Annotated in this window: 57 protein-coding genes and 1 riboswitch (1 of these 58 running past the window's edge); of the genes, 52 read left to right on the top strand and 5 right to left on the bottom strand. The window is 35.2% G+C overall.

Annotated features, from left to right (window positions below):
- The first annotated feature begins 22 nt into the window (after positions 1–22).
- A riboswitch (TPP riboswitch) is annotated at positions 23–126 on the top strand.
- A gap of 78 nt (positions 127–204) precedes the next feature.
- The 6 genes from thiT (at position 205) to J7E16_RS03130 (ending at position 6,069) form a co-directional block, all read left to right on the top strand.
- Positions 205–765: an energy-coupled thiamine transporter ThiT gene (gene thiT, locus J7E16_RS03155; protein ID WP_214888554.1), complete on the top strand. Its 561-nt coding sequence runs from the start codon at positions 205–207 to the stop codon at positions 763–765.
- A gap of 164 nt (positions 766–929) precedes the next feature.
- On the top strand, positions 930–2,381 hold the full coding sequence (gene cls / locus J7E16_RS03150; RefSeq protein WP_214888550.1) for a cardiolipin synthase: 1,452 nt from the start codon (positions 930–932) through the stop codon (positions 2,379–2,381).
- 227 nt (positions 2,382–2,608) lie between these two features.
- On the top strand, positions 2,609–3,787 hold the full coding sequence (locus J7E16_RS03145) for a betaine/proline/choline family ABC transporter ATP-binding protein (RefSeq protein WP_214888547.1): 1,179 nt from the start codon (positions 2,609–2,611) through the stop codon (positions 3,785–3,787).
- A gap of 14 nt (positions 3,788–3,801) precedes the next feature.
- Positions 3,802–4,437: an ABC transporter permease gene (locus J7E16_RS03140; RefSeq protein ID WP_214888544.1), complete on the top strand. Its 636-nt coding sequence runs from the start codon at positions 3,802–3,804 to the stop codon at positions 4,435–4,437.
- 13 nt (positions 4,438–4,450) lie between these two features.
- Entirely contained in the window at positions 4,451–5,395 is a 945-nt protein-coding gene (locus tag J7E16_RS03135; protein ID WP_214888541.1) for an osmoprotectant ABC transporter substrate-binding protein, read from the top strand.
- A 5-nt stretch (positions 5,396–5,400) separates the two neighbouring features.
- Positions 5,401–6,069, top strand: a complete 669-nt coding sequence (locus J7E16_RS03130) for an ABC transporter permease (RefSeq protein WP_285439365.1) — start codon at positions 5,401–5,403, stop codon at positions 6,067–6,069.
- A 149-nt stretch (positions 6,070–6,218) separates the two neighbouring features.
- Here the strand turns inward: J7E16_RS03130 and J7E16_RS03125 are convergent, their stop codons facing one another.
- Positions 6,219–6,545: a hypothetical protein gene (locus tag J7E16_RS03125; RefSeq protein WP_214888538.1), complete on the bottom strand. Its 327-nt coding sequence runs from the start codon at positions 6,543–6,545 to the stop codon at positions 6,219–6,221.
- Between the two features lie 157 nt (positions 6,546–6,702).
- On the opposite strand from J7E16_RS03125, the gene J7E16_RS03120 reads away from it, so the two are divergent.
- The 23 genes from J7E16_RS03120 to J7E16_RS03010 all read left to right on the top strand — a co-directional run bounded on the left by J7E16_RS03120 (position 6,703) and on the right by J7E16_RS03010 (position 29,787).
- The gene (locus tag J7E16_RS03120; protein ID WP_214888535.1) at positions 6,703–7,572 is read left to right on the top strand and encodes a DegV family protein; all 870 of its coding nucleotides are present in this window, start codon (positions 6,703–6,705) and stop codon (positions 7,570–7,572) included.
- Positions 7,573–7,906: 334 nt separating this feature from the next.
- Entirely contained in the window at positions 7,907–8,233 is a 327-nt protein-coding gene (locus tag J7E16_RS03115; RefSeq protein ID WP_214888533.1) for a hypothetical protein, read from the top strand.
- Positions 8,220–10,181: a V-type ATP synthase subunit I gene (locus J7E16_RS03110; RefSeq protein WP_214888531.1), complete on the top strand. Its 1,962-nt coding sequence runs from the start codon at positions 8,220–8,222 to the stop codon at positions 10,179–10,181. The genes J7E16_RS03115 and J7E16_RS03110 overlap by 14 nt, the downstream gene beginning before the upstream one ends.
- Positions 10,182–10,212: 31 nt before the next feature.
- Positions 10,213–10,689 carry a V-type ATP synthase subunit K gene (locus J7E16_RS03105; RefSeq protein WP_034548454.1) on the top strand — a complete coding sequence of 159 codons (477 nt, stop codon included), beginning with the start codon at positions 10,213–10,215 and terminating at the stop codon, positions 10,687–10,689.
- Positions 10,690–10,738: 49 nt separating this feature from the next.
- Positions 10,739–11,320 carry a V-type ATP synthase subunit E gene (locus J7E16_RS03100; RefSeq protein WP_214888529.1) on the top strand — a complete coding sequence of 194 codons (582 nt, stop codon included), beginning with the start codon at positions 10,739–10,741 and terminating at the stop codon, positions 11,318–11,320.
- Positions 11,321–11,336: 16 nt separating this feature from the next.
- Positions 11,337–12,341, top strand: a complete 1,005-nt coding sequence (locus J7E16_RS03095; protein WP_214888528.1) for a V-type ATP synthase subunit C — start codon at positions 11,337–11,339, stop codon at positions 12,339–12,341.
- Complete coding sequence (locus J7E16_RS03090; protein ID WP_214888527.1) at positions 12,331–12,642, top strand: V-type ATP synthase subunit F; 312 nt, start codon at positions 12,331–12,333, stop codon at positions 12,640–12,642. Before J7E16_RS03095 ends, J7E16_RS03090 begins: the two co-directional genes overlap by 11 nt.
- Before the next feature lie 12 nt (positions 12,643–12,654).
- The gene (locus J7E16_RS03085) at positions 12,655–14,439 is read left to right on the top strand and encodes a V-type ATP synthase subunit A (protein WP_214888526.1); all 1,785 of its coding nucleotides are present in this window, start codon (positions 12,655–12,657) and stop codon (positions 14,437–14,439) included.
- On the top strand, positions 14,432–15,808 hold the full coding sequence (locus tag J7E16_RS03080) for a V-type ATP synthase subunit B (RefSeq protein WP_214888525.1): 1,377 nt from the start codon (positions 14,432–14,434) through the stop codon (positions 15,806–15,808). The genes J7E16_RS03085 and J7E16_RS03080 overlap by 8 nt, the downstream gene beginning before the upstream one ends.
- Before the next feature lie 6 nt (positions 15,809–15,814).
- Positions 15,815–16,441, top strand: coding sequence for a V-type ATP synthase subunit D (locus tag J7E16_RS03075; protein WP_214888524.1), 627 nt, complete (start codon positions 15,815–15,817; stop codon positions 16,439–16,441).
- A 222-nt stretch (positions 16,442–16,663) separates the two neighbouring features.
- Entirely contained in the window at positions 16,664–16,879 is a 216-nt protein-coding gene (locus J7E16_RS03070) for a YdbC family protein (protein ID WP_034548463.1), read from the top strand.
- A gap of 76 nt (positions 16,880–16,955) precedes the next feature.
- Positions 16,956–17,570 (top strand): guanylate kinase, encoded by a 615-nt coding sequence (gmk, locus tag J7E16_RS03065; protein WP_034548465.1) that lies wholly within the window; start codon positions 16,956–16,958, stop codon positions 17,568–17,570.
- Between the two features lie 4 nt (positions 17,571–17,574).
- The gene (rpoZ, locus tag J7E16_RS03060) at positions 17,575–17,790 is read left to right on the top strand and encodes a DNA-directed RNA polymerase subunit omega (RefSeq protein ID WP_034548466.1); all 216 of its coding nucleotides are present in this window, start codon (positions 17,575–17,577) and stop codon (positions 17,788–17,790) included.
- Positions 17,791–17,981: 191 nt separating this feature from the next.
- Positions 17,982–19,187: a bifunctional phosphopantothenoylcysteine decarboxylase/phosphopantothenate--cysteine ligase CoaBC gene (gene coaBC / locus J7E16_RS03055; RefSeq protein WP_214888522.1), complete on the top strand. Its 1,206-nt coding sequence runs from the start codon at positions 17,982–17,984 to the stop codon at positions 19,185–19,187.
- 14 nt (positions 19,188–19,201) lie between these two features.
- A complete protein-coding gene (gene priA / locus J7E16_RS03050; RefSeq protein WP_214888519.1) occupies positions 19,202–21,616 on the top strand; it encodes a primosomal protein N' in 2,415 nt (804 codons plus the stop codon).
- 48 nt (positions 21,617–21,664) lie between these two features.
- Entirely contained in the window at positions 21,665–22,159 is a 495-nt protein-coding gene (def, locus tag J7E16_RS03045) for a peptide deformylase (RefSeq protein ID WP_034548471.1), read from the top strand.
- Complete coding sequence (gene fmt, locus J7E16_RS03040; RefSeq protein WP_214888517.1) at positions 22,156–23,109, top strand: methionyl-tRNA formyltransferase; 954 nt, start codon at positions 22,156–22,158, stop codon at positions 23,107–23,109. Before def ends, fmt begins: the two co-directional genes overlap by 4 nt.
- Positions 23,099–24,475 carry a 16S rRNA (cytosine(967)-C(5))-methyltransferase RsmB gene (gene rsmB / locus J7E16_RS03035; RefSeq protein ID WP_214888515.1) on the top strand — a complete coding sequence of 459 codons (1,377 nt, stop codon included), beginning with the start codon at positions 23,099–23,101 and terminating at the stop codon, positions 24,473–24,475. The genes fmt and rsmB overlap by 11 nt, the downstream gene beginning before the upstream one ends.
- Before the next feature lie 183 nt (positions 24,476–24,658).
- Positions 24,659–25,441: a Stp1/IreP family PP2C-type Ser/Thr phosphatase gene (locus J7E16_RS03030; RefSeq protein ID WP_214888513.1), complete on the top strand. Its 783-nt coding sequence runs from the start codon at positions 24,659–24,661 to the stop codon at positions 25,439–25,441.
- Positions 25,407–27,413, top strand: a complete 2,007-nt coding sequence (gene pknB, locus J7E16_RS03025) for a Stk1 family PASTA domain-containing Ser/Thr kinase (protein ID WP_214888511.1) — start codon at positions 25,407–25,409, stop codon at positions 27,411–27,413. The genes J7E16_RS03030 and pknB overlap by 35 nt, the downstream gene beginning before the upstream one ends.
- A 137-nt stretch (positions 27,414–27,550) precedes the next feature.
- A complete protein-coding gene (gene rsgA, locus J7E16_RS03020; RefSeq protein ID WP_214888859.1) occupies positions 27,551–28,459 on the top strand; it encodes a ribosome small subunit-dependent GTPase A in 909 nt (302 codons plus the stop codon).
- A 10-nt stretch (positions 28,460–28,469) separates the two neighbouring features.
- Entirely contained in the window at positions 28,470–29,120 is a 651-nt protein-coding gene (gene rpe, locus J7E16_RS03015; RefSeq protein WP_214888509.1) for a ribulose-phosphate 3-epimerase, read from the top strand.
- Between the two features lies 1 nt (position 29,121).
- The gene (locus J7E16_RS03010; protein WP_214888507.1) at positions 29,122–29,787 is read left to right on the top strand and encodes a thiamine diphosphokinase; all 666 of its coding nucleotides are present in this window, start codon (positions 29,122–29,124) and stop codon (positions 29,785–29,787) included.
- Between the two features lie 81 nt (positions 29,788–29,868).
- Here J7E16_RS03010 and rpmB read toward each other — a convergent pair whose 3' ends face one another.
- A complete protein-coding gene (gene rpmB / locus J7E16_RS03005) occupies positions 29,869–30,057 on the bottom strand; it encodes a 50S ribosomal protein L28 (RefSeq protein ID WP_034548479.1) in 189 nt (62 codons plus the stop codon).
- 258 nt (positions 30,058–30,315) lie between these two features.
- Between rpmB and J7E16_RS03000 the strand changes: the two genes are divergently transcribed.
- From J7E16_RS03000 to J7E16_RS02915, 18 genes are all read left to right on the top strand, one after another.
- Complete coding sequence (locus J7E16_RS03000) at positions 30,316–30,678, top strand: Asp23/Gls24 family envelope stress response protein (RefSeq protein WP_214888504.1); 363 nt, start codon at positions 30,316–30,318, stop codon at positions 30,676–30,678.
- Positions 30,679–30,746: 68 nt separating this feature from the next.
- Positions 30,747–32,420, top strand: a complete 1,674-nt coding sequence (locus J7E16_RS02995; RefSeq protein ID WP_214888501.1) for a DAK2 domain-containing protein — start codon at positions 30,747–30,749, stop codon at positions 32,418–32,420.
- Between the two features lie 185 nt (positions 32,421–32,605).
- A complete protein-coding gene (gene recG, locus J7E16_RS02990; RefSeq protein WP_214888499.1) occupies positions 32,606–34,654 on the top strand; it encodes an ATP-dependent DNA helicase RecG in 2,049 nt (682 codons plus the stop codon).
- 79 nt (positions 34,655–34,733) lie between these two features.
- Complete coding sequence (gene plsX / locus J7E16_RS02985; RefSeq protein WP_214888498.1) at positions 34,734–35,753, top strand: phosphate acyltransferase PlsX; 1,020 nt, start codon at positions 34,734–34,736, stop codon at positions 35,751–35,753.
- A gap of 88 nt (positions 35,754–35,841) precedes the next feature.
- On the top strand, positions 35,842–36,084 hold the full coding sequence (gene acpP / locus J7E16_RS02980; RefSeq protein ID WP_214888495.1) for an acyl carrier protein: 243 nt from the start codon (positions 35,842–35,844) through the stop codon (positions 36,082–36,084).
- 192 nt (positions 36,085–36,276) lie between these two features.
- Positions 36,277–36,972 carry a ribonuclease III gene (gene rnc, locus J7E16_RS02975; RefSeq protein ID WP_214888493.1) on the top strand — a complete coding sequence of 232 codons (696 nt, stop codon included), beginning with the start codon at positions 36,277–36,279 and terminating at the stop codon, positions 36,970–36,972.
- Between the two features lie 24 nt (positions 36,973–36,996).
- Complete coding sequence (gene smc, locus J7E16_RS02970) at positions 36,997–40,569, top strand: chromosome segregation protein SMC (RefSeq protein WP_214888491.1); 3,573 nt, start codon at positions 36,997–36,999, stop codon at positions 40,567–40,569.
- 26 nt (positions 40,570–40,595) lie between these two features.
- Positions 40,596–41,408: a sugar-phosphatase gene (gene yidA / locus J7E16_RS02965; RefSeq protein ID WP_214888489.1), complete on the top strand. Its 813-nt coding sequence runs from the start codon at positions 40,596–40,598 to the stop codon at positions 41,406–41,408.
- A 29-nt stretch (positions 41,409–41,437) separates the two neighbouring features.
- The gene (ftsY, locus tag J7E16_RS02960; protein WP_214888486.1) at positions 41,438–42,436 is read left to right on the top strand and encodes a signal recognition particle-docking protein FtsY; all 999 of its coding nucleotides are present in this window, start codon (positions 41,438–41,440) and stop codon (positions 42,434–42,436) included.
- Between the two features lie 256 nt (positions 42,437–42,692).
- Positions 42,693–43,037 (top strand): putative DNA-binding protein, encoded by a 345-nt coding sequence (locus tag J7E16_RS02955; protein WP_214888483.1) that lies wholly within the window; start codon positions 42,693–42,695, stop codon positions 43,035–43,037.
- 17 nt (positions 43,038–43,054) lie between these two features.
- Complete coding sequence (ffh, locus tag J7E16_RS02950; protein WP_214888480.1) at positions 43,055–44,482, top strand: signal recognition particle protein; 1,428 nt, start codon at positions 43,055–43,057, stop codon at positions 44,480–44,482.
- Positions 44,483–44,607: 125 nt separating this feature from the next.
- Complete coding sequence (rpsP, locus tag J7E16_RS02945) at positions 44,608–44,880, top strand: 30S ribosomal protein S16 (protein ID WP_034548496.1); 273 nt, start codon at positions 44,608–44,610, stop codon at positions 44,878–44,880.
- A gap of 13 nt (positions 44,881–44,893) precedes the next feature.
- Positions 44,894–45,136, top strand: coding sequence for a KH domain-containing protein (locus J7E16_RS02940; protein WP_214888477.1), 243 nt, complete (start codon positions 44,894–44,896; stop codon positions 45,134–45,136).
- Between the two features lie 290 nt (positions 45,137–45,426).
- The gene (rimM, locus tag J7E16_RS02935) at positions 45,427–45,942 is read left to right on the top strand and encodes a ribosome maturation factor RimM (RefSeq protein ID WP_214888475.1); all 516 of its coding nucleotides are present in this window, start codon (positions 45,427–45,429) and stop codon (positions 45,940–45,942) included.
- Positions 45,942–46,676 carry a tRNA (guanosine(37)-N1)-methyltransferase TrmD gene (gene trmD, locus J7E16_RS02930; RefSeq protein ID WP_214888473.1) on the top strand — a complete coding sequence of 245 codons (735 nt, stop codon included), beginning with the start codon at positions 45,942–45,944 and terminating at the stop codon, positions 46,674–46,676. Before rimM ends, trmD begins: the two co-directional genes overlap by 1 nt.
- Positions 46,677–46,865: 189 nt before the next feature.
- Complete coding sequence (gene rplS, locus J7E16_RS02925; RefSeq protein WP_034548499.1) at positions 46,866–47,213, top strand: 50S ribosomal protein L19; 348 nt, start codon at positions 46,866–46,868, stop codon at positions 47,211–47,213.
- Positions 47,214–47,350: 137 nt separating this feature from the next.
- A complete protein-coding gene (locus J7E16_RS02920; protein ID WP_034548500.1) occupies positions 47,351–47,782 on the top strand; it encodes a hypothetical protein in 432 nt (143 codons plus the stop codon).
- Positions 47,783–47,828: 46 nt separating this feature from the next.
- Positions 47,829–48,251 carry an OsmC family protein gene (locus tag J7E16_RS02915; RefSeq protein ID WP_214888471.1) on the top strand — a complete coding sequence of 141 codons (423 nt, stop codon included), beginning with the start codon at positions 47,829–47,831 and terminating at the stop codon, positions 48,249–48,251.
- A gap of 58 nt (positions 48,252–48,309) precedes the next feature.
- On the opposite strand, the gene J7E16_RS02910 is transcribed toward J7E16_RS02915, so the two are convergent.
- On the bottom strand, positions 48,310–48,801 hold the full coding sequence (locus J7E16_RS02910; protein ID WP_214888469.1) for a YajQ family cyclic di-GMP-binding protein: 492 nt from the start codon (positions 48,799–48,801) through the stop codon (positions 48,310–48,312).
- Between the two features lie 166 nt (positions 48,802–48,967).
- Here J7E16_RS02910 and J7E16_RS02905 point away from each other — a divergent pair, with 166 nt between their 5' ends.
- On the top strand, positions 48,968–49,864 hold the full coding sequence (locus J7E16_RS02905) for a YitT family protein (RefSeq protein WP_034548503.1): 897 nt from the start codon (positions 48,968–48,970) through the stop codon (positions 49,862–49,864).
- 351 nt (positions 49,865–50,215) lie between these two features.
- On the opposite strand, the gene J7E16_RS02900 is transcribed toward J7E16_RS02905, so the two are convergent.
- The gene (locus J7E16_RS02900; protein WP_214888467.1) at positions 50,216–51,028 is read right to left on the bottom strand and encodes a Cof-type HAD-IIB family hydrolase; all 813 of its coding nucleotides are present in this window, start codon (positions 51,026–51,028) and stop codon (positions 50,216–50,218) included.
- 135 nt (positions 51,029–51,163) lie between these two features.
- Between J7E16_RS02900 and J7E16_RS02895 the strand changes: the two genes are divergently transcribed.
- The 3 genes from J7E16_RS02895 (at position 51,164) to clpB (ending at position 55,145) form a co-directional block, all read left to right on the top strand.
- Complete coding sequence (locus J7E16_RS02895) at positions 51,164–51,925, top strand: prolyl oligopeptidase family serine peptidase (RefSeq protein ID WP_251006035.1); 762 nt, start codon at positions 51,164–51,166, stop codon at positions 51,923–51,925.
- 82 nt (positions 51,926–52,007) lie between these two features.
- Complete coding sequence (locus J7E16_RS02890; RefSeq protein ID WP_214888465.1) at positions 52,008–52,343, top strand: metal-sulfur cluster assembly factor; 336 nt, start codon at positions 52,008–52,010, stop codon at positions 52,341–52,343.
- Between the two features lie 189 nt (positions 52,344–52,532).
- The gene (gene clpB / locus J7E16_RS02885; RefSeq protein ID WP_214888464.1) at positions 52,533–55,145 is read left to right on the top strand and encodes an ATP-dependent chaperone ClpB; all 2,613 of its coding nucleotides are present in this window, start codon (positions 52,533–52,535) and stop codon (positions 55,143–55,145) included.
- A 48-nt stretch (positions 55,146–55,193) separates the two neighbouring features.
- On the opposite strand, the gene J7E16_RS02880 is transcribed toward clpB, so the two are convergent.
- Complete coding sequence (locus tag J7E16_RS02880) at positions 55,194–55,382, bottom strand: YjzD family protein (protein WP_034548508.1); 189 nt, start codon at positions 55,380–55,382, stop codon at positions 55,194–55,196.
- 197 nt (positions 55,383–55,579) lie between these two features.
- Here J7E16_RS02880 and dnaE point away from each other — a divergent pair, with 197 nt between their 5' ends.
- Positions 55,580–57,671, top strand: partial view of a DNA polymerase III subunit alpha gene (gene dnaE, locus J7E16_RS02875; protein WP_214888461.1) — the 5' portion only. The gene runs 1,247 nt beyond the window's last position; the window shows 2,092 of its 3,339 coding nt (coding positions 1–2,092); it begins with the start codon at positions 55,580–55,582; the stop codon falls past the right edge of the window.

Genomic DNA, 57,671 nt, shown 5'->3' with positions numbered 1-57,671 from the left:
TGTAATGAAAATTGAATGAACAACCATCACAAAGGGGTGCCTTAAAAAGCTGAGATTGAATCAATTGATTCTAACCCTTGGAACCTGTTCGTTAGTACGAACGTAGGGATTGTGACGGGGACGAAATATTGTTTTGTAAAATAATAATTCGAGCTCCTCCTTTGATGTGTGGCACTGTTCAACACATTTAAGGAGGAGTTTTTTTTGAGTAATGATCGATTACGCGTTTGGATAGAAGGAACGATATTTGCTGCTTTAGCCATTGTGTTGTCAATGATTCCAACAAATATTGGAACAGGTTTTACTGTTTCTTTAGGAATGATCCCATTAACGTTATTTGCTTTTAGACGTGGCTTTTTGGCAGCGTCGTCAGCAGGATTTCTCTGGGGCATATTACATTTTCTGATGGGGACTGCTAGTATTTTACATCCATTGCAAGGATTTATAGAATATTTTATTGCCTTTGCATTTGTTGGGTTTGCAGCTGTCGTCAAAAGGCCCTTGTATAGTGCCTTCGAAAACAATAATAGGATCAAACAGTATCAATTTATTGTAATAGGAACAATTATTGGTACAATTGCTCGTTTTTTCTGGCATTTCGTTGCGGGTTATTATTTTTGGGGAAGCTATGCTCCAGAAGGCATGAACCCGATATGGTACTCTTTTATTGCGAATGGAGGAAGTGCACTAGCCACTGGGATCGCAACAAGTATAGTATTAGTTATCATAGCTAAAACTACGCCAACTTTATTTTTGAAAAAATAAAAAATAATTATAAATTTACTTAAATACTTTTATTAAGGGGATTAGACACTAGTTCTGATCTCTTTTTTAATAAAGCATGTCTGATGAATGGCTAATTTCTAGTAGCTAAAAGAAAAGTGAAGTAGTAAGATTAGACGATAACGAAGTTTGAGAGGAATAACGCAATGAACATACTAATATACATATTTTCAGGCTTTTTCATTTTAAATACCATATTTGCTGTTATTACGGTATTTCGTGAAAAACGAGATATTGCGGCTACTTGGGCATGGTTGCTTGTATTGCTTCTATTGCCAGGGATTGGGTTTATTTTTTATCTGTTTGTAGGTAAAAAATTGACCCGTGAAAAAATATTCGATATCAAATCCCAAGAGAACATTGGAATGCCAGAGCTTGTTCAAGCTCAAAAAGATATGCTGGCAGAGGATGAAGAGCTATTGTCTGCTAAACAAGCTACTGAAAATGCAAAAGAGATGGCTAGTTTATTTTTAGAAAGCGATGAATCTATCTTAACTAAAGGAAATAAAGTAGAATTATTTACTGATGGAGCCAAAAAATTTGAGTCTCTGATTGAAGATATTTCTAAAGCTGAACACCATATCCATATGATTTATTATATTATCCATAATGATAAGATAGGCAACCGTGTCCTTAAAGCGTTAGAAGAAAGAGCAGCAGCAGGAGTCGATGTTTTAGTCATTTATGATGCATTAGGCTCTCGATCACTAAAGTCGAACTTTTTTAAACCATTGAAAAAATTGGGTGGAAAAGCTGAACCATTTTTTGGATCAAAACTTCCAATCATTAATTTGCGATTTAACTATCGTAATCACCGTAAAATCGTGATTATTGATGGAAAAATTGGGTATACTGGTGGTTTCAATGTGGGAGATGAATACTTAGGCGAATATAAGAAATTCGGCTACTGGAGAGATACTCATTTAAAAATACAAGGTAATTCGGTATTAGCTCTTCAGAGTCGCTTTTTAATGGATTGGAATGCAGCTGTTCCTAAGCATAAATTGGAATATGCAGAGAACTACTTTCCTTTGATCGATAAAAAAGGACACTCAAATGTTCAAGTTGTTTCGAGTGGACCTGATTCGGACGTTGAACAAATCAAAAAAGGCTATATCAAAATGATCAGTATGGCTAAGGAATCTGTTTTTATTCAAACGCCTTATTTTGTTCCTGATGATTCAGTAATAGAATCGATCCAAATTGCAGTTATGTCTGGTATCGACGTAAAAATTATGATACCGAATAAACCAGATCACCCGTTTATTTATCGTGCAACAATGTATTATGCAGCAGCAATGGTCGCCGTTGGAGCAGAAGTTTATATTTATGACAATGGATTTTTACATTCTAAAACAGTGGTTGTTGATGGAGATATTTGTTCAATTGGTACAGCAAATTTTGATATTCGAAGTTTTAAACTAAATTTTGAAGTGAATGTATTTATTTATGATTGTAAAGTTGCACAAGAACAACAAAAATTTTTCTACGAAGATATGAAGAAAAGTTACTTGTTAACGCAGGAGATACTGGATAATCAGTCTAAATGGTTAAAATTAAAGCAAACTTTTTCACGATTATTTTCTCCAATATTGTAAAAATCTAATGAAATAGCCATAGAAAAATAGCCTAATTTGATTTTTTACTTACAATTCGATACTTTAAGCGAGATTTGAACAACTCCCCCTTGTTCAGATCTCTTTTTTAGGAGAAAAACTGATAAAAAATCATCAAATTTGAATAGATCAAATATATTTGAGATAATAAAATTAATTACAGTCAAAAAAAAGAAATTATAAAGAAATTATATAATGAGGTGAACGGATTGATAGAATTTAAAAATGTTTCCAAAGTATATAAAAATGGAAAAAAAGCCGTCGATAATATCAACCTTATATTTAACGATGGAGAGTTTATTGTTTTCATCGGTACAAGCGGAAGTGGAAAAACAACTTCGATGCGTATGATAAACAGAATGATCGAACCAACTTCAGGTCAAATCTTAATTGATGGGGAAGATATTATGGAGAAAGACCCTGTTCGCTTGAGACGGAAAATAGGTTATGTTATTCAACAAATCGGTCTAATGCCACACATGACGATCTATGATAATATTGTCATTGTTCCTAAATTATTAAAATGGCCAGAAGAGAAGCAACGTGAAGCTGCTGAACGGTTGCTTGCAAAAGTAGATTTGCCAAAAGAGTTTTTGTCACGCTATCCAGCGGAACTTTCAGGAGGTCAACAACAAAGAATTGGCGTTATTCGTGCCTTAGCAGCCGATCAAGATATTATTCTGATGGATGAACCATTTGGAGCACTAGATCCTATCACTAGAGATGCTTTGCAAGAACTAGTAAAAGAGCTGCAAAAAGAGATGGGAAAAACGTTTATTTTTGTTACTCATGATATGGACGAAGCCTTAAAATTAGCTGATCGTATTGTGATTATGCAAGAGGGACGTGTGGTGCAATTCGATACTCCTGATAACATATTGGCTGAGCCGGCTAATCAATTTGTAGAAGATTTTATTGGAGAAGATCGGTTGATCCAAGCTAGATCAAATATACAAACTGTAGATCAAGTTATGATAAAAAATCCAATCTCAGTAACCCCTGGGAAATCTATTTCAGAGGCTATTCGCTTAATGCGAGATAAACGGGTCGATTCATTATTTGTTACGGACGATTCAGGTGTCTTAAAAGGATATGTAGATATTGAAAGAATTGATCGTAACCGCAAACGAGCTACATGCGTAGGGGATATTATGGTAGAAAAAGTTTACTTTGTTCGAGAAGGAACCCTGTTAAGAGATACAGTTCAAAAAATACTAAAGCGCGGCTTTAAAAATATTGCAGTTGTAGATGATAAAAATCGTTTAATAGGTTTGGTCACTCGTGCATCATTGGTGGATGTTGTTTATGATACTATATGGGGCGAAGAAGAAGAACTGGCAAATGGCAGTCTTTTCGAAGCAACCACTCCTGAAAAACTTAATGAATAGAGGAGGAAAAAATAATGGCTGAATTTTTTGCAGCAAATGGCTCTGATTTGCTCCTGAAGACATGGGAACATTTTTATATTTCAGCATTTGCATTGATATTAGGTGTTATCGCAGCTGTCCCTTTAGGAATAGCATTAACGCGGTTTGAAAAAAGCGCTAAATTTATTATTGGTGTAGCTACTATCCTACAAACTGTTCCCTCTTTAGCGTTGTTGGCTCTAATGATCCCTATATTTGGAATTGGGAAGGTACCGGCAATCGCTGCATTGTTTATCTATTCATTATTGCCTATTTTGAGAAATACTTACATAGGCATGAACGGAGTAGATGTTAATTTAAAAGACGCAGGCAAAGGAATGGGGATGACCAATCTACAGATGATTCGTCGTGTTGAGCTGCCCCAAGCTGCACCAGTTATTATGGCAGGAATTCGGTTATCCGGTGTTTATGTAATATCTTGGGCAGCTTTAGCATCTTTTATTGGTGCTGGGGGGTTAGGCGATTTCATCTTTAATGGATTAAATCTTTTTATCCCTAGTCTAATTATCGGTGGAACTATTCCGGTGACTATGCTTGCATTGTTAACAGATTTTGGACTAGGAAAACTAGAAAAAAAAGTAACACCTAGAATGATGCAAGGAAATGAATAGGAGGGCTTCAGCTATGAATAAAATTCAAAAAATTGCTGCCCTTTTTATGACAGCAATAGTATTAAGCAGTTGTTCATTACCTGGTCTAGGTGGTGGGTTTAATGAAGAAGGGATAACGATTACCGGTGGTTCAACTACAGAACAACAGATCCTAGGTTATATTGTTGAAGGGATGGCTGAACATTATATCGATATAGACGCTCAAATCGTAAATAATCTGGGATCATCTTCTTTAAACCATCAAGCTTTGATAGGTGGAGATGCTAATGTAGCTGCTATAAAATATACAGGAACTTCTTTGACAGGTGAATTAGGAGAAAGTCCGGTTACTGATCCTGAAAAAGCATTAAATTTAGTTGTAGATGGATTTGCTGCTGAGTTTGATCAAAAATGGTTTCCAACATATGGTTTTGCGAATACGTATGCTTTTATGGTGACAAAAGAACTTGCAGATGAACATGACTTAGTTACAATTAGTGATCTGGAAAAAATAGCTGGTGAATTAGATGCCGGAGTAGATACTTCTTGGATCCAACGTGAAGGGGACGGTTATAATGCGTTTTTAAAGACGTATGATTTTGATTTTAAACGTGTATATCCTATGCAAATTGGGTTGGTTTACAATGCATTACAAGCTGAAGAAATGGATGTTGTGTTAGGCTATTCAACGGATGGACGTATTAAAAGTTACGACCTGATTGTTTTGGAAGATGATAAGCAATTATTTCCTCCTTATGATGCCAGCCCACTTGCGACTTTTGAAGTGTTAGAAGCTTATCCTGAATTAAATGAAGTATTATTGAAATTACAAAATTCTATAACAAATGAAAAGATGCAAGAATTAAACTATATTTCAGATAATAATTTAATCGAACCTAAAGTTGTAGCCGATGATTTCTTGAAAGAAAATAATTATTTTGAAGCTGTCGAAGTAAATGAAGAAGGAGGCACACAGTAATGGATATGGCACAAATGAATATATGGGAACAATTAATTTTCTATTTTTCTGAAAATGGGTTATATATATGGAGCCAATTTATTCGCCACTTTTTGATATCGATTTATGGTGTGCTTTTTGCTGGGATTATTGGTGTTCCTCTTGGTTTCTGGATTTCTCGCCATGGAAAATTAGCAGACTGGGTAATTGGAGCAGCTAATGTGATCCAAACCATTCCTTCATTAGCGATGTTATCTATCTTAATGTTGGGTCTGGGTTTAGGTGTGAATACGGTTATTACAACAGTATTTTTATATTCATTATTGCCAATCATTAAAAACACCTACGCAGGAGTTAAAAACGTAGATAAAAATATTTTAGATTCAGGTAAAGGGATGGGTATGACAAAATGGCAGTTAACCTATATGGTTGAACTTCCTTTAGCCTTGTCTGTTATTATGGCTGGAATCCGTAATGCTATGGTAGTCGGCATTGGAGTAACGGCAATCGGAACCTTTATTGGTGCTGGAGGTCTAGGTGATATTATCACCAGAGGAGTAAATGTAACTGATGGAGGAGCCATTATCCTTGCGGGCGCTATCCCTGCAGCTTTAATGGCAGTAATCAGTGATCTGATATTAGGTTGGATCGAGAAAAAACTGGACCCAACAAAAAATAAAAGAATATTAACATGATACCTTAAGTAACCGAAAAAATAAGTAGGATAATTAAAAAGCTCTCCTTTAGGTTAAATTAAATGATTTTAGATTTAATTGACGTAAGGGGAGTTTTTTTGTCTATTTTTAAATTGAAGAAACGATTAAAAGTGTAAACGAAAATTAATTTAGGGCAATCGAATATGTCTTATATCACTAGGAAGAATAAGGTAAGTCATATGAGTAAGAGGATCCTCTAAGACGATTTGCGATCTTTTAAAAGGGGCACATCTAATATAACCAGTGGATTCAGTTAAACGAGCTTGATTTTTTAGTTGATTCAATTGTAAAATAATTTTCTTCTTTTTAGTAAAAGCTTGAGTTAAAAAAAAACTAATCTGCTCTCTGGGCATTTGTGGCAAAAAAGCTATTTCATCAGTCGTAGTAGATAAAAAGAATTTTTTTTGTAAAAAGTTAAAGGGATGAACTTGCTCTTCTAAAGTGTTTTTTTTCATCTGTATTCCTCCGAACGTTTGTTTGATAATTATATTATACGAACAAACGTTCAACAAAGCAAGTTGTTTAATTATTTTTTAAAAGTTTCTATTTTTCTGAAAAAATGGCATAATAAAAAGTAAGAATATATAGATTTATAAAAAAGGAGGTTTAGTAATGGATTATAAAATTATTGCAGATTCATGTTGTGATCTACCGTTAGCTTTTATAAAAAATAATGATATTGAAATTATAAATTTAATGATCAACCTTGATGGAAAAGATTTTGTGGATGATATGGGAGAGACTTTTGACAGAGATGCTTTTTTTGAGGCTTTAAAAAACGGTGCAAAGGCTACTAGTTCCCAAGTCAACATTGGGACATTTATAGAAGTATTCAAAAAGTATGTTGTTAAAGGACAACCCATTATATTTTTAGGGTTATCTTCAGGTTTAAGCGGCTCTTACAATAACGCTTTAGCAGCTGTAGAAATATTGAAAGAAACATACGAACAAGTAAACATAACCATTGTTGACAGTAAAGCAGCTTGCTTGGGGGAAGGGCTCCTAGTATATGAAGCTGTAAATAGAAAAAAAGAAGGTCAGTCTTTAGAACAAGTTGTAAATTGGTTAGAAGACAATAAAATGAAACTTCATTCATGGGTAACAGTCGATGATATTAGGCATCTTGAACGCAGTGGGAGAATATCTTCAGTTTCTGCAACTCTTGGAAGTGTTTTGAATGTTAAGCCCATCATAGTTATGAATGAAAAAGGGGGCTTAGTTCCGTCCGCTAAAGTTAGAGGCAGAAAAAAATCATTACACTATTTAATTAATAAGACAGTTGAGGGTATAGTGGATCCGGAAAGTCAGACCATTTTTATTGGCCATGTCGGCGTTCCAGAAGAAGCTGAATGGATCAAAAAAGAGATTGAATCAAAAATCAAGGTGAAAGATATACAAATACATCCATATGGTCCAACGATTGCGACACATACTGGATTTGGATCAGTTGCGCTGTTCTCATTCGGCGAAGTAAGAAAATAAACGGTATTTTTTAATTTAGCAAAGCCTTAATAAGTAAAATAACTTGTCGATATATTAATGAAAGTAGTTGTTACTTTTTTTATTGATCTGCGTATAATGTTAAGATTTCTTCATTATGTAAATGCTGCTAACAGAACAATTATTTTATTGAAAAAACGCTCTAAACGTTGATTTTTAAGAGTTTATAATTTGACAATAAGAGAAAGCTATGTTAGATTAAGCGTAGTTAAATAAAAAAATGGTTGGGGCATTTGCTTTCAAGGATATTTTCTTCAAGGGGTGAGAAGAGGATTTCTTAAGCGATGCTTTTTTTGTATTTTAAGGGGGTGTAAAGATGAGTTTGGAAGCAATTGAATATGTAAAAGAAGCAGAAGAAAGAGCCCGAAAAATTGAAACTGATGGAGAAAAAAAAATTCGAGAAATCAATCAGTCCATTCAAGAAAAAATCAAAGAAAATGATCAAAATATGCAACAAGAATTATACGATTATGAAGCTAGTCAACAAGCTATTTATCGTGATCGTTTAGCAAAAGAAAAGCAAGCAGTTGATCAAGAATTATCTATTGAAATAGAAGCGATGCTTAAATCGGTAGAAAATAAACAAAACAGTGTTGTTGATCATATTGTAAAGGAGGTAAGCACTCACTATGGCAATAGCTAAAATGAAACAAATGACACTTTTAGCTGAACAAGGAAATAAAGATTCTGTATTAAAAGCAGTACAAGAATTGCAAAAACTTGAATTGGTTGAATTATCTACTTTAGAAGAACCTGAACTTCTTGATTATTATTCAACGGATACAGCACCTAAAAAACGTGCTGTTTATGAAGAAAAGTTGAAGGAAATCCAAGGAGCATTACTTTTTTTGAACCAACATATCGCTAAACCAGGCATGATTGAAAAGTTGAAAAAAGGTCGTGAAGAGTATACTCTCGAAGAACTTGAAAAGCATGTCGCTGATTCTAATCTTGATCAAACAATCGTTGAGTTAGAAAAAACAGAAAAAAGACTGGTCGAACTAGATCAGATGAAAAAAAATCTCAATGAAAAAGAAGAATTTCTTCGAAAATGGCAGAATATGAATTTTAATCCTAATGATTTAAAATCATTTCATCTAATGTCAGGGACTGTTGGAAGCATAGCTTCTGGTAATGTTGAAGATTTTGAAGAAGCAGTCGAAGCAGTCGAAAACAGCTATTTAAAAAAGATATTTCATTATAAAGATGAAGCTTCCTATTTAATTTTAGTACCGTCAAATTTAGAATCTTTAATGGAAGAAGTTTTTGAACAATTTCAATTGTCAAGACTCGTTTATCCATATAAGATGGCGTCTCAAGATGAATTGAAGACGGCGCTTAAAGAAATGAAGAATATTCAAAAAGAGGAAAATGAATCAAAAGATACAATAAAAACATTTAAAGAAAAAGCAAGAGAGCTGCAACTAGGCGAGGAATACTATTATAATCTAGTTGAAAGAGAAATTGGAAAAACCCTTTTGTTAAATGGTAATGACTTGTTTATTTTAAACGGCTGGTTAGAAGAGGAACGAATTCCTGAATTGAATAGCCTTTTAGACGAACATGTTGGGAAAGAAAGTTACGTTGTTATTGCAGATGAAATTAAATTTAGGGACTACGCTAAAGTGCCCGTCGTTTTAAAGAATAATAAATTGGTTAAACCTTTTGAAAGTATTACAGAAATGTACAGTATGCCAAAATACGATGATGTAGATCCTACGCCATTTATGATGCCTTTTTATTTTGTCTTTTTTGGAATGATGAGTGCAGATTTAGGTTATGGAATCTTGCTTTGGGTTGTAACTTTAGCCGCATCTAAATTATTCAAGCTTGATAAGAGTATGAAAATCTTTATGCAACTCTTTCATTATTTATCTTATTCAGTAATTGTTTGGGGAGTCGTTTACGGAAGTTTCTTCGGGTACACCCTGCCATTCCAATTGTTGTCTATTACGAATGATGTAATCACTATCTTAATCTTATCTGTAGTATTTGGATTTATCCAATTGATTTATGGATTGATTTTAAATGGTGGTATAAAATGGCGTAAACAACAAAGAGCAGCCAGTTATATTGATGGGACAGCATGGGCTCTTATTCTATTAGGAGTTGGTCTTTTAGTGATCAACATGGCGTTATGGAATAATGAACTTATACAAACGATCTCTTATGTTGTAATCATTGCAAATGTCATTGGAATTATATTGATGACTATGTTGGCATCAGATAATAAAGCAGCAGGTTTTGGTTTAGGCCTTTACAATATTTATGGTGCAACTAATTACATTGGAGATATAGTAAGTTATACACGTTTGATGGCTCTAGGGGTTTCCGGTGGGAGTATTGCGGTAGCATTTAATTCTATTGTAGATATTTTCCCAACAGGATTAAAATTCACGATCGGTGCCTTATTATTTATTGTCTTACACGCATTAAACATTTTCTTAACGTATTTAAGTGCATATATTCATACAATAAGACTTCAATATGTTGAATTCTTCGGTAAATTTTACGAAGGAGGAGGAAGAGCGTTAAGTCCTTTTAAAACTTTTGAAAAACATATATATTTAAAAAATAGAACCAACAAATAAAAAAAATGAATGTTAATGGAGGAATTTTATAATGGAAAATTGGGTAACTTTTTTTAGTGAAAACGGTGGAATAGTATTTGCAGCTTTAGGTGTTGCTTTTGCTACATTATTTGCAGGAACAGGGTCAGCTAAAGGTGTCGGTATCGCTGGTGAAGCAGCAGCAGCTTTAACAACTGAACAACCAGAAAAATTTGGTCAATCTTTAATTTTGATGCTACTACCAGGTACACAAGGATTATATGGATTTGTTATTGCCTTCTTAATCTATTTAAACACTGGATTTGATACTAGTTTGGCTGAAGGTATGTACATGTTTATGGCTTCATTACCAATTGCTTTTACAGGACTAACTTCTGGTATAGCTCAAGGGCGCGTAGCAGCTGCAGGTATCCAAATTTTAGCAAAAAGACCAGAACATGCTACTAAAGGGATCGTATTTGCAGCGATGGTTGAAACGTATGCAATCTTAGGTTTCGTTATTTCATTCTTAATGATATTTAACGCTTAATAAAAACTATTCCATTTATATTAAAAAGAGAAAGAATGGAGGCGGGAAAATGTCAGATTTGAAATTATTAACAGATCGTTTAATTGAAAATAAAAAAGCTGAAGTGCAAGATAAAATAAAAAAAGCCGAAGCTGAAAAAGTGGAAATGCATACAGAAGCAGCTAATAAATTAGCTGCAGAAAAAACAAAACAATTAAGTTTAATCGATTCTCGTTTGGCAAGACAATTTGAACAAGATAAGTATACGCTTCAAATCAATAAGAGAGATCAAATGCTTTCTGCAAAACAAAAAGTGTTGAAAACTGTCTTTAATGAAGCTGAAGAACAAATGAATCAATGGACAGACTCAGAATTCCAACAATTTTTATTGAGGGTTTTACAACAGCATAAAGATAGTAAATCTATCGAATTGATATTAGGTCAAAATTCGTTAGATAAAGTATCAACTGACTGGATCAATAATACAGCTAAAAAAGTAGCTAATGTTCAATCTTCAACTGAATTCATCTCTAAAAAGAATGGCTTTATACTTAAAAAAGATGGAATACAATACAATTATTTATTTGATGAATTGATCAAAGACATTAAAGGCCAACTTGTTTCATCAGTTTCAAAAAAATTATTTGATTAAAAAAGGAGAGGAAATAATGGAATCAACAGACTTTGTTGGCGCAAATACACGTGTTCGTGTATATGAGAGCAGTCTCCTTAGAAATGATCAATATGAACGGATGCTACAAGCAAGTAATTTTGAAGAAGCGGTAAATTTGTTAAAAGATACTCCTTACCGAAATGATGTTGAAGAGTTAAAGGAGACTAAAAATTACGATACGCTTTTGATGAATGAGTTGCAGTCTGTCTATACTGATTTATTTAAAATTACTCCTAATCATGATTTAATTGAGTTGTTTTCATTGCGCTATTCTTATCATAATTTGAAAGTTTTATTGAAAGAAAAAGTCACCGGAGAAAATTTTGAATCATTGCTTATAAATATTGGTAAAGAACCTATTTCAGTATTAAGACAAGCTATTGAAACGAAAAGATCGAATGATTTGGATGAAGATTATTTAATCAGTATAAAAGAGGCAACGGATGATTATGAGGAGTATAGAAATAGTCAATCTATCGATATCATTCTTGATCGCCGTTACTTTACTCATTTAAGACATATTGCAGAAAAGATAAACGATGCTAAAATTTTAGATATAGTAACTTTTTATATTGATATGAATAATTTATCTACTTTAACAAGAGCTATCCGTCAGAAAAGAACGCGTAATTTTTTAACAACCATTCTATCTAGCTCAGGAACGATACCGAAAGATCAACTTGTCCAAATAGGATCAGATGATTTAGTTAATGCAGGAAAAAAACTTGCCGAATCTAAATATAAAACTATTATTCTAGCGTCAATCAATGGTCAAACAAATGAATTGTCGCCTGAAAAAATAGATTTAGAAACGGATAACGCTTTTATTGATCTAATAAAAGCTGCTAAACTTGAAGTTTTTGGACCATTACCAATTATCGCTTATCTCTATGCTAAAGAAAATGAAGTGAAAAATTTAAGACTGATTTTAGTTGGCAAAGAGAATAATCTTCCAATTTCAGCTATTAGAGAAAGGATGCGAATAAACTATGTCTCATAAAATCGGTGTGGTCGGAGATAAAGATTCTATCCTACCATTTAAAATATTAGGTTTTGATGTCTTTTTCGCATCTGAAGCTAAAGAAGCTAGAAAAACGGTCGATCGTTTAGCATCAGAAAATTATGGTGTTATCTATTTGACGGAACCATTAGGTAAATTGATTCCAGATACTATAAAACGATACGATGAAGTGATTTCACCCGCTATCATACTGATTCCAAATCATTTGGGGTCACTAGATATCGGTAAAAACCGTATTCAAGAAAATGTTGAAAAAGCGGTTGGACAAAATATTTTATAGGAGGTTACGAGTTTGAAAATAGGAAGAATCGTTAGTGTTTCTGGTCCTTTAGTTACTGCTGAAGGAATGGAAGAAGCAAATATTCAAGATATTTGTAAAGTCGGAAAACTAGGCTTAATCGGCGAAATTATTGAAATGCGCGGCAATGTAGCCTCTATTCAAGTTTATGAAGAAACATCCATGATTGGACCCGGAGAACCAGTTGAAACTACAGGAGATGCGTTATCTGTTGAATTAGCACCCGGAATGATCGCACAAATGTTTGATGGGATTCAACGTCCTTTAGATAAATTTATGGAAAAGACAGAAAGTAACTATTTAGTTAGAGGAGTAAATATCGAACCATTAGATCGTTCAAAAAAATGGGAGTTTACACCAACTGTTAAAATTGGACAAAAAGTTTCTACAGGCGATATCGTAGGTTCTGTTCCAGAGACTAAGGTTATTTCTCATAAAATCATGGTTCCACATGGTATCGAAGGAACGATAAAAACAATTGAACAAGGTCAATTTACTATCCATGATACTATTTATAGTATTGAAACGGATGAAGGCGTAAAAGAATTCAATATGATGCAAAAATGGCCTGTTCGACAAGGTCGTCCAACTGCTAAAAAATTAAATCCAGTTGAGCCAATGGTAACAGGACAACGTGTTATTGATACACTATTTCCAGTAGCTAAAGGAGGATCAGCAGCTGTACCAGGTCCTTTTGGTGCAGGTAAAACAGTTGTTCAACACCAAATCGCTAAATGGGCCGATGTTGACTTAGTTGTTTATGTAGGTTGCGGCGAACGTGGAAATGAAATGACTGACGTAATCAATGAATTTCCAGAACTAATTGATCCTAATACGGGTGAATCTATCATGGAAAGAACTATTTTGATTGCTAATACTTCTAATATGCCTGTTGCGGCTCGTGAAGCTTCGATTTATACAGGTATCACCATTGCCGAATATTTCCGAGATATGGGTTACAGTGTAGCTATTATGGCGGACTCGACTTCTCGTTGGGCAGAAGCTTTACGTGAAATGTCTGGTCGTTTAGAAGAAATGCCAGGGGATGAAGGTTATCCAGCATACCTAGGTAGTCGTATTGCAGAATATTATGAACGTGCAGGTAAAGTGATCACTTTAGGTTCAGAAGGTCGTGAAGGCAGTATAACAGCTATTGGAGCAGTATCCCCTCCTGGAGGAGATACATCTGAACCAGTAACACAAAATACATTACGAGTAGTAAAAGTATTCTGGAGTTTAGATAATTTGTTAGCTCAAAAACGTCATTTTCCATCTATTGATTGGCTAACGTCTTATTCACTATATTCTAATGAATTGAATGAATATATTGGAAATCTTTTAGGTAAAGATTGGTCAAGTATGGTTACAAGAACAAAATTACTTCTGCAAGACGAATCTGAATTAGAAGAAATTGTTCGACTAGTTGGGGTAGATTCTTTATCAGAAAAAGACCGTTTGAAATTAGAAACGGCTAAAATGATTCGTGAAGATTTTCTGCAACAGAATGCTTTTGATGATGTAGATACTTATACATCAAGAGAAAAACAATACGAAATGTTGGCCACTATCTTGAGTTTTGAAGATGAAGCACGAGCTGGTATGGAACTTGGTGCTTATTTCGCTGAAATCAAAAAGGGCACGGCAGCTGCTCGTGAGCAAATTGCTAAATCTAAATACTTCCCTGAAGATCAAATTGCTAAATTTGAAGTGTTAAGAAATGACATCAAAGAGGCTGTTCATGAAGTTGTTTCAGAAGGAGGTATGGAAACAAATGCTTAAAGAATATCGTACAATAAATGAAGTCGTAGGACCCTTGATGGCTGTTGAAGGCGTAGAAGGTGTTAAGTTCGATGAGTTAGTTGAAATACAAATGCAAAATGGTGAAAAAAGACGTGGACAAGTTCTTGAAATCAATGGCGATAAAGCGATGGTTCAAATTTTTGAGGGATCAAGTGGAATCAACTTGCAAGATACTAAAGTTCGTTTTCTTGGAAGACCTTTATCTTTAGATGTTTCTGAAGATATGGTTGGACGTGTTTTTGATGGAATGGGACGCGTGAATGATGGCGGTCCAGAATTGATTCCTGAAAAAACATTGGACATCAATGGTGAAGCAATCAATCCTATGGCACGTGACTATCCAGATGAATTTATCCAAACGGGTATTTCTTCTATTGATCACTTGAATACATTGGTTCGTGGACAAAAGTTACCAGTATTTTCAGGTTCTGGTCTGCCACACAAAGAATTAGCCGCACAAATTGCTCGACAAGCTACTGTTAAAAATTCTGATGAAAAGTTTGCTGTTGTATTTGCAGCTATTGGGATCACTTTTGAAGAAGCTGAGTTCTTTATGGAAGACTTCCGTAAAACAGGAGCTATCGACCGTTCTGTTATGTTCGTTAATTTAGCAGATGATCCAGCTATTGAAAGAATCGCAACACCTAAAATGGCATTGACTGCAGCTGAATATTTGGCCTATGAAAAAGACATGCACGTATTAGTTATCATGACTGATATGACAAATTATTGTGAAGCATTGCGTGAAATTTCAGCAGCCAGACGTGAAGTTCCAGGTCGTCGTGGTTACCCAGGATACCTATATACAAACTTGGCTACCTTATATGAACGCGCTGGTCGTTTAGTAGGAGGAAAAGGATCAGTCACACAAATTCCTATTTTAACAATGCCGGAAGATGATAAAACACATCCAATTCCTGATTTAACTGGGTATATCACGGAAGGTCAAATAATATTGTCACGTGATTTATACAATAGTGGTGTTCAACCTCCAATTGATGCATTGCAATCTCTTTCTCGTCTAAAAGACAAAGGAACTGGTGAAGGCAAAACAAGAAAAGATCATGCCGCTACGATGAATCAATTATTCGCTGCTTATGCCCAAGGAAAACAAGCTAAAGAATTGGCGGTTGTTCTAGGAGATTCAGCATTATCAGAAGAAGATAAAATGTTTGCAGAATTTGCGAATCGCTTTGAAAAAGAATACGTAAACCAAGGGAACTATACAAATCGTACAATTGATGAGACTCTGGATCTAGGATGGGAATTACTATCTATTCTGCCAAGAACTGAATTGAAACGAATTAAAGACGATATGTTAGACGAATACCTGCCGAAAGGGGAGTAAGTCTAAATGGTGAAATTAAATGTCAACCCTACAAGGATGGAACTAGCGACATTAAAAGCTAGACTAAGTACAGCAACCCGGGGACACAAATTATTAAAGGATAAGCAAGATGAACTGATGAGACAATTCATCTTACTCATTCGAAAAAATAATGATTTACGTACAGAAGTTGAAGAAAAGTTGACAAAAGCTATGCAGTCTTTTGTTATGGCAAAAGCGTTATTGAATGAAAAATTTATTGAAGAATTAATAGTTATCCCACCTAGAAGTGTCAGTCTTGATCTTTATGAAAAAAACATTATGAGTGTAAAAGTACCAGTAATGAATTTTAACTACGCGGATGATGAAGAATCAGACGAAATATTCTATGGCTACTTAAACTCTAACAGTGAGTTAGATACATCAATTGAGCAAATGTCGGATGTAATGGTGCAACTATTAGAATTATCTGAAATAGAAAAAACATGTCAATTAATGGCTAATGAAATAGAAAAGACTCGTCGTCGAGTTAATGCTCTTGAATATATGACGATTCCTCGTTATGAAGAAACCATTTATTTCATACAAATGAAATTAGATGAAAGTGAAAGAGCAGCAATCACTCGTTTAATGAAAGTTAAGGATATGGGTTAAGAAAGTGAAAAATAGACGTTGGATCAAGGATAGAATTCTTGGTTCAACGTTTTTTTGGTGGAAGATAAATTGGTATAGCTTGAAAAGAAGATAGAAAAGGATAAAAGTAAATATCTGAGAAATAAAAAACTGTAAGAAAATGAAATTTTATGCTAAACTGGAGAATAAGTTATCTTTAACAGATAAAAAAGAGAAGCAATTTAGATTGTTGAGGTGTCTATAATGGGTCAAAAATTTTCATTTGAGATCGTGGAAGAATTAGCTGTCCTTTCTGAGAACGCTAAAGGTTGGCGCAAAGAATTAAATTTAGTGCGTTGGAATGAAAATTCCCCTAAATTCGACATTCGTGACTGGAGTCCTGACCATGAGAAAATGGGAAAAGGTGTTACATTAACAAATGAAGAATTAGCTGTTTTTAAACAATTTTTAAATGCTTAAACAAAATGAAATTTGTTGAATCTGGTTAATGGGTAAGGAATATTTTGAATATTTTGATGATAGGAAGGATTTTGACATGACTGAACGGGGACTTTTAATTGTTCTTTCTGGACCATCTGGAGTAGGAAAAGGGACAGTAAGACAGGCAATATTTGAGAGTGACGACAATGATTTTGATTATTCAATTTCAATGACAACTCGAAAAAAAAGAGTAGGCGAAAGAGATGGAATAGATTACTTTTTCAGTACCAAAGAAGAATTTGAAGCTTTGATTGAAAGTGGAGGATTATTAGAATATGCTGAATATGTAGGAAACTACTATGGGACTCCTCTTGGATATGTTGAAAAAACGTTACAAAGCGGTAAAGACGTATTTTTAGAAATAGAAGTTCAAGGAGCTCTTCAAGTTCGTGAAAAAATGCCTGAAGGAATATTTATCTTTTTAACACCACCAGATTTAAAAGAACTAAAATCACGCATCATTGGTCGTGGAACAGACGAAATGGCTATAATCGAACAACGTATGGCAAAAGCAATTGAAGAAATTGATTTAATGCGTTATTATGACTATGCGGTTGAAAATGATAAAGTTGAAAATGCTGTAAGAAAAATAAAGCAAATTATTGAAAGTGAGCACTTAAAAGTTTCACGCGTTATACAACGTTATAAAAAAATGATTGAGGAGCTGTAAAATCATGATGTTAGAACCATCTATTGATAGTTTATTAGAAAAAATTGAGTCCAAATATTCATTGGTCACACTAGCAAGTAAAAGAGCACATGAACTTGATGGAGGTTCTATGCCAATGTTAGAAAAATACCAGTCACACAAAAATGTTGGACGTGCTTTAGAAGAAATTAATAATGGCGATTTAGTTATTGATCCATCAACTGTCGGACCAGAAGAATAAAATAGCCAATTAAAAGTGCTTCAAAGTAAGAAATCTCTTACTTTGAAGCACTTTTGTGTTGAAAAGTAATGAAGTAGAATGGTTTAATACTAAGAATTATAGGATAGTTAAGACAAATGCTCCTATTTCTAGTAAAATATTAAAGAAGAGAAACAGCACTAATTTCGAGGCTCTATCAGGAGGGATGCCAGTTGTTAAAAGGGAAAAAAGTAGTTGTGTATGTTACCGGAGGAATCGCAGTCTATAAAGCTGCTGATTTGGTAAGACGCTTAATAAAAGCAGGAGCTACAGTAAAAGTAGCAATGACAAAGTCTGCAACAGAATTTGTTACACCGCTGACATTTCAAATACTAAGTAAACACCATGTCTATATTGATACATTTGATGAACGCGAAGGAGATAAAGTCAGTCATATCTATTTAGCAGATTGGTCAGACTTAGCAATTGTGGCACCAGCCACAGCCAATAGTCTAGCTAAAATAGCCAATGGTATTGCCGATAATTTTGTTTCTACTGCGTTATTGGCTACGACAGCACCTATTTTTATTGTTCCTACTATGAATCAGCATATGCTTGAAAATGCAGCAACTATAAGGAATATTCAAGTGTTAGAAAATGATGGACATTTCATCATGGAACCTGATACTGGTTTTTTAGCTGAGGGATATGAAGGGAAGGGCCGCTTTCCTGATCCAAGTGAGATCATTGATACGATCCAAGGTTTTTTATTGAACTTAGAAAAGAATTTACCATTAAAAAATCAAAAAGTCGTAATAACAGCAGGTGGAACAAAAGAAAGAATCGATCCTGTTCGATATATTACAAATGATTCTTCAGGTAAAATGGGATACAGTTTAGCAGTTGCTGCACGCAATTTAGGAGCAGAAGTTTACTTGATTTCTACTTCTAAGGTACTAAAGACACCTTATGGGGTGACTTTAGTATCCGTTGAAACGGCTGAACAAATGCATCAAGCTGTAAATGCTGAGTTTGAAAAAGCCGCAATCGTTATTATGGCCGCTGCTGTATCAGATTATCGACCAAGTCATATTTCAAATAAAAAAATCAAGAAAAATGAACAAGAAATGGTTCTTCGATTAGTGAAAAATACCGATATATTAGCTACTCTAGGCAGTCAGAAAAAGGATCAATTTTTAATTGGTTTCGCTGCTGAAACGCATAATATTCAAGAATATGCTAAGGGTAAGCTGATAAAGAAAAAAGCTGATATGATCGTAGCTAATGATGTGTCTAAACCAAATGCAGGGTTTAATAAAGATACAAATGAAGTATCTATTTTTATGATGGATGAAGAACCAATTGAATTAACAGTAAACAGTAAACAAGCAATAGCCGAAGAAATTTTAGCAATTGCGCTTACTAAAATGAAAAAATAAAGGTGTGAGAATGAGTGGTTTCAATTGCTAAAGTAATTGTGGATGTTCCAACAATGCAAACGAACAAGCCTTATGATTATCGTGTTCCAGAAGAATTCGAGCAAGATATTGTTCAAGGAATGCGTGTGGCAGTTCCTTTTGGTAAGGGAACAAGACAAGTCCAAGGCTTTGTTGTAGAGATTACTCACTCAACAGATTATGAAGGCGAGTTAAAGACTATTACGGGCTTAATGGATCTAACGGCAGTTCTTGACGAAGAAATGCTGTTGTTAGGAAGAGCAATGGCTCAAAAGACTTACGCTTTTCAAATAACATGTTACCAAACAATGTTGCCGGCTATTTTAAAAGCAAAATACGAAAAAAAAATCCGATTGATCGATGAAATACCTGAAGACCTATTTTTTAAATTATTCAGAGGGAAAAATGAAATCAGTTGGGATGAAGCTGAAGAGAAAGCTATCTTGCCTGAGCTCATTGATTTGAAGAAAAAAGATGCAGTCGAAGTCGTTTATGAAGTGAAAAATCAAGCAAAGACCAAAAAGAAAAGAATGCTCAAAGCTAATTTATCCTTTGAACAATTAGAAAATGAAAAAATCGCTTTAGGAAAAAGAGGTCCTAAACAACGGTTACTTTTAGAAGTTTTGCAGTCGCTAAATGATCAAACAACTAGTGTGAGCGAACTCACTACAAATACGGAACTTACGGCATCAGATATTCGGGTAGGCGAAAAGAAAGAGTGGTTATCGATTAATGAAGTCGAAGTTTATCGTGATCCATTTAAAAATCATTCTTTTAAACAGACGGTGTCTTTCCAACTGAATGAGGGACAAGAAAAGGCGATAATTCCTATCTTGAAAGCCGTAACTGAGGAGCGACCTGAAGTATTCTTGTTAAAGGGAGTGACTGGCAGCGGTAAAACTGAAATTTATTTACAGACCATTGCTCAAACACTTCAAAATAATAAAAGTGCTTTAATGTTGGTGCCTGAAATAGCTTTGACTCCTCAAATGGTCAATCATTTTAAAGGTCGATTCGGAGAAGAAGTAGCCGTACTGCACAGTGGTTTATCTGTTGGTGAAAAATATGATGAGTGGCGAAAAATTGAACGTGGCGAAGCACGTGTGGTAGTAGGTGCCCGTTCATCTATTTTTGCACCGGTTAAAAATATCGGAGTTATCATTATTGATGAAGAACATGAAGCAACGTATAAGCAAGATGAAAATCCTAGATATCATGCTAGAGATGTAGCAATTTGGAGAGCGAATCACCATCATTGTCCAGTCATTTTAGGGAGTGCTACGCCGTCATTAGAATCAAGTGCTAGAGCTCAAAAAAAAGTCTATACACTTTTGGAATTGCCGACTCGAGTCAATAAAAAAGAATTACCTGCTGTTGAGATCGTGGACATGAGAGAAGAAGTCAAACAAGCAAACCGCAGTAGTTTTTCAATTGTTTTACAAGAAAAAATTCGTGATCGGATAGAAAAAAAAGAACAAATCGTTTTGTTATTGAATCGACGTGGCTATTCTTCGTTCGTTATGTGCCGGGATTGCGGATTTGTTCTGCCTTGTCCAAATTGTGATATCTCACTGACACTGCACATGGATACTAAGACAATGAAATGCCATTATTGTGGTCATGAGGAAAAAATACCGCATACTTGTCCAAGCTGCAAAGGAAATAAAATTCGGTATTATGGTACTGGAACACAAAAAATCGAAGAAGAGCTAAAAGATGTCATACCAGAAGCAAAAGTGATCCGAATGGATGTTGATACAACAAGAAAAAAAGGGGCACATGAAAAATTACTAAACGCTTTTGGAAATGGCGAAGCAGATATTTTATTAGGAACACAAATGATTGCAAAAGGGTTAGATTTTCCAAACATTACACTTGTTGGTGTTCTGAATGCCGATACAGGATTAGGTTTGCCCGATTTTAGAGCCAGTGAGCGGACATTTCAGCTGTTAACACAAGTAAGTGGACGTGCGGGGAGAGCTGAATTGACCGGTGAAGTTATTGTTCAGACCTTTAATCCTGAACATTATGCGATCCAGTTGGCCAAAGAGCACGATTACGACGCATTTTACAAAAAAGAGATGTCAATGAGGCGTCGCGGAAACTACCCACCTTATTTTTATACGATTCTGATCACGACTAGTCACGAAGAAGAGCTTGCAGCAGCGAAAAAAATGCAACAAATCGTTCAATTCATTAAACCACAATTACAGCCTGAAACAATCATGTTGGGTCCAACGCCAAAAGCGGTTGCCCGTATGAATAATCGCTATTATTATCAAACAATCATTAAATACAAGAGTGAACCACATTTAAAAGCAGTTTTACAAACGGTTTTAATGGAATCTCAAAAAGAAATGGCTAAAGGTTTGCAAATTGCGATCGACTCTGAGCCGATGAATTTCATTTAACTGGTAAAACGCTATTAGCTGAAGAAACGAAAAGAAAGAAGGCGAATCATGTCTGTATTATCAATTCTAAAATACCCTGATCCAATGCTTACTACTCCTACAAAAGAAGTAGATGGAATTACAGATGAAATTATTCAATTATTAGAGGATATGTATGAAACAATGGTTGCCAGTGATGGAATTGGGATTGCAGCCCCGCAAGTAAACAGCAATCTTAGACTAGCGATAGTAGAAATTGATGAAGAATCGGGATTGTTTGAAATGATCAATCCACGTATCATACACTCAACAGGAGAGACAATCGATGTAGAAGGCTGCTTGAGCTTTCCAGAAATATATGGAACAATAAAAAGAGCAGATACAATTGTTTTAAGATACTATGATCGTAATGGGGACGAATATGAAGTAGAAGCAGATGACTACCTCTCACGTGCTTTTCAGCATGAGTTGGAACACTTAGATGGCAAGTTGTTTACTGATAAAATTATTCAAAAAATCAAACCAGAAGATTTAGAAACTTATATGGAGGCGAATTTAGAATGATAAAAATCATATTTATGGGAACTCCTGCTTTTTCAGTTCCAATACTTGAAGCATTGATTGATTCCGAGTATCAAGTGGTAGCTGTTGTTACTCAACCAGATAGACCAGTGGGCAGAAAAAAAGTATTGCAGGCCTCACCAGTTAAAGCTGCTGCTCTTGAGTATGGTTTACCTATATTTCAACCAGAAAAGATCTCAGGTTCATCTGAAATGGATGCACTCATCGCACTAGAACCTGACTTGATCGTCACAGCTGCATTTGGTCAATTTTTACCGCAAAAATTATTATCTGTTCCTAAATACGGAGCTATCAATGTGCATGCTTCTTTGTTGCCCAAGTACCGTGGTGGAGCACCAGTCCACTATGCTCTGATGAAGGGAGAAAAAGAAACTGGGGTCTCTATTATGTACATGGAGAAAAAAATGGATGCAGGAGATATAATCGCACAGAAATCATTAGAAATTTCTAGAGATGATGATGTCGGAACGTTATTTGATCGTTTAAGTGCATTAGGTAAAGACTTATTGATGGAAACTTTACCGAAACTATTAGCAGAAGATATTACGCCAGTAAAACAAAACGAAGCAGAAGTTACTTTTTCACCTAACATTAAACGCGAAGAAGAAGAGGTAGATTGGACCAAAACAGCAGCTGAAGTTGATTATCAAGTTCGCGGCATGCGTCCTTGGCCAGTAGCCTATACTGTAGCAGAGGGGAAAAGGCTGAAGTTATGGGATGTGACGCCTATTGAAGAAAAAACAACTGCTTCTCCCGGAACTATTATACGGATTGAAAAAGAAGCACTCTATTTAGCTTGCGGGAATCAGACAGTTGTAAAAATAAATGAAGTTCAACCAGCTGGAAGAAGTAAAATGACTATCATGGCTTTTTTAACTGGAGTGGGAAGCCAACTAAAAGTTGGAGAAAAGGTAGGGTCAAATGGAAAATAATGAAAATCTGCAAAAAAGAAATGTTAAAAAGACGAGCCGTTATTTAGCCATGTCAATCTTAGAACGAACAGATAAGATGGGTTCGTATTCAAATTTACTGATCAATGAAGCAATCCAAAAAAATAATTTAAGTGCGGCAGATGCACGCTTGTTAACCGAATTGGTATATGGCGTATTGCAACGGAAGTTAACGTTGGATTTTTATTTAGCTCCTTTTTTAAATGAAGATAAAAAAATTGATGCATGGGTCCGGAATCTATTAAGATTGTCCATCTATCAAATGATTTATTTAGATAAAATACCGGTTCATGCAATTTTGTTTGAAGCTGTTGAAGTAGCTAAGAAAAAAGGCCATATTGGTATCAGTAAGTTTATTAATGGTGTATTGAGAAACGCTGATCGTAAAGGCTTCCCCAGCACTGAAATGATTGAAGATCCTATCGAACGGTTGAGTATCGAGTTAAGCATGCCAAGGTGGTTAGTCGAAAGGTTCACTGCAGATATTGGGTTGGAAGAAACTAAAAAAATGGGAGAGTCTTTACTTCGTCCGAGTCATGCAAGTGCACGAGTGAATGAAAAATTCTTAACGGTTGCAGAAGCACTGAAAGCCATGGAAGAAGAAGGCTTTGATGTTCGCAAAAGTACCATTTCTACAGTTGGTATAATCAGTGATGGCGGACATTTTGCCTCATCACCTTTATTTCAATCTGGGCAGTTAACGATTCAAGATGAATCTTCTCAACTAGTTGCGCCTATTTTACAATTAGAGCCGCATCACCAAATTTTAGATGCGTGTGCTGCTCCAGGTGGGAAAACAACTCATATTGCTTCTTACTTATCTGCTGAAGAGGGTGGAAAAGTGACTGCACTCGATCTGCATGAACATAAAGTAGCTTTGATTACTGAAAATGCTAAAAGAATGCATGTAGAAGATGTTGTAACAGCAATGAAATTGGATGCCAGAAATGTAGATCAAGTGTTTACGGATGAACAGTTTGATCGTATATTAGTAGATGCTCCTTGTTCTGGTTTAGGGTTAATGAGACGCAAACCAGATATCAAATATACTAAGAAGGAAAAAGATTTATTAAACTTACAAAGAGTACAACTTGGTATTTTGGAACAAGTAGCTCCAAAATTAAAAGTAGGTGGACTTTTAGTTTATAGTACGTGTACAATAACAAATGAGGAAAATAAAGAAACAGTCGAGAAATTCCTAGCTTCACATTTAGACTTTGAACAAGCTCCTATAATGGTTGAAGAACCGCTATCTGAATGTTTGAAAGATGGATCTCTTCAAATTTATCCACATGATTTTGGAACAGATGGCTTTTTTATTAGTTGCTTAAGAAAAATACAGAAATAACTTACTCAAGAGCAGGTACAAGTATAACGGGAAGTTTCCTTTTCCCGTTTGATTTTTTTTAAGTACTTATATTTCTGTATCATTTCACTAAGGCTTGAATAAGCAAGCCTTAGTGAAATGATACAGAGCATTAATAATGAAATTTAACTCGAAATAAATTATTGAAGGGTATGAGGTAGAACAATGGAAGTTGTATTTCGCAGTGATACAGGCAAGAAGAGAAAAAATAATCAAGATTTTGTAGGTTACTTTATAAATAAAAAAAATATTATTCTAGCTATTCTTTGTGATGGAATGGGCGGGCATCGAGGTGGGGATGTTGCTAGCGAAATGGCTGTTTCTCATTTAGGGCATTCATGGGAAGAATCAGATCTTCAGGATGCTGAGCAAATCACACAATGGATGTTGACACGTATTAGTCTTGAAAACAAACGTATCTTGGAGAAATCACGTCAATTTTCTGATTTAGAAGGAATGGGAACCACACTTGTAGCTGCAGCACTGGTCAACAACGAATTCGTTATTGCGAATATTGGTGATAGCAGAGGGTACCACTATACTGCGGGGCGCTTAAATCAAGTAACTGAAGACCACTCTCTAGTAAATGAACTAGTGAAAAGCGGCGAGATTTCTTTAGAAGCTGCTGAAAATCATCCTAGAAAAAACGTATTGACCCGCTCATTGGGTGTGACAGAAGAAATCGATATCGATGTAACTATTCTACCAGCATTACCTAACGATCAAATGTTGCTTTGTTCAGATGGCTTAACAAATATGGTCAAGGATCAAGATATAAAAAATATTTTAAGTGCTCAAAAATCAGCGCAAGAAAAAGTTGAAACGTTGATAGCGATGGCTAATGAATGTGGAGGATACGATAATATAACCATCATATTGGTACATACAAAAACAGAAGGGGGGGATAACAATCATGGAAAAGGGGAAGAAACTGAATGGCCGTTATAAAATAATTAGATCAGTCGGTTCTGGCGGCATGGCAAATGTTTACCTTGCAAGAGATCTTATCTTAGAAAGAGACGTTGCAGTTAAGGTGTTGCGTTTTGACTTTAGAGATGATCAAAATACGATTCGACGATTCAAACGGGAAGCTTTGGCCGCTACAGAATTGATTCATCCTAATATTGTGAGTGTGTATGATGTTGGAGAAGAAGAAAATAACCAATATATTGTCATGGAGTACATTAAAGGAATGGATCTAAAGCATTATATCCATAGCAATTTCCCTATACCCTACCAAAAAGTTCTTGATATTATGAGACAAATTCTTGCAGCTGTTGAAGAAGCTCATAAAAATCGCATTATTCATAGAGATTTAAAGCCTCAAAATGTTTTAATAGATGAGTCAGGAGTAGTCAAGATAACCGATTTTGGAATAGCAGTAGCGTTATCTCAAACGTCTATTACTCAAACAAATTCTTTATTGGGATCGGTCCATTACCTTTCTCCAGAACAAGCAAGAGGAGGAATGGCAACTAACCAATCAGATATCTATTCATTAGGTATTATTTTATATGAATTGTTAACTGGTAATGTTCCTTTTGAAGGAGAGTCTGCAGTATCGATTGCTTTAAAGCATTTTCAAGAGTCGCTGCCATCGGTAAAAGATTTTGATCATCGTATTCCGCAGTCTTTAGAAAACGTTGTACTTAAAGCAACTGCAAAAGAAACGATTGACAGGTATCGTTCAGTACAAGAAATGGCTTCTGATTTGGAGACCTCTTTATCGCCACAAAGAATCAAGGAATCAAAATTTATTCCAGCTAGCCTGATGGAGAAGACAAAAATATTGCAACCAATTATTCCTGTAGCACCTATTGCAATTGTCGATGCCGAAGAAAAAGCACCTGATCCTAAAAATAAAAAACAAAATAATGAAACAAATAAAGATACAAAGCCAAAGAAAAAAAAGCGGAAAATATTTTGGCTTACATTATTATTGCTTTTGCTTATTATTACAGGAAGCATGGTTGCGTTTGCCCTTACGGCTCCTAAAGATGTTTTAGTACCAGATGTTGCAGGAATGTCAAAAGAAGAAGCTGAAAACGCCCTTTTAGCGGTCGATTTGTACGTTAATACAACTATTATAGAGACAAGCGAAGACGTTAAGGAAGGCTTGGTTACGAGAACTGATCCAGAAGTGGATTCAAGTGTTAAAGAAGAAACGGATGTCAATTTGTACATCAGTTCTGGGAAAGAGACTGTTTCATTTAAAGATTATACAGGTGAACCTTATGAAGAAGTTCGAGCAGAACTTATAGAGCAAGGATTTATTACTAAACGGATAGATGAAAGTAGTAATACTTTCTCAGAGGGTTCGATCATTGAACAAAGTATAGACGAAGACGAAGAAGTTGTTCCTAGTGAAACAACAGTGACGTTAACAGTTAGTACCGGTGAAGCAAAATTTGAGATGAAAGATTTGACAGGATATTCTGAAAAAGGCGTGCAAGATTATGCGAATGAGAAAGGGCTGACAGTCACTATAAATAAAGATTATTCTGGCGAAGTTTCAGAAGGTCAAGTCATCTCACAGGATCCACCCACAGGAGAATTGTTGTCTAGTGGTGCTTCTATTTCAGTCGTGATCTCATTGGGAGAAAAACCGGAACAAACATTTTCAAAAACGGTAACTATCCCTTATGCTGAACCAAAAACGAATGAATCAGAAAAAGCAGAGTCTGAGTCTGGAAAAAAAGCAGAAAGCGGCTCACAAGAATCGACTCCTATACCAAATGACGTTGTCATTTATATTGAAGATAACGAACACACCTTAGAAGATGAATTTCAAAAATTTACAATCACAGAAGATTTCGAAACGGTGATTCCGTTTGTTCTTCAAGAAGGCGATACTGGAACTTATCGTATTGAACGTGATGGAGAAATTATAGAAGAAAATACTAAAGTTACAGCTGAATAAAAATTAAACGATCAAAGAACTGATTTCAAGTTCTTTGATCGTTTTTTTGTATGTAAGAAATATGGCTTATGTGATTAAAATCTTGCTTTCTTGAGATTCATTCAGTAGAGTAGAACTGAGAACACGTATTAGGAGGGATTTTATTGCCGGAAGGTCAAATTAGAAAAGCATTGAGTGGCTTTTATTATGTTTATTATAAAGGCGAAACCTATCAGACCAGAGGTAGAGGGAACTTTCGGAAAAGAGATTTGACGCCTTTAGTTGGTGACTATGTTTTATTTGAAAGTGGGAATTTAAAAGAAGGTGTCGTAAAAGAACTATTGCCTAGAAAAAATGAATTAGTCCGGCCGCCGGTAGCGAATGTTGATATAGGTGTAGTAGTAATGTCAGCTATTGAACCGAATTTTTCGACTAATTTATTAGACCGCTTTTTGGTCACTTTAGAAAGCAAAGGGATCCAAGCCGTTATCTATGTTAGTAAAATTGATTTATTATCGAGTGAAACGCTCCAACAAATTAAAGAAAAACAGCAAGCTTATGAAAAAATTGGCTATCCCATTATTGTACCTGAAAAAGAAGATAATAAAAAAGCATTAGAAGAATTAGTTTCTTATTTTCCTGGGAAACTAACTGTCTTTATGGGGCAATCTGGAGCTGGCAAGTCAACATTGTTGAACAGCATTGCACCTGATTTACTATTAAAGACTGCTGAAATTTCAAGCGCGCTTGGAAGAGGGAAACACACAACAAGACACGTTGAATTATTGCCTTTATACGATGGACTAGTGGCTGATACACCAGGTTTTAGTTCAATCGATTTTTTAGAACTTGAAGCTGAAGAACTCTCGGCTTGTTTCCCTGATTTTGTTGAGGTGCAAGATGAATGCCGATTCAGAGGGTGTATGCATAAAAAGGAACCGGGATGTCAAGTGAAAAAAGATGTCGAATTAAAAAAGATACCAGAGTACCGGTATCAACATTACTTGCAATTTTTGAATGAAATTGAAAGTCGTAAACCAAGGTATAATAATAAAGACAAGAAATGAGGACGAAAAAATGAAACTAGCACCATCTATTTTGAGCGCAGACTTTGCAAATTTAGCAAGAGATATTCGTTTATTGGAAGAGGGAGGAGCAGATTATATCCATGTTGATGTGATGGATGGACATTTTGTACCTAATATTACGTTTGGAGCCGATACGGTAGCTGCTATCCGTCCAGTAACAAAATTACCTTTAGATTGTCATTTGATGGTAGAATACCCAGAAAATCATGTTAAAAATTTTGCTAAAGCTGGCGCAGATATTATTACAGTGCATGCTGAGAGTACACCTCATATTCATCGCGTTATTCAATTAATAAAAGATCAAGGTGTTAAAGCGGGGATCGCCGTTAATCCGGGCACGCCGATCGAATCACTGATCCATGTATTAGGACTAGTCGATTTAGTTTTAGTTATGACAGTCAACCCAGGTTATGGTGGACAAAGTTTTATTCCTGAAACACTTAAAAAAATAAAAACAGCAAAAGAGTTGAAAGAAAGAGAAGGTTATACTTATGAAATTCAAGTTGATGGGGGAATAGCTGAACAGACTGCTAAACAATGCAAAGAAGCGGGAGCATCTGTTTTTGTAGCAGGTTCTTACATTTATAATGCGGAAGATCCTAAAAGTCAAATGGCTTTATTGATGGATGCTGTAAGCTAGGATGGAACAGCAACTTGCAATCATGGTTGGTGGACCTTATGAACGCATACCAGTACTAAAAGATGTTAATTCAAAAGAACTCATTTGGATAGGTGTTGATAGAGGAACATTGCGTTTGTTGGAACAAGGAATTGTTCCTAAGATAGCTTTAGGTGATTTTGATTCTGTTACGAAAGAGGAATTAAAAAAAATCAAGAATAAAGTTGCTGATGTCCGGGTTTATCAAGCCGAAAAAGATGAGACGGATACAGAGTTGGCTGTCCGAGTTGCTTTTGACGAATTTAAACCAACTAAGGTTTTTATTTACGGAGGCACTGGGGGGAGAATAGATCATTTATTAAATAATATCTATATGGTGTTCCAACCGAAGATCTTCCAGCAAGCAGCTAAAATCTGTTTGGTAGATGTTCAAAATACCATCTCCTACTTCTTACCCGGTACACATACAATAACAAAAGAACAAGATAAAGAGTATCTTGCATTTGTTTGTTTATCTGCAGTAGAACAATTGTCAATAAAAGATGCAAAGTATCGATTAGAAAACGTGGATTTTGCTTACCCAGTTTCTTTGGCAAGCAATGAATTTATTGCAGATAAAGTGACTTTCTCCTTTAAATCGGGAATAATAGCAGTCATTCAAAGTAAAGATGACGAGTCAAAAGAATAAAAGTAATTTAGATGAATGTAAAAGTAAACAAATAAAAAAAACCTTTTCCATAACGATGGGAAAGGTTTTTTTTAAGTAAAATTATACGCGTGCAATTTTACCAGATTTAAGTGCTCGAGTTGATACCCAAACTTTTTGAGGTGAACCGTCAATCATGATACGAACTTTTTGCAAGTTAGCACCCCAAGTACGTTTTGATTTGTTCATAGCGTGAGAGCGGTTATTTCCGCTTCTTGCTTTACGTCCTGTAATTGCACATTCTTTAGCCATTAGTCTTTCCTCCTTTGCCGATATATCGAAGCAAAGCTTCAATCAATACTCATACTTCAATAATTTATCATAATTTAGTTGCCTTTGCAAGAACTTCTTTCAAGGAAATTTACTTGACAGCCTTTTATTGTTTGCCTAGTGTTAGTTTAGATGAGGAGAAGGATAGAGAAACTTTGTTTTTCTTTTCTTATTTAGTCTGCTATGATAAAATATAGAGTAGTAATTTATGGCTTGCTAGCCAAGAGGAGGATTTTTAACATGGCAGTTAAAATCAAAACACAATTTGGAACAATCGATATCTCAAACGAAGTCATTGCGACTGTTGTTGGGGGCGCTGCAACTGAAATTTTTGGAATCGTTGGTATGGCAAGTAAAAGTCAAATAAGGGATAATTTAAATGATATACTAAAAAAAGAAAACTATTCACGTGGCGTTATCGTTCGTCAAGAAGAGACTGGTGTAGCGGTTGATATTTATATTATTGTAAGTTATGGAATAAAAATTTCTGAAGTTAGTCGTAATGTACAAGAAATTGTAAAATACAATTTGGAAACAATGCTAGGTGTCACCGCTAATACTGTAAATGTTTATGTTCAAGGTGTTCGCGTATTAAATGACTAATAAGGACTTATCAAAGAAGAAATAGTTACTATTACTTTATTGAAAAGTAACTAAGGAGGATATATGTAGTGAAAGTTACAAAATTAGAAGGTAAACAGTTTCGCTTAATGATAGCAACAGGAGCTACTCGTTTAGAAAAAAATGCGGAATATGTGAACTCATTAAATGTTTTTCCAGTTCCAGACGGTGATACAGGAACCAATATGAATTTATCATTGGCTAGTGGAGCTAAGGCCGTTTCTAACACAGCTTCTGAAAGCATCGGAGATCTGTCAGCAGCCTTATCTAAGGGTTTACTAATGGGAGCTCGTGGGAATTCTGGAGTTATTTTATCTCAATTATTTAGAGGATTCGGCAAAGCTATCGAAAATAAAGAAACGTTGTCTTCTAAAGACTTTTCTGAAGCTTTTACTAGAGGTGTTGAAACGGCATATAAAGCAGTCATGAAGCCTGTTGAAGGAACTATTTTAACTGTAGCTCGCGAATCTGCTAAAGCTGGTGAAAAAAAAGCAAAAGAGACAGACGATGTTGTTGTTGTAATGGAAGCAGTCGTACGTGGAGCTAAAAAATCACTGGCTAAAACACCTGATTTATTGCCTATACTTAAAGAAGTTGGAGTTGTAGACAGCGGCGGACAAGGATTGTTATTTATTTATGAAGGATTCTTAGAAGTGTTGTCTGGAAAAGTTATAGAAGAAGATATCAATCAGCCTTCTCCACAAGAAATGTCAGAACTAGTTAATGCGGAACACCATAAAAGTGTTTCAGACCACATTCATACTGAAGATATCAAATATGGTTATTGTACAGAAATCATGGTTGAAATTGGCAAAGGAGAAACAGTTGATAGTGAATTTGACTACGATACATTCCGTAACCATTTAAACGAAATCGGTGATTCCTTACTAGTTGTTGCTGATGATGATATCGTTAAGGTTCATGTCCATACAGAACATCCAGGAGAAGTTATGAATTATGGTCAAAAATTTGGTTCATTACTTAAAATAAAAGTTGATAACATGCGTGTTCAGCATGAAACGATTCTCGAAAGTGAGTCGCACCAGCTCGTTGAAAAAAAAGCTAAAACCCCTTACGGTATTATTGCTGTTGCAGCGGGAAAAGGCGTTCAAGACTTGTTTAAAAGTTTAGGCGTTGACTATGTCATCAGTGGTGGACAAACAATGAATCCAAGTACAGAGGATATTCTTAAAGCAATCGAAGAAGTAAATGCTGAAAAAATTATTATTTTGCCAAACAATAAAAATATCTTTATGGCGGCAGATCAAGCAGCTGAAGTCAGCGAATTGCCAGTGGCTGTTATTCCTAGTAAAACAGTTTCACAAGGTATGACAGCAATGTTAGCTTTCAATGAGTTGAATGACTTAGATGCAAATAAGGCTGAGATGATGAGTGAATTAGCGAATGTTATAAGTGGTCAAGTTACGAATGCAGTAAGAGACACAGAAATTAATGGAATGACGATCAAAAAAGATGATTTTATGGGTATCATTGAAGGGGATATTAAAGTATCTCAATCAAACCGTAAAGATGTTACGATTGAAACCTTGAAACAAATGATATCAGAAGATAGTGAAATTGTGACAATTTTACTTGGAGAAGATGGGGATGAAAATGAAGCTGCTGAAATTGCTGCCGAAATTGAAAAACTATTTGAAGAAGTAGAAGTAGAAATTCATGATGGTCAACAACCAGTCTATCCGTATATCTTGTCGGTAGAATAATTAAAAGGCAAAAATAGATCGGGATTTTATTCCATTCCTATTTTTGCCTTTTTTGGTCAATCAAAAAGGGAATCACTATATTCAACAGCTCACTGCTATTGCTGTTTTGAGTAACCGGTACATTAAGGGAGGAAAGAGACAGACCAAAGAGTAGGATCTACAGCTTTGAATCTGTTGAAAAATATATGACTAAAACAATTTATGATTCTGTTTCTACCCTCCCTTACGTTGGAGAAAAACGGTTAGAGGCTTTGCACCAATTGGGTATCCACACCATTTTTGATTTGTTGTCTCATTATCCGACTCGTTATGAGGATATTCAAGAAAAAGATCTATTAGAGATAGGGGATCAAGAAAAAGTCACGTTGAAAGGAAATGTTGTTTCAGAAGCAGTGGTCAGCCGCTTTGGTCCGAAGAAAAACCGCCTATCATTTCGTCTCATTATTGACCACGCTGTGATATCGGTTACTTTTTTTAATCAGCCCTATTTAAAAAGTAAAATCGTTACCGGAGAAGAAATAGCTGTATTTGGCAAATGGGATGCAAAAAGAAAAATTCTGACCGGCATAAAAATTTTAGGAAGTCGCTCAGATTCTGAGAATGGCGATTTTGAATCAGTTTATAGTGCAAATAAGGCTATTAAACAAAGCACGATTTTGAAATTGATCACAGAAGCCTTCAAATACTACGAAGATTATATCCCAGAGGTCGTGCCGCCAGAATTAAGAAGCAAATATAGATTGATTTCTCATCATGACGCTATTTATGCGATGCATTTCCCAGCTTCAGAAGAACAAAAGAAACAAGCTAGAAGAGAAGTGATTTTTGAAGAGTTTTTATTGTACCAAATGCGTATGCAGATCGTTCGAAAAAAACAAAAAGCGATGGGCAAAGGAAACTCGCTCAAGTACAATGTGACTGACTTGAGGAAATTTATTGAAACTTTGCCTTTTGAATTAACGAAAGCACAAAAGCGAGTCGTAAATGAAATCTGCAGCGATTTAAGGCAGCCAATCCATATGCATCGATTGCTGCAAGGAGATGTTGGGAGTGGAAAAACGATTGTTGCTGCAATCGCATTATATGCTGCTACAAATGTGGGTGTCCAGTCGGCTTTAATGGTGCCAACTGAAATCCTTGCCGAACAGCATATGGAAAGTCTGTCCGAATTGTTTGATCCTCTTGAGGTCCGAATTGCTTTGTTGACGGGTTCAACAAAAACAAAAGACCGACGTTTGATTTTAGAACAATTAGCTAATGGTGAATTGGACGTTCTTATAGGCACGCATGCATTGATTCAAGAAGGTGTATCTTTTTCTCGATTAGGTTTAGTCATCACGGATGAACAGCATCGTTTTGGTGTGAATCAACGGAAATTATTGAGAGATAAAGGAAAAGATGCGGATGTTTTATTTATGACAGCTACTCCTATCCCACGGACCTTAGCAATTACGGCTTATGGCGAAATGGATGTTTCTATTATCGATGAAATGCCTGCTGGAAGAATTCCGATTCAAACGTCATGGATCAAACCTCAGAATTTTGAAAGAACATTAGAATTCATTGAATTTCAATTAAGAAAAGGATCGCAAGCGTATGTTATTTGTCCATTAATTGAAGAATCAGAAAGTATGGATGTTAAAAATGCCACGGATATTTATGAAAAGTTAACAGCTTATTACGGTGGCCGCTTTCAAGTAGGTTTGTTGCATGGAAAAATGAAATCAAGAGATAAAGAAAGTGTCATGGAAAATTTCAAAGAAAAAAGCTTGCAAGTTCTTGTTTCTACAACTGTTATTGAAGTAGGAGTGAATGTGCCGAATGCGACGACTATGATTATTTATGATGCTGACCGCTTTGGCCTGTCTCAATTGCATCAGTTAAGAGGCCGAGTTGGTCGCGGAGATAAAGAATCTTATTGTGTTCTTGTCGCGAACCCTAAAACAGAAAACGGAATGGAACGCATGAAAATAATGACCGAAACAACTGATGGTTTTTTACTTAGTGAAAAAGATTTAGAGTTGAGAGGACCTGGAGACTTGTTTGGTAATAAACAATCGGGACTGCCCAATTTTAAAATAGGGAATATTGTAGATGATTTTGGAGCTCTAGAAGCAGCCAGACAAGAAGCAAATAACTTGATCAATCAAAAAGATTTTCTGTTAAACGAACTTTATCAAGCCCTTAGAGAAGCTATTGGGTTCAATGAATTAGAAGGTTTAGATTTTAATTGAGATTTACCCGCAATTAGTGGTAAAATTTGTTAGCATGTAAAGTTTAGTAATGTTAGAAATTCACTAGGAGGCAAATGATTTGAAAATTGCAGTAGATGCTATGGGTGGAGATAACGCTCCACAAGCAATTGTAGAAGGTATCATGATGGCAGTTAAAGAATATCAGGATATTGAATTTATTCTTTATGGAAAAGAAGAAGCTATCAGGGAATACTTAACAGATGAAACAAATATTACCATTGTTCATACAGATGAAAAAATTATGAGTGAAGATGACCCCGTTCGCGCTGTCCGCCGTAAAAAGAATGCCTCAATGGTACTAGCAGCTCAAGCTGTTAAAGACAAAAAAGCTGATGCGTTATTTTCAGCGGGAAATACCGGGGCATTGTTGACAGCTGGGCTATTGATCATTGGACGGATCAAAGGAATCGACCGACCTGGTTTATTAGTGACACTACCTGTCATTGGGAATGAAAATGAAACTTTCAATTTAATGGATGTCGGTGCAAATGCAGATACTAAACCAGAAAATATTAACCAATACGCAACATTAGGCAGCTATTATGCTCAATTTGTTAGAGGAGTAAAAAATCCGAAGGTTGGTTTACTAAATAATGGGACCGAAGAAAATAAAGGGAACGATGTAACTAAGAGGGCTTATCAACTCTTAGCAAATAATACAGATATTAATTTTGTTGGAAACGTAGAAGCACGTGAGTTGTTGAGTGGTATAGCAGATGTAGTGGTTACCGATGGTTATACTGGAAATGCAGTATTAAAAACAATTGAAGGTACTGCGCTATCTATGATGAAACTAATTAAAAATGCTGTGTATGAAAATGGTGTAAAAGCTAAATTAGGTGGATTATTATTGAAAGATAGTTTTTCTAGTATGAAAGATGTTTTAGATTATTCTAAACATGGTGGAGCAGTACTATTTGGAGTTAAAGCACCAGTTATCAAAACGCATGGATCAACTGAGAAAGAAGCTGTCTATTATACGATCAGACAAATTCATGAAATGTTAGATTCTCATGTTATTGATGACTTAGTTCATCATTTTGAAGAAAAAGAAGCGTCAGCTATACTTAAAAAATAGTTGGACAATAGTTATAATTATCGTTAAAATAAATAGTGTGATGTAAATTAGTTTTGAGTATAAAAAGTCGAATACGGAGGTGTATATATTGTCTACTAATGAAACTTTCGAAAAAATAAAAAAAATCATCGTTGAAAGATTCGGTATTGACGAAGAAAAAGTTACCAAAGAGCTTACTTTTAAAGAAGATTTAGGTGCTGATTCTCTTGATGTCGTAGAATTAGTTATGGAATTAGAAGATGTTTTTGGGACAGAAATATCTGATGAAGATGCTGAACGCATCAATACAGTTGGAGATGCAGTAACGCATATCGAAGAGCACAAAAATTAAACTATTTATTCAGAGTCACTGAACTTATTCATAAGTTAGTGACTCTTTTTTTTTTTGGAAAATAACTGTCTTTAATTTTCGAGAGGGACTGACCTGTTGTTAGTGGGGCCAAACTAGAAATGGTTTATTTTTATCAGAAAAAGCGGTATAATAGTAGAGCATGGATAAATTTTAACAGAAAGGGAGAATATAATGGACGAAGTATTTTTAACACATTTAAAAACTAAATTTAGTTTGGTTTTTCATGACCTTTCTTATTTAGAAGAAGCATTCACCCATTCATCATATGTGAATGAGCACAGGAACCTTAAATTGAAAGATAATGAAAGAATTGAATTTTTAGGAGATGCTGTCTTAGAACTGACCGTATCAAGATTCTTATATGAATTGTATCCTAATGTACCTGAAGGTAAATTAACACGATTGAGAGCGACTATTGTTTGTGAAGCGAGTTTGAGTCAATTTGCAAAAGAATACGAATTCGATCAATTTATCCGTTTAGGCAAAGGCGAAGAGCGTATGAATGGACGAAAACGTCCAGCATTGCTTTGTGATCTATTTGAATCTTTTATTGGAGCGTTATATTTAGATCAAGGAATAGACAGTGTCTTATTTTTTCTTGAACAAACGATCTTTCCGAAAATCAATTCCGGTGCTTTCTCACATGTGATGGATCATAAAACAAACTTACAAGAGTTTTTACAACAAAAAGGTGAAATTGGGATCGAGTATCAATTGGTCGATGAGATAGGACCAGCACATCAAAAAGCATTTGTAGTAGAAGTACTTGCCGAAGGACAAAGCCTGGGACAAGGTCAAGGGACAACAAAAAAAGCTGCTGAACAAGTAGCTGCTGAAAATGCATTACTTGCTTTATTAGAAAAATAGTACAGGGGAAAGGAGCCAGTAGTTGTGCAATTAAAAAGAATAGACATCGCTGGTTTCAAATCGTTTGCAGATAAAACGACAATTGAGTTTCATGATGGTGTAACTGCTGTTGTTGGTCCTAATGGAAGTGGAAAAAGCAATATAACAGAAGCTATTCGCTGGGTTTTAGGCGAACAATCAGCAAAAAATTTACGTGGCGGAAAAATGAATGATATCATCTTTTCAGGATCGGATACAAGAAAGCCGGTCAACCTAGCTGAAGTCACACTGATACTAGAAAATGAAGATCAGTTTTTGCCGTTAGAATTTAGCGAAATAAGTGTCACCAGACGATTACATCGAAATGGTGAGAGTGAATTTTATCTGAATAAACAAGCTTGTCGCTTGAAAGACATTGTGGACCTATTTATGGATTCTGGATTAGGAAAAGAATCTTTTTCAATAATTTCACAAGGAAAAGTGGAAAGTATTTTCAACAGCAAGCCAGAAGAAAGACGATCTATTTTTGAAGAAGCAGCAGGTGTTTTAAAGTACAAAATTCGCAAAAAAAAAGCTGAACAAAAATTAACTGAGACTGAAGAAAATTTAAATCGTGTTCAAGATATTGTTTATGAGCTAGAAGGACTAGTTGAACCACTAAGAGAACAAAGCAGTATAGCAAGAGATTTTTTAGCATACAAAGAACAACTGACTGAAATGGACATTGCTCTAATGGTCGTTGAAATTGAACAGTTAAAAATCAATTGGGATGAAAGTAAAAAGAGAATGATTTCTTTTGAAAAGCAATTAACTGAAAAGAAACAAAGTTTGTTAGAGTGTGAGAATCAGCTGGAAATTAAACGCGAAAAAAAAGTGAAATTAACTGAAGAAATAGAAGAAAATCAGCAAAAATTAGTCCAAGCTATTCAATTATTTGAGCAGACAGAGGGCCAAAAAAATGTTTTATCTGAGCGTAATAAATATACAACTGAAAATTTACAACAGCTTGAAGCCTCTAAAGAGCAATCAAATCAAGCAATCAGTCGCTTGGAGCAACAACTAGAAACGATCAATGAAGAACTTGAACTGAAAATCGAGCAAGAAAAACAGTTGAAGATTGATTTTTCAGCTGCAGAAAAAGAAGCTTTATCTCTTTCGGGAAATTCAAAAGAAACAATAGAGAATTTACGAGATGAATATATTGAACAAATGCAAAAACAAACTAGTTTAAGAAATGAACAGAGTTACCTTGAGCGTAGTTCTTATCAAGTAGCGCAAAAAAGCTTGAAATCGGATGTATCAGTTTCAGAACTTAAAGAAAGTATAGCAACCATAACTTTAGATTTTGAACAGATCATTCAAGAGCTGACTGATGCGCAACAAGAGGTTGCTCAAAAATTATTGCTTTATCAAGAACAACAAGCGAGCAACCAACTGAAAAGACAAGAGTTAGAAAACAATGAATCACGCATGTATGATGCCTTAAAGGTACTACAGCAAGCCAAAGCCAAAAAAGAAAGTTTAAAAGAATTGAATGAAGATTATGCAGGCTTTTACCAAGGTGTTAAAGAAATTTTGAAACGAAAACAAAAAATTGGCGGTATCATCGGTGCAGTTGCTGAATTGATTGAAGTACCCAAGCAGGCTGAACTTGCTATTGATATTGCACTCGGTGCAGCAAGTCAAAATATTATCGTTCAAGATGAACAAAGTGGTCGCAAAGGAATCCAATACTTGAAACAAAAGCGAATCGGTAGAGCAACGTTTTTACCTTTAACAACCATAAAAGCTCGTCAATTGCCAGTATCTATAGAAAAAAAAGCGCGTAGCTGTGAAGGGTTTTTAGGCATTGCCAGCCAACTGATTGCTTACCCTGAATCGGTTGCAACGGTCATTCAAAATCTTTTAGGAACAACGATCGTAGCTAAAGACTTAGCATCTGCTAATACTATCGCTCGTGAAGTACAGTTTAAATACCGTGTTGTGACTCTTGAAGGAGACGTTATGAACGCTGGGGGTTCAATGACTGGAGGAGCAAGCAAATCTGGCAATCAAGGAAGTTTGTTTGCTCGTAAAAATGAATTAACAAGTTTAACGAAGCAGATAGAACAAATGGAAGAAACTTTAGCAAAAAAAGAAATAGAAGTTCGTACGATGAAACAAGTAATCAAAAAAGCAGAACTAAGTTTAAACGAGTTACGCGAAATCGGTGAAAAACAGCGGTTAAGAGAACAAGAATTAAAAAATCAATCTGAAACATTAAAAGAAAAACAGCTGCGCTTTACCAGAGAATTAAAAGCTGTTCAATATGAATGTCAAGAAGCCAAAGAAGAAGCTGAATCTTATGAATTGAAAAAAATAAATTTGGTGAAAGCTTTGCAAACAAATAAAATTAAAATGGATCAAATCAACCACCAGATTCTACTAGCTTCTTCTCAAAATGAAGAGCGAGAAAAAAATCATGCTTTGATCAACGAAAAGCAACAAAATTTACGAACCAAATTAGCTGCTATAAAAGAGCAGCTAGTTGGAATGAAAAAAGAACAAAAAACAGTGTCTAGTCAACTAGAGAATCAAGCTAAAGAGAATGTGTCACTTGCGAATCGAATGGAGCAGATATCTCGCTCTGAGGGTACTCATCAAATGACTAAGCAAGAATTAAGCGATAAATTAGCCCAACTAAGCGAAGCAAAACTTGCGTTAGAAAGTCACCTATCAAAAATAAAAAGTGAAAAGAATATGTTAGAAGCCAAATTGAGTGAGATAGAACAATTGACTACTAAAATAAATAATCAAAAGCACTATCTATTGGAAGATAAGGCAAAATCTGAAGTAGCGATGAATCGGACAGATGTAGCTATTGAAAATCGCTTAGATTACTTAAGCGAAGAGTATGGTTTAACCTTTGAAGCTGCAAAAATGAGTCAATTACTAGAGGTTTCTGTTGAAGAGGCGACACGTGAAGTGAAACTTTTGAAACAGAGTATTGAAGAATTGGGTGCTGTCAATATTGGCGCAATCGAAGAGTTTGAACGGGTCAATGATCGCTACTCTTTTCTTATTGAGCAACGCGAAGATTTATTAGAAGCAAAAATCAGTTTATATACTACGATGAATGAGATGGACGAGGAAGTTAAGATTCGATTTTCAGAGGTATTTGAAGATATTAGCATGAAATTTTCTGAAGTTTTTCCGAAAATGTTTGGCGGAGGCTCTGCTGAATTGCGCTTAACAGATCCTGAAAATTTGTTAACAACAGGTATTGAGATCATTGCTCAGCCTCCAGGTAAAAAACTGCAGCAATTAAGTTTGTTATCGGGGGGAGAACGAGCATTTACAGCAATTGCTTTAATGTTTTCAATTATACAAGTCCGTCCTGTACCATTTTGTATCTTAGATGAAGTGGAAGCAGCACTTGATGAAGCGAATGTTATCAGATTCGGGCGTTATTTAAAGCAATTTGATGGTGATACTCAATTTATTGTCATTACCCACCGTAAAGGAACAATGGAAGAAGCAAATGTGCTTTATGGCATTACGATGCAAGAATCAGGTGTTTCTAAAGTGGTGTCTGTTCGTTTAGAAGAAGCAGCGGATGTTCATGTTGGAATAACCTAGAAAAGTAGAAAGGATGGAGCCAAAGTATGATTAAATTAGTTGCAATTGATTTAGATGGAACATTACTAAATGGGGAACATACTATATCAAATGAGAATAAAGAAGCAATTAAAAAAGCAAAAGAACAAGGCGTTAAAGTTGTCCTTTGTACAGGGAGACCTTTACTAGGAATGATCTCTTATCTAGAAGAGTTAAACTTAAGAGAATCTGGAGATTATGGCATTACGTATAATGGTGGCCTAGTACAACGTACGGATACTGGTGATGTGTTATCTAAAACAACATTGACTAAAGTTGAGACAGAAGAAATTTTTGAATTAAGCAAGAAAATCAATGTTCCTTGTAATTTTATTGATTTAGAAAACATTTATGAACCACCCTATCCTGAGGGTCGTGACTCACTTTATCCTACAGTGATGACAGCATTACCGTATGTTCCAATAATAATGGAGGAAATGTCTGGAGACATTGCAATCAATAAAACGGTCTTTTGTTATAGCCAAATTTTATTAGATGAAGCAATTAAAAATATTCCAGCTTATTTTTTTGAAAAATACACTATTATGAAATCAAGACCGATATTATTAGAATTAATGCCTAAAAATGTAGATAAAGGTACAGGTATAGCTGTTTTAGCTGATTTATTGGGCTTTGAAGCTTCAGAAGTAATGTCCTTAGGGGATGAGGCCAATGATGCAGCAATGATCGAATATGCAGGCATGGGAGTAGCTATGGGAAATGCTACAAACGAGATAAAGGCAATGGCTCAGTACATCACCAAAACAAATGAAGAGCATGGTGTAGCATACGCTATTCATAAATTTGTGCTTAATCAATAAGCTGAAATTCTGAGAGAAGAGGGTGTGAAATGGGATTATTTGATAAAATAAAGAAAGCTTTTACAGGCGAAGAAAAGATAGAGACCACGGAAGTAACTGAAAAATATGAGAAGGGTCTTGAAAAAACACGAAAAACATTTTCTCAACGCATGAATGAACTGTTTGCTAATTTCAGAACAGTTGATGAAGACTTTTTTGATGAGCTTGAGGAAGTTTTGATTGGAGCGGATGTTGGTTTTGAATCAACAATGGAGATCACTGATGCCCTACGTCAAGAAGTTAAATTAAAAAATGCAAAAGCCTCGAATGAAGTTCAGCAAGTAATCATTGAAAAAATGGTTGAGATTTATGAAAAAGGCAACACAGATAAACCTGAAATCAATCTAAATGCTGAAGGGTTGACCGTGATTTTACTGGTTGGCGTAAATGGCGTAGGCAAAACAACAACAATTGGTAAAATGGCTCATCTTTATAAACAAGAAGGAAAAAAAGTCATGTTAGCAGCTGGAGATACGTTTAGAGCGGGTGCAATCGAGCAGTTACATGTTTGGGGCGAACGTGTTGGAGCAGAAGTAGTCAGTGGTAAAGCTGGAGGCGATCCAGCAGCTGTAGTGTTTGATGCTATAAAAGAGGCCAAGCAGCAAAAAGCGGATATATTATTCGTAGATACCGCAGGACGATTACAAAATAAAGTGAATTTAATGAACGAGTTAGAAAAAATGAAACGGATCATAGAACGTGAAATACCAGGTGGACCGCATGAAGTATTGCTAGTGCTAGATGCAACAACAGGACAAAACGCAATGAATCAAGCAAAAGAATTTAAAAAAGCGACTGATGTAACGGGTATCGTGTTGACCAAATTAGATGGTACAGCTAAAGGTGGAATTGTTTTAGCCATTCGTAAAGAGTTAGATATTCCTGTGAAATTTGTTGGACTAGGTGAAAGTATGGATGATCTGCAACCATTTGATCCAAATGAATACATCTACGGATTGTTCAGCGAACTGATCCAACACTCAATTTAATAATTTTATAAAAATAGCCAAGAACTCCTTTAATGGTTGAGCAATCAACTCGATTTAAAGGAGTTTATTTTTTTACTGTCAGTTACAGAATTTTTTGATCAGATCGTAAAAAAAAGCAGCCAATAAGAGTAAATAGTTAGAAAATGTTTGTAAAAACAAGACAAACTATTGACTATTTGGGTAAAAATGGGTACGCTATTAAAGTATGTAAACGTGTTTTCCTTGACAGTTGTAAAGCGAAGAAAGAAGGGTTAAATTGGAAATTGAAAAAACAAATCAAATGAACGCCTTATTCGATTTCTATGGCTCCTTATTGACAGAGAAACAAAAAAGCTACATGCAATTGTACTATGCAGATGATTTTTCTTTAGGTGAAATTGCAGAAGAATTTGAAGTTAGTCGTCAAGCAATTTATGATAACATAAAGCGAACTGAAAATAGTTTAATAGAATATGAACGGAAATTGCATTTATTAGAAGATTTTAACGCAACAAAGGCAGTTGTAGAAGATATGTCGAGTTACATTAAAAGTCATTATCCAAAAGATGAGTCATTAGAAGAGTTTATCCAGTTATTAAAAAGAGATAGAGATGAGAAATAAAGGAATGGTGAAGTAAAATGGCATTTGAAGGTTTAACGGAGCGTCTCCAAAATGCGATGACGAAAATGCGTCGTAAAGGGAAAGTAACAGAAGCTGATGTAAAAGAAATGATGAGAGAAGTGCGACTAGCTTTACTAGAAGCAGACGTTAACTTCAAAGTTGTTAAAGACTTTTTGAAAACGGTTAGTGCACGTGCAGTTGGTGCAGAAGTATTGGATAGTCTCTCTCCTGGACAGCAAATCATTAAAATTGTTAGTGAAGAATTAACTGATTTAATGGGTGGGGAACAAGCGACGATCCAAACAGCGGCAAAAGCACCAACCGTTGTCATGATGGTTGGGCTTCAAGGAGCAGGTAAAACGACTACAGCTGGTAAATTAGCTAGCTACTTACGTAAAAATCAAAACAAACGTCCTTTATTGATAGCAGCAGATATCTATCGTCCAGCGGCTATCCAACAATTGGAAACGATTGGTAAACAGTTAGATATACCGGTTTTCTCTATGGGAGATCAAGTAAGTCCTGTTGAAATTGCAAGACAAGGGATCGAAAAAGCCAAAGCAGAACATTTAGACTTTGTGCTGATCGATACTGCTGGACGTTTACAAATTGATGAAACATTGATGCAAGAATTAAGTGATATTAAGGAAACAACACAGCCAACAGAAATCTTTTTAGTTGTAGATGCTATGACTGGACAAGAAGCTGCAAATGTTGCCTCTTCTTTTAACGAACAATTAGATATCTCGGGTGTTATCTTAACGAAATTAGATGGCGATACTCGTGGTGGGGCTGCACTTTCTATTCGAGCAGTTACTGGTAAACCAATCAAATTTACAGGATCTGGTGAAAAACTAGATGCTTTAGAACCATTCTATCCAGATCGCATGGCTAATCGTATTTTAGGTATGGGAGATATGTTGACTCTGATTGAAAAGGCTCAAGAAGACTTTGATGAAAAAAAATCAGAAGAAATGATGACAAAATTACGGGAAAATAGTTTTGACTTCAATGATTTTATTGAACAAATGGATCAAGTCAGCAATATGGGACCGATGGAAGATATTTTAAAAATGATTCCAGGCATGAGCAATGTTCCTGGGTTGGATAAACTTCAAATCGATCCAAAAGATACTGCCCGCATGAAAGCTATCGTCTTATCTATGACACCTAAAGAGAGAGAAAATCCAGATCTTTTATCTCAAAGCAGACGCCGCAGAATTGCTCGAGGATCTGCTCGTCCAATAGCTGAAGTCAATCGATTGATCAAACAATTTAATGAATCTAAAAAAATGATGGGCCAAATGTCTAAAGGAAATATGAATGGCATGGAAAATCTATTTGGACAGGGTGCAAAAGGCAAACTTGGTAAAATGGCAATGAATTCTATGGTCCGTAAAAACAAGAAAAAAATGAAGAAAAAAAATAAAAAAAGTCGTAAATAATATTTCAAAATAGTAAATTGGTGATTTATAAAAAAAAAACATGCTGTAAAGAAAAAACACTTTACAAGCTATAAATAAACTGGTAAACTAATTGTTGTGAGATAGTTAATGGAGGTGTAAGAAATATGGCAGTAAAAATTCGTTTAAAACGCATGGGATCTAAAAGAAATCCATTTTACCGTATCGTAGTTGCAGATTCACGTTCTCCACGTGATGGACGTTTCATCGAAACTGTAGGAACATACAATCCAGTTGTTAATCCAGCAGAAGTAAAAGTGGACGAAGAATCAGTATTAAAATGGTTAGCTAATGGTGCTCAACCTTCTGATACAATTCGTAACATCCTTTCAAAAGAAGGCATTATGAAAAAATTCCATGAATCAAAAAACAGTAAATAAAAGGATGTTTTCTATGGCTGACATAAAAGAATTAATTCTTACAGTTGTGAGTCCTCTTGTAAGTCATCCTGATGAGTTGATGATTGATGTAGTAGAAACTGAAGAGTTTTTAGATTATCAATTATCAGTTCATCCTGATGATGTAGGGCGAGTAATTGGAAAAAAAGGTCGCGTAGCTAAAGCTATCCGTACAATTGTTTACAGTGTGAGAGTTCTTGGACTTAAGCGTGTAAGATTAACAATTGTAAATAGCTAAATTCTGAAAAAGAAATCATTTCTTCAATAAGAGATGGTTTCTTTTTTTATTAAAAATTTTATCAAAAATGTTAATTGAATAGAGCAGGTCTATAATTTCCAGTTCTAAGCAATCAATTCGATCAATTGCTTGGAACTTCTGGAAGAATAAAGGACGCTAAACTTTGAACGGTATTATGACTCTATATAAAAACAATCGTTTTATCAAAAATCTCTTTTGAAACACCCATACTATTTGTTAAATAATCAATAGAGTTAAAAAGAAAAACTAATTGTAAATGAGGGAACGAAATGATGAAAATGTACAATGTAGGAAAAATTGTTAACACACAAGGAATAAAAGGCGAAGTCCGTGTTATTTCAAAAACAGATTTTCCAGAAGAACGGTATAAAAAAGGGTCGACATTATCTTTATTTAAAGATGGAAAAAAAGTAACTGAATTAACGGTTGCAAGTCATCGCAAACAGAAGAACTTTGATATTCTTTCTTTTGAAAACCATCCTAACATCAATGATGTAGAAAAATACCGTGATTGCATGTTGAAAGTTAGTGAAGAGCGATTAACTGATTTACCAAAAAATGAATTTTATTTACACCAAATTATTGGGCTGACCGTCCAAGATGAAGAGAAAAATGTAATCGGAAAAATCAGCGAAGTAATGTCACCAGGTGCTAATGATGTATGGGTAATTGAGCGACCTAAAAAGAAGGATTTGTTGATTCCATATATTGAAGATATAGTATTAGAGGTAGATTTAGAAGAGCAGCTAGTCACTATTCATGTGATGGAAGGGCTAGATGATTAATGAAAATTGATGTTTTGACCTTATTCCCAAGAATGTTCCAAGGACCATTGACCGAGTCCATTATTGGAAAAGCTATTGAAAAAGATTTACTTCAAGTGAATGTGATGAATTTTAGAGACTACACAGATAATAAACACCAAAATGTAGATGATTATCCTTATGGCGGCGGTGCAGGAATGTTGTTAAAAGCGCAGCCTATTTTTGCTGCATTAGATGCCATAAAAGAAAAAAATCCAGATACAAAAAAACGTGTAATTTTATTGGATCCGGCAGGTATTCCGTTTACCCAATCCGTAGCAGAAGAATTAGCAGATGAAGAGCACTTAGTGTTTATTTGCGGCCATTATGAAGGCTATGACGAACGTATTCGGACTCTGGTAACGGATGAAATTTCTTTAGGTGATTATGTTTTAACCGGTGGAGAGTTAGGCGCTATGGTGATAATCGATGCAACTGTTCGTTTACTGCCTGAAGTTTTAGGGAATGATCAATCGGCTAAAACGGATTCCCATTCTACGGGTCTTTTGGAACAGCCGCAGTACACCAGGCCTGCTGAGTTTCGTGGGATGAAAGTTCCAGATGTACTAATTAGCGGCAATCATAAAAAAATAAAAGAGTGGCAAGATAAAGAATCAATCAGACGTACAATTGAGAGACGTCCTGATATGCTTGAGACAGTAAAGCTATCAGAAGAACAGCAAAGATATTTAAAAGAAATAAAACAAGAGACTTGAGCTATTGATAAGACATTCTAAAAGAACAAAAATTAAGTGATTTTAAAATTATAAAATAAGGGAATTTACTTTACACCTATTAGAACATATGGTAATATTATTTGGTGAGCGGGTAGAACCTGCCATTAAACGATGTTCCGCTGTGTCCATATTGCGATGCATGAATGTTTGTTGGAAGGAGAAAATACAATGAGTAAATTAATCGAAGCAATTACTAACGGCCAATTACGTGAAGATATTCCAGCTTTCCGTCCAGGAGATACTGTACGTGTTCATGCTAAAATCGTCGAAGGTACTAGAGAACGTATCCAATTATTTGAAGGTGTTGTAATCAAACGCCGTGGTGCTGGAATCAGCCAATCTTATACAGTTCGTAAAATTTCTAATGGAATTGGCGTTGAACGTACATTCCCATTACATTCACCACGTGTTGCTCAAATTGAAGTTGTTCGCTTTGGTAAAGTACGTCGTGCTAAATTGTACTACTTACGTGAATTACACGGAAAAGCAGCTCGTATCAAAGAAATTCGTCGTTAAGATGTTTTTTTTAAGTTCTAACCTAATTAGGTTAGAACTTTTTTTGTTTTCTAAAATACACTGTTAATTATAAACAGAGTACGTTATAATTGAAAATGAAAAAGCGATTAGAATTTAAAAAAGTGGGGTATTGTAGAGTGAATAAAGCATTAGTAAACTTTGAAGCCATATTAAAAGCAAAAAATGTTCCTTTAGCTAAGAAAGAAATAAAAAACGGACAGATTCTGTATAATGGTAAATTTAAACTGAATGATAGTCAATCTTTACCATTTGGGATTGTTTTTGATAATAAAGAAGAAGGCATTATTGATTTTCAAATTGTCTACCATAAACTAGCTTATGTAACAAATTTTGATGCAAAACATCAAGTTTTAGACGTTTTAAATGAATTAAATGAAATGAAAACAGGGTATTACCGTGTTTGTCTTGCAGGAGACGGAGAAATTTATATGAGACTTCTTTCTCGTACAACAGAAGATGTGAGAGCAGCTTATGAAATGATGATCGTTGGCTCAACAATTGCTAAAAGTATTCTTCCAAAAATTGAAGAAGCTGTGGCCAAAAAATAAAATTTGAATTCAGGCAGATAGATATCCAAAAGAAAGCAGGGGTTTTATGAAAAATCAAAAGCCTTTATTTCATGCTGAAATGGTTAATGAAACGGGTGTAAATGGTCAAGCATTTGTAAAAAATGGTGGGCTAAAAGTTAAACTTTCTAGTCCGTTAAATGACGATGAAGGCACAAATCCTGAAGAATTGATCGGATTGTCTTTGAGTACTTGTTTAAATGCCACGATTCAATCTTTATTAAAAGCAAGAGGAAAAGAAAATACAAGCCGTGTTGAAGCTCATGTCGATTTTATGCGTGAACCAAATGGAATTGGCTACTTCTTTAACGTAAAAGCTTTTGCAAAAATTGACGGGTTGTCTTTTGAAGAAAATGAAATAATCGTGAAAGAAGCTGAGAATCGTTGTCCTGTATCTAAATTATTAGCCGGAAGTGAGACAGTGTCAGTAAAAGCTGTTAGAGAGTTTTAATCTAAAAGACAAAAAGACCTTCAAAATTATTTTTGAAGGTCTTTTTGCTGCAAATAAATTACCTGTAATTTGTAAACTGAAGATCTATTGGTAAATTAGCATCTCGCAATAAAGCAATGACTTGTTGCAAATCATCACGGTTTTTACCGATCACTCGTATTTGATCGTCTTGTATTTGCGTTTTAACTTTGATACCCGATTTTTTAATGAGTTGAGTAATCGTTTTTGCGTGTTCTTTGTCGATCCCACTAATCAAGTCAGCGAATTGACGCACATTTCCGCCAAAAGCTTTTTCGGTTGAAGAATAGTGCAGGTTTCTGGTGGGAACGCCTCTTTTGACCAATTTATTAGACAAAACGTCTTTTACTTGCTCTAATTTAAAATCATCATCTGAAACTAAAATTAATTTTTCTTTTTCTAATTTGATCTCGCTGATGGAACCTTTAAAATCAAAACGATTAGCAATTTCTTTTGTTGCTAACTGTATAGAATTTTTTATCTCTTCCATATTCATTTCTGAAACGATATCAAAACTTGCTTCTTTTGCCATAATTGTTTCCTCCTTCTACATAGTGCTCTTAAATTGTACCACAAAGGCGTGTGCAGGAGAAGGAAACGGATACAAATGAGAGGGTAATGAAGAAAAGTGAGTTTTTCTTTATTTATAAGGGAAAACTTGTTATCCTTGTTTGATTAAGTTAGTAGGGAGTTGTAAAATGACACAATTAAAAACACCAAATTTTTGGATCGAACAAGCCAAAAAAATCTTCTTCGTTTTTTTTGCAGCGATTACAAATGCAATTGCTTTGAATAACTTCTTAATTCCCTCAAATATTTATGCTGCAGGGATTAATGGAGTTTCGCAATTAATATCAGGTATTTTAGATGGTTCTTTAGGCATTATTATCGATACGGGTGTATTGATACTTGTATTTAACATACCTATCGCGCTACTTGGATGGTTCAAAGTAGGGAGAAATTTCACATTATACAGTTTCATGACTTCGGTTTTGATTTCGTTTTTTGCTATTCTTTTACCGATAAATCCATTGACGAATGATCCTTTGATGAATGCTCTGTTTGGAGGCATCATTAGTGGAGCAGGAATTGGATTTGCTTTGAAATTCGGTTTTTCGACTGGTGGAATGGATATTATTTCAATGGTATTGGCCAAAACAACGGGAAGATCGATCGGGACATTGATATTTTCAATGAATTTACTCATTGTTTCATCGGCTGGTTTACTATACGGTTGGGAATATGCTCTTTATACTTTGGTATCGATTTACGTTATGACTAAGATGATTGATACAATACACACTAGTCATCAAAAAGTGACAGCTATGATTGTAACCAATGAACCAGATGCTTTGGTGAAGAAAATACACGAAAAATTAATAAGAGGAATTACAATTATTCCTGCTAAAGGTGCTTATTCAAAAACGGATCGTTCCGTTCTAATGATGGTCATTACTCGTTATGAAATGTATGAATTAGAACAAGCGGTCAGAGAAGCAGATGCTTCAGCATTTGTTAATTTTATGGAAACAAATAAAGTACTAGGAGAATTTTGGAGTTTTGATCGACAAAAAGAATCTCAACTAAAAAGATAATATAAGTGAGGCTGGGACATAATTCCAAGCCTTTTTGCCTATCCAACTATTGATTTTAGAGGTACTGCTAAAAAGTAACCTCATCGGTAGAAAATATAAAAAAATAAAACAAAAATAGATTGAACATTTTATGATTCAAATATATAGGGTCTATAATTTTTGGCGTTAACAGATCAGTTTGATCACTCACTTGAAATTTCTTTTAAAAGACCAATACCATTTATTGAACAATCGATATCTATATCAAAAAAAGAGTTCATTTATCAGTTTCCTGATAAATAAACTCTTTTTCATATTCTCAGCTAGTTGTGTCCCAAACTCACTTTTTTAATGGTTGATCAAGAGCAACTATTAAACTAATCCAAAGTAATTTTCTAAATAGTGAGCTAGTCCATCTTCATTATTGGTTTTTTCTGTTACATCATTTGAAATATGTTTTAAAGTATCGATCCCATTTTTCATAACTACGCCATGTCCAGCGTATTGGATCATTTCATAATCATTGTCTTCATCACCAAAAGCAATAATATCTTTTTGTTTGATGCCATATACTTGTGCAATGCGTTCAACACCTAGTGCTTTTTGCACACCGGCTGCAACGATTTCTAAACAAGGTGATTGTCCGCCCCAAGTTCTAATTTCAACAGTATCGCCATAACGAGCTGAGATTTTTTCAATAATATAGGCTTGATTTTCTGCATCTGTAAAAACACAAACAGCCGTAGGATCTTCTTTCAAACTAGATGCCGTAAGTTTTGAAGCCCTATTGCTTCCTTCTGGAAAGAAGCCGTTGTAAGGAACGAAATAATTATCTGCAAAAACGGTATCTTTTAGTTCTGCTGCAATTAAATGGATATTTAATTCTTTTTTTAATGTCAGCATATCTAAGGCAATCTCACGATCTAACGTTTTGTGGTACTGTGATTCCCAATTCAATTGATCGGGTAAGTGACACAAGGCCCCATTAAAGTTTACAATAGGCGTTTCCATACCTAATTGAGTATAGAACTGTTTACTGTTTCTGTATGGTCTGCCTGTAACGATTGAAACAAGGTGACCAGCATTTCTTAAAGTCTTCAAAGTGTTTTGGGTCCTAACCGAAATTTCTGAACGATTATTTAATGTAGTCCCATCTAAATCTAGAGCAATTAATTTTTTATTCATCAAGATCCTCCAACTATTATTCATTTATTTTATAAAAGTTTCTAGGTTTCGTTTATGATACACTTACTACATAGAATCTACACAAATAGTGTACCATAAAGTCTATAAGAATGAATACAGAAAGAGGATAGATAGATGATAACAGTAGAGCACAAATCCATTAATGGAATTCCAATGTTAGAAGTTGTTTTAACAGAAAGGCTAAATGAGATCTTACCAACGGTTGTTTTTTATCATGGATGGACAAATCTTAAAGAAAGTTCTTTGGTCCATGGTTATGAAATTGCTAAAAAAGGATTTAGAGCATTAATTCCTGAAGCCTATTTGCATGGAGAAAGAAGCAAAGGTATACCAGTAGAAGAGAGAAGTTTAGAGTTTTGGGATGTTGTGCAGCATAATATTATTGAATTCCCTTCTATAATCGATCACTACGTTAAAGCAGGATTGACGGACCAAAGCCGTGTTGGGGTATCAGGTCTCTCAATGGGCGGTATGACAGCGAGCGCCATTTTAACGCAATATCCTTGGCTAAAAACAGCAGTTGTTCTAATGGGAAGTCCCTCGCCAATTTCTTTTTCTAAATGGTTATTAACATCTAAATGGCAAACAGGAGCAGAAATCGATTTTGAGTCAAAACAATTTGCCCCGGCTATAGAGTCGTTAAAAAATATTTCACTTGATTTACAACCGGAAAAAATTGCTGGGAAATTTATCCACTTTTGGCATGATGAAGACGATGATTTAGTGCCTTATCAACCTACTTTCGATTTTTATAAAAAAATAAAAAATCAAGATTATGGAAAACATGTGAGCTTTACAACAACTGAAAGCTATGGTCATCATGTACCGCATATGATTTCGGTTGAAACAGCCGAATTTTTCGATAAACATTTATAAAAAAATAGGATCTCTCGTTGAAATAATTTACTTTTAGTAAGACAAGAGGTAATATAGAATTAAAAAAGAAGGTGTCTAACTCATGGAACAGACTAACTGGAATGAAGAAAAAATAAATGAAATCAAAGAGGAAATACTTTCTGCTTTAGAGCAGGTCATTGATCCTGAATTGAACATTGATATTGTGAACTTGGGTTTAATTTACGGTGTCGAAATTGCTGAAGAAAAACACTGCGTAATAAAACTAACGCTAACTACGATGGGCTGTCCCTTAGTGGATACTATTACCGATGACATTATGAAAGCAATGCAAACGATCCCTGAAATTTCTTCAACTGAAGTAAAATTAGTCTGGTATCCAGCTTGGGATACAAGTAAAATGAGCCGTTATGCAAGAATTGCATTAGGTGTAAGATAAAGAAAAGTTTACTCTACTAAAAAAGTTAGAGTAAACTTTTTTAGTATCCGCACTAAAATCAGAACTTCGTTTTGGGAGTGAAAATTTATTATAATGAATCAACAAAATAGGTGAGAACTCAGGCATTTCGTTTTACCTTTATTGACCAAATTAGTATACTGAAATTAGGTAAATCAAGGAGGAGTTTCAATGGATATCGAAAAAATGACTACTACAATGCAGCAAACCCTTGGAGAAGCACAAAGCATCGCCGTAACAAGAAAACATCAGGAAATCGATCTTCTTCATTTATGGAAGATCTTTTTAACGCCAGATCATTTTGCGCGTGGGCTTTACCAATCTTTAGAAATCGATACAGAAAAATTCGAGTTTTTTGTAGATCAAGAATTGGATAAATACCCTACTGTTGAAGGATTAAATGTTCAATATGGACAGGGTATGAGTCAAAACTTATACCGTCTATTAACGGAAGCCGATAAAATCAGAACTGATTTTCAAGATGATTTTCTTTCAACTGAAATCGTTCTACTAGCGCTAATGCAATTAAAGAACCATAGTTTGACTAATTATTTAACTAAAAATGGTTTAACTGAAAAAAAATTAGAAAATGAAATTAAAAAAATAAGAGGAGGAGATCGTGTGACCTCACAAAATCAAGAAGAAACTTATCAGGCACTCGAAAAATATGGAACGGATTTAGTCAAAGCTGTAAAAAGTGGAGACCAGGATCCGGTTATCGGAAGAGATGATGAAATTCGTGATATGATTCGTATTTTATCTCGTAAAACAAAAAATAATCCGGTATTGATTGGAGAACCAGGAGTAGGTAAGACAGCTATAGTGGAAGGATTAGCCCAGCGGATCGTCCGAAAAGATGTCCCAGAAAATTTAAAAGGAAAAACTATTTTTTCATTAGATATGGGATCGTTGATTGCAGGGGCAAAATATCGAGGAGAGTTTGAAGAACGTTTGAAAGCGGTATTAAAAGAAGTGAAAAAAAGCGAAGGACAGATCATTTTATTCATTGATGAGATCCATACGATCGTTGGAGCTGGGAAAACGGAAGGCAGCATGGACGCAGGGAATCTATTGAAACCGATGTTAGCCCGAGGCGAACTGCATTGTATTGGTGCGACAACACTAGATGAATATCGAAAATACATGGAAACTGATAAAGCTCTTGAAAGACGATTCCAAAAAGTACTTGTTAATGAACCGACAGTGGAAGAGACTATCAGTATTTTAAGAGGATTAAAAGAACGATTTGAGATCCATCACAGTGTAAATATCCATGATAATGCCCTAGTTGCTGCCGCAACATTATCCAATCGTTATATTACGGATCGATTCCTACCGGATAAAGCAATCGATTTAATAGACGAAGCGTGTGCGACTATTCGGGTTGAAATGAATTCAAGACCTACTGAATTAGACCAAGTTTCTCGCCGATTGATGCAATTAGAAATAGAAGAAGCTGCATTGAAAAAAGAAAAAGATGATGCTAGTATGCGAAGATTAGCAATCATCCAAGAGGAATTATCTAATTTACGTGAAGATGCTAATCACCTGAAAATGAAGTGGGAGACTGAAAAAGAAGAAGTAGCTAAATTACGTGATAAACGTGCTGAAATCGAAAAAGCACGCCATGAATTAGAAGAGGCCGAGGGTAATTATGATTTAGAACGTGCCGCTGTTCTAAGACATGGGCAGATCCCAGCTTTGGAGAAGGAATTGAAAATGCTTGAAGAGCAACAGTTAGCAGCGCAAGACGATCAAGTCAGACTGGTACAAGAATCGGTTACTGAAGAAGAAATCGCAGTCGTTATCGGCCGGATGACAGGCATTCCCGTCAGTAAGTTGATCAAAGGAGAACGCGAAAAATTGATGCATTTAAATACATCATTAAGTGAACGGGTCATTGGTCAAGAAGAAGCAGTACAAAGTGTGTCAGATGCAGTTATAAGGGCTCGAGCAGGTATTCAAGATCCAAATCGTCCGCTAGGTTCATTTCTATTCTTAGGGCCTACTGGTGTAGGGAAAACGGAATTAGCTAAAGCATTAGCTGAAAACTTATTTGATTCGCAAGATCATATGGTGCGGATCGATATGAGTGAATATATGGAAAAACACACTGTTTCAAGATTGATAGGAGCTCCTCCTGGTTATATCGGTTATGATGAAGGTGGGCAACTAACTGAAGCGGTGAGAAGAAGTCCGTATACGATTGTTTTGTTAGATGAGATAGAAAAAGCTCATCCTGATGTGTTTAATATTTTGTTACAAGTATTAGATGATGGACGCCTAACAGACTCAAAAGGCAGAATGGTTGATTTTAAAAACACTGTTTTAATCATGACAAGCAATATTGGTTCTGTTTTATTGCTAGAAGGCACAGATGCACAAGGACAAATAAAAGAAGCGACGAAAGAACACGTGATGTCATTGTTAAAAACATCCTTTAAACCAGAATTTTTAAATCGAATCGATGATACGATTTTATTCGCACCTTTAGGTATAGATGTTGTGAAGAAAATTATTCTTAAATTGACACGCGATTTGGCTTTACGATTGGCAGAACAAGATATTGAGCTGTCTATTTCAGAAGAAGCACAAGTATGGATAGCAGAAAAAGCTTATGATCCTATGTATGGAGCAAGACCATTAAAGAGATTCATTACTAAACAGGTAGAAACGCCCTTAGCTAAAGGTATTATTTCTGGGAAGATTCCACCAAAATCTAAAGTAACGATTACTTTAGAAGCAGATCAATTATCTTATGAAACGGTAATTCTAGATAAATAAACAAAAAAAAGACATTCACCAGAATGTCTTTTTTTTGTTTATTTAAGTTTATTTAGTGGCATGCTCATGTCTTTGATCAGGAAGAGTTTTGGCAATCAAAATAACCATGACCCCGATAAATAATCCCATACCTGAAGCAAGTACAAAATCATATGAACTACCGGATAATGAACTTCCAATGTAATTTACCGCTTGTCCTATAAAGAATCCCCAAAATAAAGTTACTAAATATTTCATAAATTTGACCCCTCTTCTTTTACAAGTTCATTCTATCACTTTCAAGAAGTTTGTAAAGTAGAAGTCAATAGATTTTTTTTGATAACATTCCGCTTTGGGATGATCAAGTAAGAATAGAAAGTTCGTTTAGAAGGTTTGCGTATCCGAATCTTAGAAGGGTATAATGGTAAATAGCAAGTTAGAATGGAGTGACAAAAATGTCATTTGTACAATTGCAAGTTATTAGTTCTTATAGCCTATTACAAAGTACCATTACAATTGAAAAATTAGTGATCAATGCTAAAGAAAGAGGTTATCAAGCAATAGCCTTGACCGATCACAATATCTTATATGGGATGGTTGATTTTTATAAAATGTGTAAAAAACATCAAATCAAGCCTATTTTAGGCTTAACGTTGGATGTTGGCGGTATTATAAAAAAAGAAGAGCACCATTCGATTATATTGTTAGCAAAAAATGTTGAGGGATATGAAAGTTTGATGACTCTTTCAAGTGAAAAAATGTTATTACCTGAAAATGAGCGCTTAACGATCGAACGTATCAAGCCACATAGTCAAAATTTAATTGCGCTGACACCTGGAGAAGAAGGAGAAGTTGAAAAATTATTGCTCCAAAATGAAAGGAATTCCGCAGCAATAGTTGTAAAAGAATGGCAAAATATATTTCCAGCGAACCAATTTTATTTAGGGGTCCAACTCCAACCAAAACTAAAAGCGATCAAAGATGAGTTGAATGCATTAGCAGCTGAAACAGGAATCGCTACTGTTGCGTTGCAAGATATTCGATACATTGATGCAACGGATGACTTTAGCACGAATGTTTTAAGAGCAATCAACAAAGGTGAAGTTCTCTCGATTGAAAATGCGGCTCTTTCAGGCGAATATTATTTGCCTGAAAGCAGTCAAATAGAAAAAATATTCAAAGATAACGGCTTGGAAAAAGCAGCTCAGCGAACCAATGAAATAGCTGCCATGATCGATGTAGAAATAGCATTGAACCAGCAATTGCTGCCGAAATTCCCTTTAGCAAAAGAGAGAAAGACAACTGAATTCTTAAAAGAACAATGTTTGAAAGGATTGCATTTAAGAGTACCCAAATCAGATGAACGATACACTAAACGTTTAGATCATGAGTTGACAGTTATTGAAAAAATGGGATTTGAAGATTATTTTTTAATTGTGTGGGACGTAATGGCTTACGCTCATAAAGTGAAAATTGTGACGGGGGCAGGTAGAGGTTCAGCGGCCGGTTCGCTAGTTGCTTACTTACTTGAAATTACTGATGTTGATCCAATTGAGTATGATCTGTTATTTGAACGATTTTTAAATGAAGAACGTTATACAATGCCTGATATTGATTTGGATTTTCCAGATAATCGGCGAGAAGAAATTTTACAATACGTAAAAAATAAGTATGGTGTAAATCATGTTGCTCAAATAGCTACCTTTGGAACCTTAGCTGCTAAAATGGCTTTAAAAGATGTAGCGCGAGTATTTGGCCTGAGCCCTACAGAAGCGAGTATCTGGTCTAAAGCTATTCCAAAGGTACTTGGTATAACGTTAGAAAAAGCCTATCAACTTTCTTCATCTCTCAAAAAGATAGTTGGAGAAAATGATAAAAATACGCTTCTATTTGAGACGGCTAAAAAAATTGAAGGATTGCCGCGACACATATCAACGCATGCAGCAGGTATCGTCATCAGCGATAAACCTTTAACGCGTTACGTCCCTTTGCAGCAAGGTGGAGGAGAGCTCCTGTTAACACAGTATCCGATGGGAAATGTGGAAGAAATTGGTTTGTTGAAAATGGATTTTTTAGGGTTGAAAAATTTAACTATCATAGATAATGCACTGAAACTTATTCAAATAGAAACCGGGGAACGCATCGATTTGTTGAAAATCTCAATGCAGGATCAAGAAACGCTTCGATTATTTCGTCAAGCAGATATGGTAGGAATATTTCAATTTGAATCTGCAGGGATCAAAAATGTCCTTCGCAGATTAGAACCATCCTCGATTGAGGATATTGCAGCTGTAAATGCGCTGTATCGTCCTGGTCCCATGGAACAGATCGACACGTTTATCAAAAGAAAAAAAGGTGTTCTCCCAATTGAATACCCTCATGAAAGCCTATCAGCTATTTTAGCTGTCACATATGGTGTAATGGTGTACCAGGAACAAGTCATGCAAGTGGCTGCAAAGATGGGCGGATACACATTAGGTCAAGCGGATATTTTAAGAAGAGCAATCGGGAAAAAACAAAAAGTAATTATTGATAAAGAAAGAAACC

It is taken from the genome of Carnobacterium sp. ISL-102 (genome assembly GCF_018612935.1).
GTDB lineage: Bacteria > Bacillota > Bacilli > Lactobacillales > Carnobacteriaceae > Carnobacterium_B > Carnobacterium_B alterfunditum.
Note: the sequence above shows the minus strand (reverse complement) of the source record. Positions and strands in the feature narration are given on the sequence as shown.

Excerpts from the sequence above, each read along its gene's own strand:
- J7E16_RS02895 (WP_251006035.1), top strand. The coding sequence starts at position 51,164 with ATGATAACAGTAGAGCACAAATCCATTAATGGAATTCCAATGTTAGAA.
- J7E16_RS02910 (WP_214888469.1), bottom strand. The coding sequence starts at position 48,801 with ATGGCAAAAGAAGCAAGTTTTGATATCGTTTCAGAAATGAATATGGAA.
- J7E16_RS03115 (WP_214888533.1), top strand. The coding sequence starts at position 7,907 with ATGAGTTTGGAAGCAATTGAATATGTAAAAGAAGCAGAAGAAAGAGCC.
- J7E16_RS03090 (WP_214888527.1), top strand. The coding sequence starts at position 12,331 with ATGTCTCATAAAATCGGTGTGGTCGGAGATAAAGATTCTATCCTACCA.
- J7E16_RS02900 (WP_214888467.1), bottom strand. The coding sequence starts at position 51,028 with ATGAATAAAAAATTAATTGCTCTAGATTTAGATGGGACTACATTAAAT.
- gmk (WP_034548465.1), top strand. The coding sequence starts at position 16,956 with ATGACTGAACGGGGACTTTTAATTGTTCTTTCTGGACCATCTGGAGTA.
- J7E16_RS03095 (WP_214888528.1), top strand. The coding sequence starts at position 11,337 with ATGGAATCAACAGACTTTGTTGGCGCAAATACACGTGTTCGTGTATAT.
- trmD (WP_214888473.1), top strand. The coding sequence starts at position 45,942 with ATGAAAATTGATGTTTTGACCTTATTCCCAAGAATGTTCCAAGGACCA.
- J7E16_RS03100 (WP_214888529.1), top strand. The coding sequence starts at position 10,739 with ATGTCAGATTTGAAATTATTAACAGATCGTTTAATTGAAAATAAAAAA.
- rsmB (WP_214888515.1), top strand. The coding sequence starts at position 23,099 with ATGGAAAATAATGAAAATCTGCAAAAAAGAAATGTTAAAAAGACGAGC.
- J7E16_RS03105 (WP_034548454.1), top strand. The coding sequence starts at position 10,213 with ATGGAAAATTGGGTAACTTTTTTTAGTGAAAACGGTGGAATAGTATTT.
- J7E16_RS02890 (WP_214888465.1), top strand. The coding sequence starts at position 52,008 with ATGGAACAGACTAACTGGAATGAAGAAAAAATAAATGAAATCAAAGAG.
- yidA (WP_214888489.1), top strand. The coding sequence starts at position 40,596 with ATGATTAAATTAGTTGCAATTGATTTAGATGGAACATTACTAAATGGG.
- recG (WP_214888499.1), top strand. The coding sequence starts at position 32,606 with ATGACTAAAACAATTTATGATTCTGTTTCTACCCTCCCTTACGTTGGA.
- rpsP (WP_034548496.1), top strand. The coding sequence starts at position 44,608 with ATGGCAGTAAAAATTCGTTTAAAACGCATGGGATCTAAAAGAAATCCA.
- rnc (WP_214888493.1), top strand. The coding sequence starts at position 36,277 with ATGGACGAAGTATTTTTAACACATTTAAAAACTAAATTTAGTTTGGTT.
- J7E16_RS03120 (WP_214888535.1), top strand. The coding sequence starts at position 6,703 with ATGGATTATAAAATTATTGCAGATTCATGTTGTGATCTACCGTTAGCT.
- fmt (WP_214888517.1), top strand. The coding sequence starts at position 22,156 with ATGATAAAAATCATATTTATGGGAACTCCTGCTTTTTCAGTTCCAATA.
- J7E16_RS03125 (WP_214888538.1), bottom strand. The coding sequence starts at position 6,545 with ATGAAAAAAAACACTTTAGAAGAGCAAGTTCATCCCTTTAACTTTTTA.
- pknB (WP_214888511.1), top strand. The coding sequence starts at position 25,407 with ATGGAAAAGGGGAAGAAACTGAATGGCCGTTATAAAATAATTAGATCA.
- def (WP_034548471.1), top strand. The coding sequence starts at position 21,665 with ATGTCTGTATTATCAATTCTAAAATACCCTGATCCAATGCTTACTACT.
- ffh (WP_214888480.1), top strand. The coding sequence starts at position 43,055 with ATGGCATTTGAAGGTTTAACGGAGCGTCTCCAAAATGCGATGACGAAA.
- J7E16_RS03080 (WP_214888525.1), top strand. The coding sequence starts at position 14,432 with ATGCTTAAAGAATATCGTACAATAAATGAAGTCGTAGGACCCTTGATG.
- J7E16_RS03130 (WP_285439365.1), top strand. The coding sequence starts at position 5,401 with ATGGCACAAATGAATATATGGGAACAATTAATTTTCTATTTTTCTGAA.
- J7E16_RS03030 (WP_214888513.1), top strand. The coding sequence starts at position 24,659 with ATGGAAGTTGTATTTCGCAGTGATACAGGCAAGAAGAGAAAAAATAAT.
- rplS (WP_034548499.1), top strand. The coding sequence starts at position 46,866 with ATGAGTAAATTAATCGAAGCAATTACTAACGGCCAATTACGTGAAGAT.
- J7E16_RS03010 (WP_214888507.1), top strand. The coding sequence starts at position 29,122 with ATGGAACAGCAACTTGCAATCATGGTTGGTGGACCTTATGAACGCATA.
- J7E16_RS03075 (WP_214888524.1), top strand. The coding sequence starts at position 15,815 with ATGGTGAAATTAAATGTCAACCCTACAAGGATGGAACTAGCGACATTA.
- J7E16_RS03135 (WP_214888541.1), top strand. The coding sequence starts at position 4,451 with ATGAATAAAATTCAAAAAATTGCTGCCCTTTTTATGACAGCAATAGTA.
- clpB (WP_214888464.1), top strand. The coding sequence starts at position 52,533 with ATGGATATCGAAAAAATGACTACTACAATGCAGCAAACCCTTGGAGAA.
- J7E16_RS02905 (WP_034548503.1), top strand. The coding sequence starts at position 48,968 with ATGACACAATTAAAAACACCAAATTTTTGGATCGAACAAGCCAAAAAA.
- ftsY (WP_214888486.1), top strand. The coding sequence starts at position 41,438 with ATGGGATTATTTGATAAAATAAAGAAAGCTTTTACAGGCGAAGAAAAG.
- J7E16_RS03110 (WP_214888531.1), top strand. The coding sequence starts at position 8,220 with ATGGCAATAGCTAAAATGAAACAAATGACACTTTTAGCTGAACAAGGA.
- J7E16_RS03070 (WP_034548463.1), top strand. The coding sequence starts at position 16,664 with ATGGGTCAAAAATTTTCATTTGAGATCGTGGAAGAATTAGCTGTCCTT.
- J7E16_RS02915 (WP_214888471.1), top strand. The coding sequence starts at position 47,829 with ATGAAAAATCAAAAGCCTTTATTTCATGCTGAAATGGTTAATGAAACG.
- J7E16_RS03140 (WP_214888544.1), top strand. The coding sequence starts at position 3,802 with ATGGCTGAATTTTTTGCAGCAAATGGCTCTGATTTGCTCCTGAAGACA.
- rpmB (WP_034548479.1), bottom strand. The coding sequence starts at position 30,057 with ATGGCTAAAGAATGTGCAATTACAGGACGTAAAGCAAGAAGCGGAAAT.
- cls (WP_214888550.1), top strand. The coding sequence starts at position 930 with ATGAACATACTAATATACATATTTTCAGGCTTTTTCATTTTAAATACC.
- J7E16_RS02940 (WP_214888477.1), top strand. The coding sequence starts at position 44,894 with ATGGCTGACATAAAAGAATTAATTCTTACAGTTGTGAGTCCTCTTGTA.
- rimM (WP_214888475.1), top strand. The coding sequence starts at position 45,427 with ATGATGAAAATGTACAATGTAGGAAAAATTGTTAACACACAAGGAATA.
- J7E16_RS03000 (WP_214888504.1), top strand. The coding sequence starts at position 30,316 with ATGGCAGTTAAAATCAAAACACAATTTGGAACAATCGATATCTCAAAC.
- rpoZ (WP_034548466.1), top strand. The coding sequence starts at position 17,575 with ATGATGTTAGAACCATCTATTGATAGTTTATTAGAAAAAATTGAGTCC.
- J7E16_RS02880 (WP_034548508.1), bottom strand. The coding sequence starts at position 55,382 with ATGAAATATTTAGTAACTTTATTTTGGGGATTCTTTATAGGACAAGCG.
- rpe (WP_214888509.1), top strand. The coding sequence starts at position 28,470 with ATGAAACTAGCACCATCTATTTTGAGCGCAGACTTTGCAAATTTAGCA.